This is a genomic window from Pararoseomonas baculiformis (genome assembly GCF_017813395.1).
GTDB lineage: Bacteria > Pseudomonadota > Alphaproteobacteria > Acetobacterales > Acetobacteraceae > Roseomonas > Roseomonas baculiformis.
This window is the reverse complement of sequence record NZ_JAGIZB010000004.1, coordinates 1-54772: the sequence shown is the minus strand read 5'-3', so window position 1 is coordinate 54772 and position 54772 is coordinate 1. Positions and strand designations below refer to the sequence as shown.

The 54772-nt window shown below is 70.2% G+C and carries 55 protein-coding genes (1 of these 55 cut by a window edge); 30 read left to right on the top strand and 25 right to left on the bottom strand.

The window, feature by feature from the left end; translation table 11 throughout:
- From J8J14_RS05130 to J8J14_RS05110, 5 genes are all read left to right on the top strand, one after another.
- On the top strand, window positions 1-1066 hold the 3' portion of the coding sequence (locus tag J8J14_RS05130; RefSeq protein ID WP_209378394.1) for an N-acetylmuramoyl-L-alanine amidase family protein. The gene continues 56 nt to the left of window position 1, outside the view; the window shows 1066 of its 1122 coding nt (coding positions 57-1122); the start codon falls outside the window, past its left edge; the stop codon is at window positions 1064-1066.
- Window positions 1067-1342: 276 nt separating this feature from the next.
- Window positions 1343-3988 carry a penicillin-binding protein 1A gene (locus J8J14_RS05125; RefSeq protein ID WP_245215427.1) on the top strand — a complete coding sequence of 882 codons (2646 nt, stop codon included), beginning with the start codon at window positions 1343-1345 and terminating at the stop codon, window positions 3986-3988.
- 175 nt (window positions 3989-4163) lie between these two features.
- Window positions 4164-5294 carry a peptide chain release factor 2 gene (prfB, locus tag J8J14_RS05120; protein WP_209378393.1) on the top strand — a complete coding sequence of 377 codons (1131 nt, stop codon included), beginning with the start codon at window positions 4164-4166 and terminating at the stop codon, window positions 5292-5294.
- Between the two features lie 10 nt (window positions 5295-5304).
- The gene (locus J8J14_RS05115) at window positions 5305-5892 is read left to right on the top strand and encodes a DUF1643 domain-containing protein (protein WP_209378392.1); all 588 of its coding nucleotides are present in this window, start codon (window positions 5305-5307) and stop codon (window positions 5890-5892) included.
- Window positions 5893-5952: 60 nt separating this feature from the next.
- Window positions 5953-7080: an endonuclease/exonuclease/phosphatase family protein gene (locus tag J8J14_RS05110; protein ID WP_209378391.1), complete on the top strand. Its 1128-nt coding sequence runs from the start codon at window positions 5953-5955 to the stop codon at window positions 7078-7080.
- Between the two features lie 44 nt (window positions 7081-7124).
- On the opposite strand, the gene J8J14_RS05105 is transcribed toward J8J14_RS05110, so the two are convergent.
- The 9 genes from J8J14_RS05105 to J8J14_RS05065 all read right to left on the bottom strand — a co-directional run bounded on the left by J8J14_RS05105 (window position 7125) and on the right by J8J14_RS05065 (window position 17034).
- Window positions 7125-7655, bottom strand: coding sequence for a GNAT family N-acetyltransferase (locus tag J8J14_RS05105; protein WP_209378390.1), 531 nt, complete (start codon window positions 7653-7655; stop codon window positions 7125-7127).
- A 65-nt stretch (window positions 7656-7720) separates the two neighbouring features.
- Entirely contained in the window at window positions 7721-9361 is a 1641-nt protein-coding gene (locus J8J14_RS05100; RefSeq protein ID WP_209378389.1) for an AMP-binding protein, read from the bottom strand.
- Window positions 9361-10176: an enoyl-CoA hydratase gene (locus tag J8J14_RS05095; protein WP_209378388.1), complete on the bottom strand. Its 816-nt coding sequence runs from the start codon at window positions 10174-10176 to the stop codon at window positions 9361-9363. Before J8J14_RS05095 ends, J8J14_RS05100 begins: the two co-directional genes overlap by 1 nt.
- 127 nt (window positions 10177-10303) lie before the next feature.
- Complete coding sequence (locus J8J14_RS05090; protein WP_245215426.1) at window positions 10304-12013, bottom strand: MFS transporter; 1710 nt, start codon at window positions 12011-12013, stop codon at window positions 10304-10306.
- 202 nt (window positions 12014-12215) lie between these two features.
- On the bottom strand, window positions 12216-12866 hold the full coding sequence (locus tag J8J14_RS05085) for a hypothetical protein (RefSeq protein ID WP_209378387.1): 651 nt from the start codon (window positions 12864-12866) through the stop codon (window positions 12216-12218).
- The gene (locus J8J14_RS05080) at window positions 12863-14263 is read right to left on the bottom strand and encodes a TRAP transporter large permease (protein WP_209378386.1); all 1401 of its coding nucleotides are present in this window, start codon (window positions 14261-14263) and stop codon (window positions 12863-12865) included. The genes J8J14_RS05085 and J8J14_RS05080 overlap by 4 nt, the downstream gene beginning before the upstream one ends.
- A 34-nt stretch (window positions 14264-14297) precedes the next feature.
- The gene (locus J8J14_RS05075; RefSeq protein WP_209378385.1) at window positions 14298-14972 is read right to left on the bottom strand and encodes a TRAP transporter small permease subunit; all 675 of its coding nucleotides are present in this window, start codon (window positions 14970-14972) and stop codon (window positions 14298-14300) included.
- 56 nt (window positions 14973-15028) lie between these two features.
- Window positions 15029-16165, bottom strand: a complete 1137-nt coding sequence (locus J8J14_RS05070; protein WP_209378384.1) for a TRAP transporter substrate-binding protein — start codon at window positions 16163-16165, stop codon at window positions 15029-15031.
- Window positions 16166-16260: 95 nt separating this feature from the next.
- The gene (locus J8J14_RS05065; RefSeq protein WP_209378383.1) at window positions 16261-17034 is read right to left on the bottom strand and encodes a ferredoxin--NADP reductase; all 774 of its coding nucleotides are present in this window, start codon (window positions 17032-17034) and stop codon (window positions 16261-16263) included.
- Between the two features lie 123 nt (window positions 17035-17157).
- Between J8J14_RS05065 and J8J14_RS05060 the strand changes: the two genes are divergently transcribed.
- The 6 genes from J8J14_RS05060 to J8J14_RS05035 all read left to right on the top strand — a co-directional run bounded on the left by J8J14_RS05060 (window position 17158) and on the right by J8J14_RS05035 (window position 22160).
- Window positions 17158-17901 carry a GNAT family N-acetyltransferase gene (locus tag J8J14_RS05060; RefSeq protein ID WP_245215425.1) on the top strand — a complete coding sequence of 248 codons (744 nt, stop codon included), beginning with the start codon at window positions 17158-17160 and terminating at the stop codon, window positions 17899-17901.
- A gap of 42 nt (window positions 17902-17943) precedes the next feature.
- Window positions 17944-18384, top strand: coding sequence for a DUF3429 domain-containing protein (locus J8J14_RS05055; protein WP_209378382.1), 441 nt, complete (start codon window positions 17944-17946; stop codon window positions 18382-18384).
- A 96-nt stretch (window positions 18385-18480) separates the two neighbouring features.
- Entirely contained in the window at window positions 18481-19851 is a 1371-nt protein-coding gene (locus J8J14_RS05050) for an esterase-like activity of phytase family protein (RefSeq protein WP_209378381.1), read from the top strand.
- 95 nt (window positions 19852-19946) lie between these two features.
- Window positions 19947-21137 carry an amidase gene (locus tag J8J14_RS05045; protein ID WP_209378380.1) on the top strand — a complete coding sequence of 397 codons (1191 nt, stop codon included), beginning with the start codon at window positions 19947-19949 and terminating at the stop codon, window positions 21135-21137.
- A gap of 65 nt (window positions 21138-21202) precedes the next feature.
- Window positions 21203-21721, top strand: coding sequence for a GNAT family N-acetyltransferase (locus J8J14_RS05040; protein ID WP_209378379.1), 519 nt, complete (start codon window positions 21203-21205; stop codon window positions 21719-21721).
- Between the two features lie 100 nt (window positions 21722-21821).
- Window positions 21822-22160: an NIPSNAP family protein gene (locus J8J14_RS05035; protein WP_209378378.1), complete on the top strand. Its 339-nt coding sequence runs from the start codon at window positions 21822-21824 to the stop codon at window positions 22158-22160.
- A gap of 81 nt (window positions 22161-22241) precedes the next feature.
- Here the strand turns inward: J8J14_RS05035 and J8J14_RS05030 are convergent, their stop codons facing one another.
- Together J8J14_RS05030 and J8J14_RS05025 are read right to left on the bottom strand one after the other, a co-directional pair.
- The gene (locus J8J14_RS05030) at window positions 22242-23216 is read right to left on the bottom strand and encodes a Bug family tripartite tricarboxylate transporter substrate binding protein (RefSeq protein ID WP_209378377.1); all 975 of its coding nucleotides are present in this window, start codon (window positions 23214-23216) and stop codon (window positions 22242-22244) included.
- Window positions 23217-23301: 85 nt separating this feature from the next.
- Window positions 23302-23688 (bottom strand): hypothetical protein, encoded by a 387-nt coding sequence (locus J8J14_RS05025; protein WP_209378376.1) that lies wholly within the window; start codon window positions 23686-23688, stop codon window positions 23302-23304.
- 53 nt (window positions 23689-23741) lie between these two features.
- Here J8J14_RS05025 and J8J14_RS05020 point away from each other — a divergent pair, with 53 nt between their 5' ends.
- Genes J8J14_RS05020 through J8J14_RS05000 form a run of 5 tightly spaced genes read left to right on the top strand, consistent with a single transcriptional unit; the run spans window position 23742 to window position 30692 of the window.
- Window positions 23742-24674 carry an ArsR/SmtB family transcription factor gene (locus J8J14_RS05020; RefSeq protein ID WP_209378375.1) on the top strand — a complete coding sequence of 311 codons (933 nt, stop codon included), beginning with the start codon at window positions 23742-23744 and terminating at the stop codon, window positions 24672-24674.
- 10 nt (window positions 24675-24684) lie between these two features.
- Window positions 24685-28185: a methionine synthase gene (gene metH, locus J8J14_RS05015; RefSeq protein WP_209378374.1), complete on the top strand. Its 3501-nt coding sequence runs from the start codon at window positions 24685-24687 to the stop codon at window positions 28183-28185.
- A gap of 40 nt (window positions 28186-28225) precedes the next feature.
- Window positions 28226-29113: a cation diffusion facilitator family transporter gene (locus tag J8J14_RS05010; RefSeq protein WP_209378373.1), complete on the top strand. Its 888-nt coding sequence runs from the start codon at window positions 28226-28228 to the stop codon at window positions 29111-29113.
- Between the two features lie 10 nt (window positions 29114-29123).
- Window positions 29124-30134, top strand: a complete 1011-nt coding sequence (locus J8J14_RS05005) for an energy transducer TonB (RefSeq protein WP_209378372.1) — start codon at window positions 29124-29126, stop codon at window positions 30132-30134.
- Between the two features lie 12 nt (window positions 30135-30146).
- A complete protein-coding gene (locus tag J8J14_RS05000) occupies window positions 30147-30692 on the top strand; it encodes a cob(I)yrinic acid a,c-diamide adenosyltransferase (protein WP_209378371.1) in 546 nt (181 codons plus the stop codon).
- A 38-nt stretch (window positions 30693-30730) separates the two neighbouring features.
- On the opposite strand, the gene J8J14_RS04995 is transcribed toward J8J14_RS05000, so the two are convergent.
- Both J8J14_RS04995 and J8J14_RS04990 read right to left on the bottom strand, forming a co-directional pair.
- Window positions 30731-31273, bottom strand: coding sequence for a DUF4142 domain-containing protein (locus tag J8J14_RS04995; RefSeq protein WP_209378370.1), 543 nt, complete (start codon window positions 31271-31273; stop codon window positions 30731-30733).
- 272 nt (window positions 31274-31545) lie between these two features.
- Window positions 31546-32667, bottom strand: a complete 1122-nt coding sequence (locus J8J14_RS04990; protein ID WP_209378369.1) for a M20 family metallopeptidase — start codon at window positions 32665-32667, stop codon at window positions 31546-31548.
- Window positions 32668-32735: 68 nt separating this feature from the next.
- Here J8J14_RS04990 and J8J14_RS04985 point away from each other — a divergent pair, with 68 nt between their 5' ends.
- The 4 genes from J8J14_RS04985 (at window position 32736) to J8J14_RS04970 (ending at window position 35743) form a co-directional block, all read left to right on the top strand.
- Window positions 32736-33869 (top strand): threonine synthase, encoded by a 1134-nt coding sequence (locus J8J14_RS04985; protein ID WP_209378368.1) that lies wholly within the window; start codon window positions 32736-32738, stop codon window positions 33867-33869.
- Window positions 33870-33965: 96 nt separating this feature from the next.
- Window positions 33966-34289, top strand: coding sequence for a hypothetical protein (locus J8J14_RS04980; protein ID WP_209378367.1), 324 nt, complete (start codon window positions 33966-33968; stop codon window positions 34287-34289).
- 108 nt (window positions 34290-34397) lie between these two features.
- Window positions 34398-35189, top strand: a complete 792-nt coding sequence (locus tag J8J14_RS04975) for a phytanoyl-CoA dioxygenase family protein (RefSeq protein WP_209378366.1) — start codon at window positions 34398-34400, stop codon at window positions 35187-35189.
- On the top strand, window positions 35189-35743 hold the full coding sequence (locus tag J8J14_RS04970) for a GNAT family N-acetyltransferase (RefSeq protein ID WP_209378365.1): 555 nt from the start codon (window positions 35189-35191) through the stop codon (window positions 35741-35743). The genes J8J14_RS04975 and J8J14_RS04970 overlap by 1 nt, the downstream gene beginning before the upstream one ends.
- Here the strand turns inward: J8J14_RS04970 and J8J14_RS04965 are convergent.
- Complete coding sequence (locus tag J8J14_RS04965; protein ID WP_209378364.1) at window positions 35731-36816, bottom strand: class I SAM-dependent methyltransferase; 1086 nt, start codon at window positions 36814-36816, stop codon at window positions 35731-35733. The genes J8J14_RS04970 and J8J14_RS04965 overlap by 13 nt on opposite strands.
- 128 nt (window positions 36817-36944) lie before the next feature.
- Between J8J14_RS04965 and J8J14_RS04960 the strand changes: the two genes are divergently transcribed.
- Both J8J14_RS04960 and J8J14_RS04955 read left to right on the top strand, forming a co-directional pair.
- Window positions 36945-37691: a class I SAM-dependent methyltransferase gene (locus tag J8J14_RS04960; RefSeq protein ID WP_209378363.1), complete on the top strand. Its 747-nt coding sequence runs from the start codon at window positions 36945-36947 to the stop codon at window positions 37689-37691.
- Between the two features lies 1 nt (window position 37692).
- A complete protein-coding gene (locus J8J14_RS04955) occupies window positions 37693-38775 on the top strand; it encodes a PLP-dependent aminotransferase family protein (RefSeq protein WP_209378362.1) in 1083 nt (360 codons plus the stop codon).
- Here J8J14_RS04955 and J8J14_RS04950 read toward each other — a convergent pair.
- The 5 genes from J8J14_RS04950 to J8J14_RS04930 all read right to left on the bottom strand — a co-directional run bounded on the left by J8J14_RS04950 (window position 38691) and on the right by J8J14_RS04930 (window position 42981).
- The gene (locus J8J14_RS04950; protein WP_209378361.1) at window positions 38691-39389 is read right to left on the bottom strand and encodes a trimeric intracellular cation channel family protein; all 699 of its coding nucleotides are present in this window, start codon (window positions 39387-39389) and stop codon (window positions 38691-38693) included. The genes J8J14_RS04955 and J8J14_RS04950 overlap by 85 nt on opposite strands.
- Before the next feature lie 10 nt (window positions 39390-39399).
- A complete protein-coding gene (locus J8J14_RS04945; RefSeq protein ID WP_209378360.1) occupies window positions 39400-40644 on the bottom strand; it encodes an MFS transporter in 1245 nt (414 codons plus the stop codon).
- 70 nt (window positions 40645-40714) lie between these two features.
- A complete protein-coding gene (locus J8J14_RS04940) occupies window positions 40715-41581 on the bottom strand; it encodes a LysR family transcriptional regulator (protein ID WP_209378359.1) in 867 nt (288 codons plus the stop codon).
- A gap of 77 nt (window positions 41582-41658) precedes the next feature.
- Window positions 41659-42453 (bottom strand): DUF2076 domain-containing protein, encoded by a 795-nt coding sequence (locus J8J14_RS04935; RefSeq protein ID WP_209378358.1) that lies wholly within the window; start codon window positions 42451-42453, stop codon window positions 41659-41661.
- Between the two features lie 78 nt (window positions 42454-42531).
- Window positions 42532-42981, bottom strand: coding sequence for a CoA-binding protein (locus J8J14_RS04930; protein WP_209378357.1), 450 nt, complete (start codon window positions 42979-42981; stop codon window positions 42532-42534).
- A gap of 159 nt (window positions 42982-43140) precedes the next feature.
- On the opposite strand from J8J14_RS04930, the gene J8J14_RS04925 reads away from it, so the two are divergent.
- Entirely contained in the window at window positions 43141-44769 is a 1629-nt protein-coding gene (locus tag J8J14_RS04925; protein ID WP_209378356.1) for a glycoside hydrolase family 17 protein, read from the top strand.
- Here J8J14_RS04925 and J8J14_RS04920 read toward each other — a convergent pair.
- On the bottom strand, window positions 44753-44983 hold the full coding sequence (locus J8J14_RS04920; RefSeq protein ID WP_209378355.1) for a hypothetical protein: 231 nt from the start codon (window positions 44981-44983) through the stop codon (window positions 44753-44755). The genes J8J14_RS04925 and J8J14_RS04920 overlap by 17 nt on opposite strands.
- Complete coding sequence (locus J8J14_RS04915) at window positions 44980-45723, bottom strand: TSUP family transporter (RefSeq protein ID WP_209378354.1); 744 nt, start codon at window positions 45721-45723, stop codon at window positions 44980-44982. The genes J8J14_RS04920 and J8J14_RS04915 overlap by 4 nt, the downstream gene beginning before the upstream one ends.
- Window positions 45724-45814: 91 nt before the next feature.
- On the opposite strand from J8J14_RS04915, the gene J8J14_RS04910 reads away from it, so the two are divergent.
- Together J8J14_RS04910 and J8J14_RS04905 are read left to right on the top strand one after the other, a co-directional pair.
- Window positions 45815-46699, top strand: coding sequence for a LysR substrate-binding domain-containing protein (locus J8J14_RS04910; RefSeq protein WP_209378353.1), 885 nt, complete (start codon window positions 45815-45817; stop codon window positions 46697-46699).
- A gap of 105 nt (window positions 46700-46804) precedes the next feature.
- Entirely contained in the window at window positions 46805-47308 is a 504-nt protein-coding gene (locus J8J14_RS04905) for a YciE/YciF ferroxidase family protein (RefSeq protein WP_209378352.1), read from the top strand.
- 88 nt (window positions 47309-47396) lie between these two features.
- Here the strand turns inward: J8J14_RS04905 and J8J14_RS04900 are convergent, their stop codons facing one another.
- Both J8J14_RS04900 and J8J14_RS04895 read right to left on the bottom strand, forming a co-directional pair.
- The gene (locus J8J14_RS04900; protein ID WP_209378351.1) at window positions 47397-47717 is read right to left on the bottom strand and encodes a DUF167 domain-containing protein; all 321 of its coding nucleotides are present in this window, start codon (window positions 47715-47717) and stop codon (window positions 47397-47399) included.
- Complete coding sequence (locus J8J14_RS04895; protein WP_209378350.1) at window positions 47714-48097, bottom strand: hypothetical protein; 384 nt, start codon at window positions 48095-48097, stop codon at window positions 47714-47716. Before J8J14_RS04895 ends, J8J14_RS04900 begins: the two co-directional genes overlap by 4 nt.
- A 105-nt stretch (window positions 48098-48202) precedes the next feature.
- Between J8J14_RS04895 and J8J14_RS04890 the strand changes: the two genes are divergently transcribed.
- From J8J14_RS04890 to panC, 4 genes are all read left to right on the top strand, one after another.
- Entirely contained in the window at window positions 48203-49033 is an 831-nt protein-coding gene (locus tag J8J14_RS04890) for a S49 family peptidase (RefSeq protein ID WP_209378349.1), read from the top strand.
- Window positions 49034-49122: 89 nt separating this feature from the next.
- Window positions 49123-50460 (top strand): aspartate aminotransferase family protein, encoded by a 1338-nt coding sequence (locus J8J14_RS04885; RefSeq protein ID WP_209378348.1) that lies wholly within the window; start codon window positions 49123-49125, stop codon window positions 50458-50460.
- A gap of 94 nt (window positions 50461-50554) precedes the next feature.
- A complete protein-coding gene (locus J8J14_RS04880) occupies window positions 50555-50770 on the top strand; it encodes a hypothetical protein (protein WP_209378347.1) in 216 nt (71 codons plus the stop codon).
- 68 nt (window positions 50771-50838) lie between these two features.
- Window positions 50839-51690 (top strand): pantoate--beta-alanine ligase, encoded by an 852-nt coding sequence (gene panC / locus J8J14_RS04875; protein WP_209378346.1) that lies wholly within the window; start codon window positions 50839-50841, stop codon window positions 51688-51690.
- Window positions 51691-51693: 3 nt separating this feature from the next.
- On the opposite strand, the gene J8J14_RS04870 is transcribed toward panC, so the two are convergent.
- A complete protein-coding gene (locus tag J8J14_RS04870; protein WP_209378345.1) occupies window positions 51694-52113 on the bottom strand; it encodes a MerR family transcriptional regulator in 420 nt (139 codons plus the stop codon).
- 75 nt (window positions 52114-52188) lie between these two features.
- On the opposite strand from J8J14_RS04870, the gene J8J14_RS04865 reads away from it, so the two are divergent.
- A complete protein-coding gene (locus J8J14_RS04865; protein ID WP_209378344.1) occupies window positions 52189-54345 on the top strand; it encodes a heavy metal translocating P-type ATPase in 2157 nt (718 codons plus the stop codon).
- Window positions 54346-54466: 121 nt separating this feature from the next.
- Here J8J14_RS04865 and J8J14_RS04860 read toward each other — a convergent pair.
- Window positions 54467-54772, bottom strand: a 306-nt coding sequence (locus J8J14_RS04860; RefSeq protein WP_245215423.1) for a transposase, incomplete at its 5' end; no start/stop codon positions are given.

Here is a 54772-nt window from a genome sequence, read left to right as displayed (position 1 = left end):
GGCGCCGCGACCGGCCGCCGCCGACGGGGCGAGCCTGCGCGCCGAGGGGAATGGGGTACGGCTGGTGCTGCCCGGGGCCGCAGGCGGTCCCTGGCGCCTGCTGGCCGAGGCAAGGCCGCAGCGCCTGGTGCTGAGCCTTCCGCGCCATGGCTGGCAGGGGCCGCGCGTCCTCTCGGGCATCGCACCGGTCCGCAGCCTGCGCTGGGATGAGCGGGCCAGCCGCCTCTATATCGATCTCACCCGCCCCGTCGGCGCCCCGGATATCGGCCGCGAGGGCGGCGCGCTGGTCCTGTCGATCCAGCCCGGCACGCCGGCGGCCTTTGCCCGCTTGGCCGGGCCGGGGCGGCCGATCGCCACGGGCCAGGGTGCGCCACGCCCGGTGGTGGTGCTGGATCCCGGCCATGGCGGCAAGGACCCGGGCGCGATCGGCGCCACGGGCACGCAGGAGAAGCGCATCGTGCTGGCCGCCGCGCAGGAGATGCGCCGCAGGTTGGAGGCCGGTGGGCGTTGCAGGGTGGCGATGACCCGCACGCGCGATGTCTTCGTGCCGCTCGGCAGCCGGGTGGAGTTCGCGCGGCGCCAGCGGGCCACGCTGTTCGTCTCCGTCCATGCGGATTCCGCCCCGGGGGCGCGGGGCGCCAGCGTCTATACCCTTTCGGAAACCGCATCGGACGCGTTGTCTGCCGCCCTGGCCCGGCGGGAGAACGCCGCGGATGCGGCTGGCGGGCTGAACCTGCCGCCCGTGCCGGCCGATGTGCAGCGCATCCTCCTCAGCCTCGTGCGGCAGGAGACGCGGCAGGGCTCGGTGCGCCTGGCCAACATGACCGTGGGCGCCTTGCGGCCGCGGGTGCCGCTTCTGCCCAACACCCACCGCCAGGCTGCCTTCGCCGTGCTGAAGGCACCCGATATTCCCTCCATGCTCGTCGAGATCGGCTTCCTGTCGAGCCGGCAGGATGAGGCACAGCTGAAGCAGCCCCGTCACCGCGCCGTGGTCGCCACCGCCCTTGCCTCAGCCATCGAGGATTACCTGGAGCGGCCAGGGCTGGGAGTTACCTCGGTGGGGTAGCGGCGGCCGTCCCATGGCACCCGCGCCACAGCTCGTGCCGGACCGCTGTGCGGAACGTTGCGCCTGGAAACCGTCGCGAGGGCGCGGGGTTACCGATCCGCCTATGGCGCGGGGGTGGGCTACCGGACGGGCGAGGGCGCGGAAACGTGCCTTCATGATAAGGTTGTAAGATTAGTTGTGTAGAAAGCGCCGGCACGGCCCTGTCATCGGGCAGGGGATGCGCCAACTACCAAGGATCGGTTGGGCTGCTCCGTTGGGGCGGCCGTGAGGAACAGGATGCCATCGAGAGATCTCCGCGCCGAACGTCCGCTGGTGGGTGAGCGCCGCCCTCAAGGCGAGGCCGTGCCCACGGAGCAGCCTGATCCGATGGACATTCCGCCCGGCCCGCCCCGTATGCGCGAGAAGGCGCGGCCGCGCCGCGCGATCTGGCTGCGGCGGACGATCGGCTTCGTCTTCGGTGTGGGCATGGTGGGCCTGGTGGTCGGTGGCATCGCCGGGTACGGGATGTGGCGCAACGCCACGGCCGACCTGCCCGACCACGCCTGGCTGGCCGATTACCAGCCGCCCCAGATGTCGCGTATCTTCGCCGCCGACAGCCGGCTGATGGCGGAACTGGCGCTGGAGCGCCGGGTGTTCGTGCCCATCGCCGCCATCCCCAGGCGCGTGCAGCAGGCCTTCGTCTCCGCCGAGGACCAGAATTTCTGGACCCATGGCGGCGTCGATCCCCTCGCCATCGCACGTGCGGCCTTCACGAATCTGGAGGCTCTCGGCACGGGCCGCCGGAGCATCGGCGCCTCCACCATCACCCAGCAGGTTGCGAAGAACATGCTGGTGGGCGCCGACCGCACGATCATGCGCAAGGTGCGGGAGGCGATCCTGGCCCAGCGGCTCGAATCCGCGATGAGCAAGGACCGCATCCTCGAGATCTACCTGAACGAGATCTTCCTGGGATTCCAGGCCTATGGCGTGGCCGCGGCGGCACAGAACTACTTCAACAAGGGCCTGGACGAGCTGACCCTGGGCGAAACCGCCTTCCTCGCCGCCCTTCCGAAGGCACCCAACAACTACAATCCCAGCCGCTTCCCCGAGGCGGCGAAGGCCCGGCGCGACTGGGTGCTGGACCGCATGGTCGATGACCACTCCGTCACGCGGGAAGAGGCGGATGCGGCGAAGCAGGAGCCGATCCAGCCCCGCGGCCGCGCCCGGCCCGACGTCGTCGCGGTCGGCCAGTACTTCACCGAGGAGGTTCGGCGCGAGCTGAACACGCGCTTCGGGCCGGAGCAGACCACCATGGGCGGGCTCGTCGTCCGCACCTCCATGGACCCGAAGCTCCAGGCCGCGACCGAGAAGGCGCTGCGGGACCACCTCCTGGCCTATGATCGCCGCCGGGGCGGCTGGCGCGGCGCGGTGACGAAGATCTCCGCGGCCCCGGCCGAATGGATGCCGGCGCTGGAGGGCGTGCAGCGCGTGCCGGGCATGCTGCCGGAATGGCGCCTGGCCGTGGTGCTGGAGGTGAACAACCGCGACGCCCGGCTCGGCTGGGCCGAGCGGCCGAACCCCCGCACCCCCGCCCAGCCGCGCGAAGGCCGGCTGGCGATGGAGGATGTGACCTGGTCGCGCGCCTTGCGGGACAACCGGATGGGCCCCGCCATGCGGCGCATGCAGGACGTGGTCAGCCCCGGCGACGTGGTGATGGTGGAAACCGTCTCCGCGACCGCCCAGGGCCGGGGCAACGCCCCCGCCCGTGCCGAACGCCTGGCCCTGCGGCAGATCCCGCAGGTCGAGGGGGCCGTGGTCGCGCTCGATCCCTCCACGGGCCGCGTGCTGGCCATGTCGGGCGGGTTCAACTTCGAGAAGTCCTGGTTCAACCGCGCCACCCAGGCGATGCGGCAGCCCGGCTCCTCTTTCAAGCCCTTCGTCTATGTGACGGCGCTGGAGATGGGCGTGCCGCCCAATCAGCAGCTCCTGGATGCTCCCTTCGAGATGATGACGCCCCAGGGCGTCTGGCGGCCCGGCAACTACAGCGGCAACTCCAATGGCTGGGTGACCATGCGCACCGCCATCGAGAAATCGCTGAACCAGGTGACGGTGCGGCTGGCCCAGGAAATCGGGATCGACCGCGTGGCGGAAACGGCCCGCCGCTTCGGCGTGATCCCGAACATGCCACGCGTCCTCTCCATGTCGCTCGGCGCGGGAGAGACGACCGTCATGAGGATGGCGGCCGGCTACGCCGCCTTCGTCAATGGCGGCAAGTTCGTCGAGCCATCGCTGATCGACAGCGTGCAGGACCGCTTCGGCCATGTCGTCTGGCGCAATGATGCGCGCCGCTGCGAGGGATGCAACGCCGATCTCGCGGCCGGGCCGCCCCGGCTGGCCGATGCCCGCCGCCAGGTGGTGGACCCGATCGCGGCCTACCAGATGGTCGCGCTGCTTCAGGGCGCGACCGAGCGCGGCACCGGAACGGCCGCGGCCAAGGGGCTGAACCGCCCCGTGGCCGGCAAGACCGGCACGACCAACGACTATGTCGACAACTGGTTCGTCGGCTTCACCCCCGATATCGTCGTGGCGGTCTGGGTGGGCTTCGATGAGCCGCGCAGCCTGGGCGAGGGCGAGACCGGGGGCGGGAACGCTGCCCCGATCTTCAACGACGTGGTCTCGGCCGCCCTGCAGGGAAGCCCGCCCGTTCCCTTCCGCGCCCCGCCCGGGGTGGCCCTGGTTCGCGTCAGCACGAGCAACGGCCAGTCGATCCTGGAGCCCTTCCGCCCCGGCACCGAGGATGCCGCGCGGCCGCCGATGGGCGGCTATGTATCCTCCGGGGGAGGCGGCGGCGGATATGCCGGCGGCGGGGGTGGCTACGGCTCCGGCGGCCGCGGCGGCGCGACCGCCTCGGCCGTGGACAGCAGCCTGGGCGGGCTTTACTAGGTCCGCCCCGACTCCCCATTTATCCGGGGTGCCCGTACCACCTGCACGGAGATCGGATCGGCGTAGCCGCGGCTTACGGCGCGGCTTTCCGCCGAAACCTTCTCCGCGCGGCCTGCCGCCGAATGACTCTTCGCGCGGCGCGCCGCCGCGACGACCCGACTGGACCCGCTGACCGATGCGTGCCGATGCCGAAAGCCTGAAGGCCCAGATTGCCGATAGCGTCGCCCTGCTGCGGCGCCACCTGGACTGGGACGCCGCCGTGGTGCGGCTGCATGAGCTGAATGCCCGCGCCGAGGACCCTGACCTCTGGAACGATGCGGCCGCCGCGCAGAAGCTGATGCGCGAGCGCACGCGGCTGGCGGACCAGATCGACGGCGTGCGGAAGCTGGAGCAGGAGGTGCAGGATTCGCTGGATCTCATCGAGCTGGCCGAGGCGGAGAGCGACTCCGCCACCGCCGATGCCGCGGTGGCCGACCTGCACCGCCTGGCCGCCGAGGCGAAGCGCCGCGAGATCGAGAGCCTGCTGTCAGGCGAGGCCGATGCGAACGACGCCTATGTGGAAGTGAATTCCGGGGCCGGCGGCACGGATGCGCAGGACTGGGCGGAGATGATGCTCCGCATGTACACGCGCTGGGCCGAGGCCCATGGCTACAAGGTCACGATCACCGAGCAGAGCGAGGGCGACGAGGCCGGGATCAAGTCCGCCACCATCCAGGTCAGCGGCCCGAATGCCTATGGCTGGCTGAAGACGGAGATGGGCGTGCACCGGCTGGTGCGCATCTCGCCCTTCGGCGGCAATGACAAGCGGCAGACGAGCTTCGCCTCCGTCTATGTCTATCCGGTGATCGACGACAAGATCCAGGTGGACATCAACCCGGCCGACCTGCGCACCGACACCTTCCGTGCCTCCGGCGCCGGTGGCCAGCACGTGAACAAGACGGAATCGGGCGTCCGCTTCACGCATATCCCGACCGGCATCGTGGTGGCGTCCACCCAGGACCGCTCCCAGCACCGTAACCGCGCCATCGCCATGGATATGCTGCGCGCCCGCCTCTATGAGCTGGAGCTGCAGAAGCGCGAAGCCGTCTCCGCCGCCACCGAGGCGGGGAAGACGGATATCGGCTGGGGCCACCAGATCCGGTCCTATGTGCTGCAGCCCTACCAGATGGTGAAGGACCTGCGGACCGGGGTGGAAAAGGGCAATCCCGCCGCCGTGCTGGATGGCGACCTGGACGATTTCATGGCCGCGGCGCTGGCCTCCCGTGTCGGCGCCACCCGGTCCGAGGCGAGCGCGAGCGCGCGCTGAGGCCGCATCCTTGGCCGATCTCTTCCCTGCAGCCCGCCGCCCGCAGGACCTGCATGATCCCGGCGGCAAGGTCCGGCTGAAGATCGGGGCGGAGGTGGTGAGCCGCGCGGAATTCTCCGACGATGGCCGCTACCGCACGGTGCTGGAGCGGCGCTGGGACGGGCAGCCTTTCGGCTCCCCCGGGGTCTGCGCCTGGATCATGATGAACCCCAGCACGGCGGATGAGAATGTGGACGACCCCACCGTCCGCCGCGCGCGGGACTTCACGCGGCGCTGGGGCTTCGGTGCCATGGTGGTGCTGAACGCCTTCGCCTTGCGCGCGACCAGGCCGGCCATGCTGCTGGAATGCGACGACCCCGTGGGGCCCGGAAATGATGCCGCCATCGCGGAATGGGCGGCGCGGGCGGAGCGCGTGGTGGTGGCCTGGGGGCTGCCGCCGAAGCCGCTGCGCTGGCGTGCGACGCAACTGGCCGGGATTCTCGCCAGGGCCGGGGCGCAGCCGCTCGCGCTCAGGGTGACGGCCGACGGGCAGCCCGGGCATCCGCTCTACATAGCGGGCGATACGCTGCCGCAGCCCTGGGCCGCGCCGTCCTCCTGAAACCGTCCCGAGCCACTGGCGCTCCTTCGCCAGGGCAGGAATGGTGGCGTTTGCAGGGCAATGACATCGTTCGTCCTGAAAGCCGCGCGCGCCCTTCTGATGCTTCTGGCGGTGGCCGGGATACTGGCGACCGCGCTGGCCGCATTGCCGGGCGATGCGTGGTGGATCCGGATGCTCAGCTATCCCCGGCTCCAGATCCTCCTGGTCATGCTCCTCCTGATGGTCCTGCTGGCCCTGTTGCCGGGGCGGGGCTGGAAAAGCTGGAGCGCCTCTGCCGCCCTGGCGCTCGCCTGCATCTGGCAGGCGGTCCTGCTCGCGCCGTGGTTCGTGCCCCTCGTCGCGGCTTGGCCCGCGCCGGAGGCTCCCTCGGGATCCTGCCCGGTCGGGGAGCGCCTGCGCGTTCTGTCCGCCAATGTGCAGATGACGAACGACCGCGACCATCGCCTGCTGAGGATCGTGCAGGAGGCCGACCCGGACATCGCCTGGTTCCAGGAGACGAACGCGACGTGGCGCCAGGAACTGGCGCCGCTGGCGGCCCGGATGCCGCACAGCCTGGTCGAGGCCAGGGAGAACTACTACGGGATCTATCTCGCCTCGAAGCTGCCGCTGGAGGAGGCGTCGATCCAGAACCTGACCAACTCGCGCAATCCCTCGGCCTTCGCGACGGTGACGCTGCCCTCCGGGCGGCGCGTGCGAATATACGCCATCCACCCGCGCCCGCCGCAGTTCGGGCAGAGCACGGCGGAGCGAGACGGCCAGCTGATGGCGATGGCGCTCGCGGCGCGGGGAGACAGGATGGCACATGTGGTGGTCGGGGACCTGAATGCGGTGCCCTGGGAAACCGTGCTCGACCGGATGCGGCGGATCGGCGATTTCCGTGACCCGCGCATCGGCCGCGGGCCCTTCATCACCTGGAACGCGAAGGAGTGGCTGCTGAAATGGCCGCTCGACCACATCATGCCCGGGCCGGGGATGGTGATCGGCGACCTGCGCGTGCTGCCCGCCTTCGGTTCGGATCACTGGCCGATCCTTGCCGATCTTTGCGTGCTGGCCGGCCCGATCGAGCGGGGGACAGTGCCGGAAGCGCTGCTGGCCGAGGCGCGCGAGGTGGTGAGGCGTGGCCAGGGCAAGGCGGTGGAGCCGGGTTCCGCCCGGCCCGAAGGCGCCGAGTCCGGGCCCGAGGACTGACCTGGGGGGAACGGCCGGGCGGCGCGGGGCGCGCCCGCCCCGGTTCAGGGCCGGCTGGGCGGCGTGCTGTCGCCGGGCCCGAGCGGGCGGGTCATCAGCACCGTGTCGAGCCAGCGCTCATGCTTCCAGCCGATCGAGGGGATCACCCCCGCATGGCGGAAGCCCAGCTGCTCATGCAGGCGGATGGAGGGCCGGTTCGCCGAATCCCCGATCACCGCGACCATCAGGCGGAAATCCGCCGCCTCGCAGCGCGCGATCAGGGCTTCCAGCAGGGCCCGGCCCGTACCGGACCGTGTTGCGCCCGGCGCGACATAGACCGAGTTCTCCACCGTGTGCCGGTAGGCCGGGCGGGGGCGATAGGCCGAGGCATAGGCATAGCCGAGCAGGACGCCGTTCCCGTCCACCGCCGCCAGATGCGGGTATCCGCCGGCCAGCACCGCTTCCCGCCGCGCCCCCATCTCGGCCTCGCCCGGTGGGGTCAGCTCGAAGGAGGCGCGGCCATGCTCGACCCAATGGGCGTAGATGCGCGTGATGGCCGGGATGTCGTCAGGGCGACTGTCGCGGATGGTCGTCATGCGCCTGTCATGCGGCGGGGCGGGCCCCGCCGCAAGCGATCAGGTCGGCGACTTGTCGAGGGCGCTCAGGCGCCCAGCCCCTCCCGCACGGCCTTCCGCAGCGGGACCTTCTGGAGCTTGCCGGTGGAGGTCTTCGGCACCTCCTGGAAGATGACGCGCTTGGGCACCTTGAAGCCCGCCAGGCGCGCCCGGGCATGGGCGATCAGCTCCTCCTCCGTCGCTTCGGCATCGGGCTTCAGCTCCACGAAGGCCCAGGGCACCTCGCCCCATTTCTCGTCCGGCGCCGCCACCACCGCGGCCACCGCCACGGCGGGGTGCTTGTAGAGCGCGTCCTCCACCTCGATGGAGGAGATGTTCTCCCCGCCGGAGATGATGATGTCCTTCGCGCGGTCCTTCAGCTGCACATAGCCATCAGGGTGCTTCACGCCGAGATCGCCGGTGCGGAACCAGCCGCCGGTGAAGGCCTTCTCCGTCGCGGCGGGATCCTTCAGGTAGCCCTTCATCACGGTGTTGCCGCGCATCACCACCTCGCCCATGGTCGTGCCGTCTGCGGGGGTGGGCCGATCATTCGCGTCCAGCACGTCGAAGGCTTCCAGCGTGACATAGCGCACGCCCTGGCGGGCCATCAGTGCCGCGCGCTCCGGGGCAGGCAGCGCGTCATGCTCGGGATGCCATTCGTTCACCACGGATGGGCCGTAGCATTCGGTAAGCCCGTAGATGTGGCGCACCGTGACGCCCGCGGCATCGGCGGCGGCCAGCACCGCCTCGGGCGGCGCCGCGCCGGCCGTGCCGAAGACCAGGCCGGTGCCGGGGATGCGGTTCGGGTCGTTCACCAGGGTCTGCAGCACGATCGGCGCGCCGCACAGATGCGTCACGCCATGGGCCTTGATCAGCTCCCACATGGCCGGGCCGCGCACGGCGCGCAGGCAGACATGGGTGCCGGAACCGGCGGCCACCGCCCAGGGGAAGCACCAGCCGTTGCAGTGGAACATCGGCAAGGTCCAGAGATAGACGGGCGCCGGCGGGATGCCGCAGGCCAGGATATCGCCGATGGCGCCGAGATAGGCGCCGCGGTGGTGATATACCACGCCCTTGGGCCGGCCCGTGGTGCCGGATGTGTAGTTCAGCGCGATGGCGTCCCACTCATCGCCCGGCGGCTGCCAGGGAAAACCCGGATCACCGGAGGCCAGGAAGTTCTCGTAATCCTCGCCGCCCAGCGTGTGGTCGAAGGGTGCCTCGCTGTCATTCACCTCGATGACGAGCGGCCTCGCGCTCGCGATTTCCAGCGCGCGCTGCAGCAGGGGCACGAACTCGCGGTCCACGACGATGGCGCGCGCCTCGCCATGGTCCAGGATGTAGGCGATGGTGTCGGCATCCAGGCGGATATTGATCGTGTTCAGCACGGCGCCGGCCATGGGCACGCCGTTGTGGCACTCGATCATGGCCGGGATATTGGGCAGCAGGGCCGCCACCGTGTCCCCGCGCCCGATGCCGCGCGCGGCCAGGGCAGAGGCGAGGCGCACGCAGCGGTCCCGGTGCTGCTTCCAGGTCAGGCGAAACGCGCCATGGATCACCGCAACCCGGTTCGGGAAGACCGCCGCCGCGCGCTCCACGAAGAGCAGCGGGGTCAGGGCGCGGTGATTGGCCTCCGTGCGGGGCAGAGCGTCATAGGCCTGCTTCGCGGAGAGGGGCGGGTTGGTGTCCATCAGCGATGCCTCCATTCCGGTGCGCGCTTCGCGAGGAAGGCGCCGATGCCTTCTGCCGCATCCTCGGCCAGCAGGTTCTCCACCATGGCGGCCGCCGCCACCTCATAGGCCTGGGGCAGGGGGAGCCCGGTCTGGTGGTTGAAGCAGCGCTTACCCAGCTGCACGGCCAGGGCGGAGCGCCCGGCGATGCGCGCGGCCAGGGCCGCCGTCTCCGCCCGCAACGCGGCGCCGGGCAGGATGCGGTTCACCAGCCCGATCCGCCGGGCCTCCTCCGCCCCGATCGGCTCCGCGGTCAGCAGCATTTCCATGGCGGCCTTCCTGGGCACGGCGCGGGAGAGGGCGACGGCCGGGGTGGAGCAGAACAGGCCGATCTCCACCCCTGGCGTGCAGAAGCGCGCCTCCTCGGCCGCGATCACCAGGTCGCAGGCAGCGGCGAGCTGGCAGCCCGCCGCCGTGGCCAGGCCCTGCACCGCCGCGATCACGGGCTGGGGCAGGGCGGGGATGGCCTGCATCACCGCCGCGCAGCGGGCCATGGAATCGGCGAAGAAGGCATGGCCCCCATCCGGATCGGCGAAGCGCGCGGTGATCTCCTTCAGGTCATGGCCTGCGCAAAAGACCGGGCCCTCGGCCTGGAGCACGACGCAGCGGATCGCGGGGTCCGTGGCGATGTCGCGCAGCGCGGCTGCCAGGGCGTCGAGCAGGGCGATGGAGAGGCCGTTGCGCGCTGCCGGGCGGTTGAGGGTGAGGGTGGCGACGGCATCCCGATCCTCCAGGACCAGGATGGAGGCGGACCTTCCGCTGGCCCCATCTGGCATGTCGTTCCTCCCTGACCTTTTCGGAAAGGTTGGGGCGGGCCGCCTTCCCGGCGCAAGGGGGCGCGCTCGCAAAAGGAAAGGGCGCCGGGATCCCTCCCGGCGCCCTGATCCCATCACGCGGGGATGGTCAGGCCCGCGCGTTGGTGCCGGATTCCTCGGCCTCGAAGATGTCGCGGTCCTTCGTCTCGGGGATGAAGAGCGCGCCGATCACCACCGTCGCGAGCGCGATGACGATCGGGTACCAGAGGCCGTAGTAGATGTCGCCGGTCTGGGCCACCATCGCCAGCGAGGTCGCCGGCAGCAGCCCGCCGAACCACCCGTTGCCGATATGGTAGGGCAGCGACATCGAGGTGTAGCGGATGCGCGTGGGGAAGAGCTCCACCAGCGCCGCCGCGATCGGGCCGTACACCATGGTCACGTAGATCACGAGCAGGGTCAGCACGCCGATCAGCACTGCCGGCTGTTCGCGGAAGATGTCGAAGGGACCGGACATCTTCACCACGCTGGGGTTGGAGGCCAGCGGATACCCCGCCGAGGACAGCCCCGCCGTGAGTTGCTGCGCGAAGGTGGGGTCCGTGGCCCGGATGGGCGCCCCGCCATTGATGCGGATCGCGGTCTCCGACGCCGGCGTGCCGGCCGGCAGCGCCTCCACCGAATACTGCACCGAGGCCCGGGACAGCGCCGCCTTGGCGATGTCGCAGGGCTGGGTGAAGCGCGCGGTGCCCACCGGGTTGAACTGGAACGAGCAGGTCGCCGGGTCGGTCAGCACCTGCACCGGGATGGTCTGCTGCGCCCGGTGCAGCGCGGGGTTGGCCTCCGCTGTCAGCAGCTTGAACAGCGGGAAGTAGGTCAGCGCCGCCAGGAGGCAGCCGCCGAGGATGATCGGCTTGCGCCCGATCTTGTCGGAGAGCCAGCCGAAGAAGACGAAGAAGCCGGAGCCGAGCAGCAGAGACCAGGCGATCAGCAGGTTCGTCGTCGGTCCGTCCACCTTCAGGATCGAGCCGAGGAAGAACAGCGCGTAGAACTGCCCGGTGTACCAGACCACCGCCTGGCCCATGGTCAGGCCCAGCAGCGCCAGGATCGCCCACTTCGCGTTCCTCCAGGTGCCGAAAGCCTCGGAGAGCGGCGCCTTGGACCCGGTGCCCTCCTCCTTCATCTTCTTGAAGGCCGGGCTCTCGTTCAGCGTGGAACGGATCCACACGGAAATGCCGAGCAGCACGATGGAGAGCAGGAAGGGGATGCGCCAGCCCCAGGCGGCGAAGTCGGCCTCACCTGTCATGGTGCGGGTGCCCAGGATGACCAGCAGCGACAGGAACAGCCCCGCCGTCGCGGTGATCTGGATGAAGGAGGTGTAGAAGCCGCGGCGCCCGTTCGGCGCGTGCTCGGCAACATAGGTCGCGGCACCGCCATACTCACCGCCCAGCGCCAGGCCCTGGAGGCAGCGCAGCACGATCAGCAGGATCGGCGCGAGAATGCCGATGCTCTCCGACCCCGGCAGCAGGCCGACGACGAAGGTGGAGGCACCCATGATGACGATGGTGACGAGGAAGGTGTATTTGCGCCCCACCAGGTCGCCGATCCGGCCGAAGACGAGCGCGCCGAAGGGACGCACGAGGAAGCCCGCCGCGAAGGTGAGAAGCGCGAAGATGTTGCGCGTGCCCTCGGGGTACTGGCTGAAGAAATGGGTGCCGATCAGCCCGGCGAGGCTGCCGTACAGGTAGAAGTCGTACCATTCGAAGACTGTGCCGAGAGAGGAGCCGAGGATGACCTTCCTCTCCTCCTTGCTCATCGGGCGGTTCTTGTCCGTCGCCGCGGTTGTTGAATAGGCGGTGCTCATGGTCGGGCTTGGTCCTGAATCCCCCCGGGGCGCGACGCTTCCCGGACCTCGGTTTCCTCAGCCGGCCGGTTTCGGTGGCTGGGGACGAGCCGTCGCGCAGACTCATCGGGGCGAGCGTAAAACGATGCTGCGCCGTATCGCTAGGGAGAAAGCTGAAGATTTCCCCGGGCCGCGCCTGGCGGCAGGCACCGCGCGGAACGCTTCAGCCCAGCCGGGCGGACACCGTGCCGAGCGCGCCGAAACCTGCCGCAACGATTCCCTCGCGCGGCATGATCTGGCCGGACAGGCCCGCCGCGATGAGAAGCGCGCCGGCCGGCAGGCCGCCGAGTCGGCGTGCCTCGGCCGCCACCGGCGCCAGCGCGTCGCGCGGCCCCATGGGCCGGCCCTCGACCACCACGAGATCCGGCAAGGAACTGATGGCCGGCCCCACGACGACGAAGCCGAGCCCGGCAAGGTCGGCGACCCGGGCGCCGATCGCGACGGGAACCTCCGTGAAGCGATGATCCGCGATGTCGAGCGCGATGTGCAGCGCGGCAATGCGTGGCCGCGCATCGTCATCGGGCTGCAGCGCCTCGGCCAGCACGCCCACCAGCGCGGCGGTCGCCACCGGATGGCGGAGCGGCGCGGCCCTTGTGCCCTCGGGCAGCAGGCGTGCCTCGATCATGGGGCCGGCCATGCCGTCCAGCATCCGCACGCCGCAGGGCGTGATGCCCAGCGCCTCCAGCGCTGCGAGGGCCACGCGCTCGCCCTCCGCCCGGCCACGCGGGGCGACCTCGGGCGGAAGGGCGGCGAGAGAATTGCCGGTGGCAAGCGCCTCCGCGATCCAGCCGGCGGCACGGGCGGCACGCGTCACTCGCGAAGGGTCTCCTCCTCGGCGAAGCCGCCGCTGGGCGGGGCCTCCGTGCTCATGCCGGGCTCGGCGACTGTCTGGCCGCCATAGAGGGTCTCGGGCAGCCAGGTCACCAACTCGGGGAAGACATACATTACCACCATGGTCGCGACCACGATGTAGATGAATGGCATCACGCCCGCGAAGATCTCCTCCAGCCGCACATGCTTCGGTGCCACGCCCTTCAGGTAGAAGGTGGCCATGGCCACGGGCGGGGAAAGGAAAGAGGTCTGCAGGTTCAGCGCGATCATCACCCCGAAGAACAGCGGGGAGACGCCGAAATCATCCAGCAGGGGCAGGAAGATCGGCACGAAGATCACGATGATCTCCGTCCATTCCAGCGGCCAGCCCAGCACGAAGATGATGGCCTGGGCCAGGACCATGAAAGTGAAGGAGTTGAGCGGCAGCGACTTCACGAACTCCTCGACCACCGACTGCCCGCCGAGATAGCCGAAGACCGAGGAGAAGACGTAGGAGCCGACGAAGAGCCAGCACACCATCGCGGAGGTGCGGGCCGTGAGGAACACGCTCTCCCGCAGCTTCGCCCAGGTGAAGGCGCGATAGACGATGGCCAGGACAACGGAGCCGAGGCTGCCCATGGCGGCGGCCTCGCTCGGCGTGGCCAGCCCCATCAGGATCGCGCCGAGCACCGAGGCGATCAGCAGCGCCAGCGGCACGAAGGAGGTGATGAGCGCCCAGATCACGGTGCCCATGGGAATGTTCCGCTCCTCCGGCGGAAGGCGCGGTGCCCGCTCCGGCTTCAGCATCGCGATGATGATGATGTAGAGCATGTAGCAGATCGCGAGGGTGACGCCGGGGATGAAGGCGGCGGCATAGAGTTGCACCACCGAGACACCCGCCGTGGCACCGTAGAGGATCAGCATGATCGAGGGCGGGATGAGGATGCCGAGGCATCCACCCGCGCAGGTCACCCCCGCCGCCAGCCGCACGTCGTATCCGGCCTTCAGCATGGCGGGGAAGGCCAGCAGCCCCATCAGCGTCACCACCGCGCCGACGATGCCGGTGGCCGTGGCGAAGAGCGCGCAGGTGGCCATGGTCGCCACCGCCAGGCTGCCCGGGATGTTGCCGGATGCCATCTGCAGGGATCGGAACAGGCGGTCCAGGATGTTCGCCCGCTCGATCACATAGCCCATGAAGACGAAGAGCGGGACGGAGATGAGCACGTCATTCGCCATCACCGCATAGGTGCGCTGGACCAGAAGGTCGAAGATTCGGTCGCCCATGCCGAGATGACCGAAGAACAACCCCATCGCCATCAGCGTGAAGGCGATCGGGAAGCCCAGCAGGATGAAGAACAGGAACAGCCCGAGCATGGTCAGGCCGAGGGCGGGATCGCTCATGCCGGAAGAGGGCCTTGCCTGAGTTCGGGTTGTGTCAACGCCCGTCCTGCTGGTCGCCGCTGCGCTCGCGCATCACGGCCTCGGCAGGGGGCTGCAGGGTGATGGAGCGGCCATGCGCCAGCTCCGCCGCCAGCGCTTCCGCGCCGCGCGCCTCGGCCTGTGCGAGGATCAGCTGGTCCATCTCCTCCACGTCCGAGAGGCGCTTCGGCCAGACCCCGTCCCGGATGCAGTGGATGCAGCGCACCACCTCCACCAGGCCCTGCAGCAGCAGCAGGAGGCCGACCAGCGGGATCAGGAACTTGAAGGGCCAGATCACCGGGCCGCTGGGCGAGAACATGGAACGCTCGTTCTGCGCCAGGCTTTCCTGGAAGAAGTGCCAGCCGGAGATCATGAAGGCGAGGATCGCGGGGAAGAAGAACAGGATGTAGAGCACGAGGTCGAGCCAGGCCTGACGGCGCGGCGGCATCATGCGGTAAAGGAAATCGCCGCGCACATGCCCGTTGCGCGACAGCGCATAGGCGCCCGCCATCATGAACAGCGTGCCGTACAGCATGTAGCTGACGTCATAGCCCCAGGTGGTGGGTGCCCGGAAAGCGTAGCGGGCGACGACCTCATAGGTGACGACGGCGGTCAGGGCGACGATGCACCAGGCGAAGGCCTGCCCCACCAGGGTGGAGAGCCGGTCGATGCCCAAGAGGATCCGCTGCATGCTACTCCCTTGCTTCCGGCGGGTGCCGGCGGGGCGCGCGGCCCCGCCGGAACCGGTCAGCGATTGGCGAAGAAGTGGTTGTAGGCGACGGCCTGGCTGGCCTCGTAGCGCAGGAAGAAGTTGCCCACGCGGCGGCACCAGTCCCGCTGGCTGTCGCACACCTTCTTGAAGAAGGGGCCGTTCTGCGGGTTGGAGTTGTCGCCTTCCAGCCGCTCGATCACCTTGTTCCAGGCCGCGAGCTGCGCATCCAGCACCGGGCGGGGCAGGGGGCGCGCCTGCACGCCCTGCCGCTGCGTCATTTCGAGCAGGTCCTTGGAGTAGCGATCCTGCAGCTTCCAGGACATGTCGGCGGATGCGGCCTCCGCGCTGTACCGGAGAACGGCCTGGAGCTCGGGCGGCAGCCCCTCGTATTTCTGCCGGTTGAACAGGATCTCGAAGCTCTCGACCTTCTGGTGATAGCTCTGGATCATGTAGTTCTTCGCCACATCGGGGAAGCCGAGCACGCGGTCGGAGGAGGGGTTGTTGAACTCCGCCCCGTCGATCACCCCGCGTTCCAGCGCCGGGACGATCTCCCCGCCAGGCAGCGAGACGACGGCGGCGCCCATTTCGGCCAGAAGGTCAGCGGCCAGGCCGACCGTGCGGTACTTCAGGCCGCGGATCTGCTCCGCCCGCTCGATCGGCTGCTTGAACCAGCCAAAGGGCTGGGTGGGCATGGGGCCGGAGAGGAAGCCGACGACATTCACCTTCAGGATGTCGTGCAGCAGCTCCTTGTACAGGGCCTCGCCGCCGCCATGGTAGAACCAGCCGAGCAGCTGGTTGGCATCGCCGAACCAGGGCGGGGTGGTGCCGAAGAGAGAGAAGGCCTTGTTCTTGCCGAACCAGTAGGCGGCCACGCCATGCCCGCCATCCAGCGTGCCGGAATGAACGGCATCCAGCACCTGGAAGGCGCCGACAACAGCGCCGGCGGCCAGCAGCTCCACCCGCAGGCGCCCGCCGGCCATGCGGTTCACGCGTTCCACGTAGTCCTGCGCGAATTCATGGAAGATGTCGCGCTGGGGCCAGGTGGACTGGAAGCGCAGCGTGGTGGTCTGCGCGCGGCTCACGCTGGGCGTGGCGAGGACGGCGGCCCCGGTGGCGCCGACAGCAGCGGCGCGCAGCAGGCCACGACGGCCTGCCCTTGCTTTCTCGGACATGAATTCTTCCCTCGTGGCGCACCATCTGACGGGCACGCTCCCTGGGAAGCCTGCCTCGATTCTATCGAGGCTGCAATATCTTCCTTGCCGCGCCTTTATTTCTCAACAAAGGCCTTCTCGACCACGAAGTGCCCGGGCTCATGCGCGCTGCCCTCCTCCATGCCCAGCGCCTCCAGGCGCAGGCGCGTGTCCGCCAGCATCTCCGGCGAGCCGCAGAGCATCACGCGGTCATCCTCGAGCGAGAGCGGGGGGAAGCCGAGATCGGAATAGAGCCTGCCGCTGTCCATCAGCTCGGTGATGCGGCCGCGGGTCGGGAATTCCTCGCGGGTCACGCTGGGATAATAGATCAGTCCCTCGCGCACCATCTCGCCCAGGAGCTCGTGCTGGGTGAGCTCCTTCGTGATGTAGTCCCGGTAGGCCAGCTCCTCCACCTCGCGCACCGTGTGGGTCACGATCACCTTCCCGAAGCGGTCATAGGCCTCGGGCTCGCGGATCAGGGACATGAAGGGCGCCAGGCCGGTGCCGGTGGAAAGGAACCACAGCCGCTTGCCCGGCATCAGGTTGTCCAGCAGCAGGGTACCCACGGGCTTGCGGTTGATCAGCACGTTGTCGCCGGGCTGGATGTTCTGCAGCCGGGAGGTGAGGGGACCGTCCTGCACCTTGATGGAGAGGAATTCCAGCGTGTCCTCCCATGGGGGCGAGGCGACGGAGTAGGCGCGCATCAGCGGCTTCCCGTTCACCATCAGCCCGATCATGGCGAACTGCCCCGCCAGGAACCGGAAGCCCGGGTCACGCGTGCAGCGGAACGAGAAGAGCCGGTCGGTCCAGTGGCGGACCTCCAGCACGGTCTCGTTCAGGAAGGCGGACATCGCGGGCCGCTTCGGGTCCGCGCTGGGGTTGGGAGGGGTCGGTTCGGTCGACATGGGCGCACGGTATGGGGTGGGGGCGCCTCTTGTGCAATGCGGCGGCACGCGCGGCTTGAGGAGGCGCCCATGCCCCGGCAGCATCCCTCCATGCCCGATTCTCCCTTGCCCGAGCCGCCCCTGGGCCCCGAAGTCGATCCGACGCCCCGTCCCTTGCCGGCCCGCATCCGGCATGAGGGCGCCAGCGTCACCCTGGAACCCCTGCAGGCCGCCCATGCCGCGGAGCTCTGGCAGGCCACGCAATCGCCAGGGGCCGAGCCGGGCTGGGCCTATCTCGGCTACGGCCCCTTCGCGGACGAGGCGGCGATGCGGCGCCATGTTGCGGCCTTCGCCGCGCAGCACGACCCGATGGCCTGGGCGGTGCGGCCGAAGGCCACCGGCACCGCCGATGGCTGGCTTACCCTCATGGAGATCTTCCCGGCCGATTCCGCCATCGAGATCGGCCATATCTGGTTCTCCCCGCGCATGCAGCGCACCCGCGCAGCCACGGAAGCCATGTTCCTGCTCATGCGGCATGCCATGGACGATCTCGGCTATCGCCGCCTCGTCTGGAAATGCCACGCCCTGAACCAGCCCTCCCGCGATGCCGCGGCGCGGCTGGGTTTCCGCTACGAGGGCACGCTGCGCGCCATCAAGGTGATCAAGGGCCGCCTGCGGGACACGGCGCAATTCTCCATCCTGGCCGATGAATGGCCGGCCCGCCGGGATGCCATCGCGGCCTGGCTGGACGAGGCGAACTGGGATGGGCAGGGCCGCCCCCGCGCCTCCCTCGCCCGGGCGCAGCACCCGCCCCTGCCCTGGGTGGCCGGCTGACGCCGGGCTTGCAGGCGGGCGGCGCGACCCGAGATGGGTGTCATGCCCGAGACGCTTCCCGGCCCCGCCCGCATCCTCGGTCCCGCAGGGCTGCTTCCCTTCGGCGCCCTGGTCCTGCTGGCCCTGCTGGTACCGGAATGGCGCGCCATCGGGCTCAGCCTGCTCCACGCCTATGGCGCCACCATAGCTGCCTTTCTCGGCGCGGTGCATTGGGGGCTGGCGATGCGGCCCGCACCCGGTGAGGAAGGTGCCGTATGGGGCCGCATGGGCCTCGGCGTGACGCCGGCGCTGCTGGCCTGGGTGGCCTTGATGATGCCGCTCCGCGCCGGCCTGGTCGGGCTCGCGGCCATCCTGCTGACCACGGCCCTGGTGGAAACCCTGGCGGCGCGCCACGGGCTGGTGCCCATGGCCTATATGCGCCTGCGCTGGGGGCTCAGCCTCGGCGCCTCCGCCTGCCTGCTGCTCGGCGCCACGCTGGCCTGAGCGCCAGGAACCGCCATGGCTTCGTCACGCGCCGGTCAAGCGGCTGAAACCATGGGCACGTAACCCCGCCGCGATTTTCGGGGGAGTTACCGAATCATGCGTGCCCTGCTCCTGGCTTCCGCCGCCCTCCTGGCCCTGGCCGGCCCCGCCCGTGCCGACCAGCGCTTCGAGGCCGTGCTGGAGGGCCATGCCATCCTGCCCGCCAACACCATGGTCCAGCCCCCGGCGGATGCGCCGGCCGATGCCCGCGTTTCCGGCAAGTATGCCGGGCCAACGCCGCGCCGGGTCGATGCGCCGGGCAGCATCCCCGGCACCACCGGCCCAGCGCCGAACGGCCGGCCGACGGGCCTGTCCTTCCCCTTCCAGGGCCAGCCGCTCCAGGGCTTCTCCGGCATCAAGCCCGTGGCGGGCGAGCCCGGTGCCTACTGGGTGCTGACGGACAACGGCTTCGGCAACAAGCGCAACAGCCCCGATGCGTTGCTGATGTTCCACAAGATCCGCCCGGATTTCCGCACGGGCCAGGTGGCGGTGGAGCGCACCATTTTCCTTTCGGATCCCGAGCGCCGCGTGCCCTTCCGCATCGCCCATGAGGGCACGGAGCGCCGCTATCTCACCGGCAGCGACTTCGACCTAGAGAGCATCCAGCCCATCGGCGACGGCTTCTGGATCGGCGAGGAGTTCGGCCCCTTCCTGATCCAGGTGGACGCCGAGGGGCGGGTGCAGCGCGTGGTGGAGACGATGGTGGATGGCCGCGCCATCCGCGGCCCCGACCACCCCGAACTCTCCATTCCCGCCAGCCCGACCGCGGGCGTCGCCTTCCAGGCCCAGCGCAGCGGCGGCTATGAGGGCATGGCGGCCAGCCCCGATGGCAGCCGCCTCTACGCCATGCTGGAGAAGCCGCTGCTGACGGCGCAGGGCCAGGCCGAGGGACGCTTCCTCCGCATCGTGGAGTTCGACACCGCGCGCGCCGATTGGACCGGCCGCAACCTGCGCTTCCGCCTGGCCGAGGGCGCGACCGCCATCGGTGACTTCAACATGGTGGATGACCGCCGCGCCCTGGTGATCGAGCGCGACGATGCCGAGGGCGACCCGGCCCGCGCCTGCGGGCAGGGCCAGCAGCCCCCGGCCTGCTTCCACAACCCCGCCCGGGTAAAGCGGATCAGCCTCATCGACCTGGGCGACGTGGACGGGGAGGGCTTCGTGCGAAAGATCGGCCATATCGACCTGATGGCGATCCGCGACCCGGAGGGCGTCGCCCGCCAGCGCGGCGATGTCGGGCCGGATGCCCCGCGGGACCGCTTCACCTTTCCCTTCTTCACCATCGAGAACGTGGCGGTGGTGGATGCCGACCACATCATCGTCGGAAACGACAACAACCTGCCCTTCAGCGCCGGCCGGCACCTGACCCGGGCGGATGACAACGAGCTGATCCTGCTGCGGGTTCCGGAGCTTCTCCGGGCCCGCTGAGCCAAGGGAAACCGGGCGGCCCAGGGCCGCCCGGCGGTGGACAGGAAGGCCGTGCTGCCGCAGCATCCGCATTGATCACGAAATGGTGGGTGCGGATGAGCGACGAGGATCGGGCCAGCGGGTTCATGCCGGGGAAGCGGCCCTCGCTTCCCCATGCCTCGGGCGGGCCCCTGGCCGGCCTGACCTTCGCGGCGAAGGATCTCTACGACGTCGCCGGGCATCCCACGACCTATGGCAACCCGGACTGGGCGCGCACCCATGGTGCCGCCGTTTCCACCGCACCCGCGGTGCTGGCCCTGGCGGAGGCCGGCGCCCGGTTCCTGGGCAAGACGAAGACGGTGGAACTGGCCTTTGGCCTCACCGGCGAGAATGTCTGGTACGGCACGCCGCTGAACCCGGCGGCGCCGGACCGCTTTCCCGGCGGTTCCTCCTGCGGCAGCGCCTCCGTGGTGGCGCGGGGCGAGGCGGATATCGCTCTGGGCTCGGATACGGGCGGATCCGTCCGGATCCCGGCCTCCTACTGCGGCATCTACGGCATCCGGCCCTCCTGGGGGGCAGTATCGCTTGTCGGGGCACGGGCGCTCGCTCCGTCCTATGACACGGCGGGCTGGTTCGCCGCCCGCGCCTCGGTGCTTCGCCTTGCCGGGGAGGCGTTGCTTCCGGAAGGTGGGGAGGCGCCGCTCGGCCCGGTGCTGCGCGTGCAGGAAGCCTGGATGAACGCGCAGCCCGCCGTTGCGGCCGCGCTGGCGCCGGCGCTGGAGTCGGTGGAGAAGGTGCTCGGCTCCGGGCTCCAGCTCTGGCTGGTGCCGGAGACGCTGCCCGCCCTCTACGAACATTTCCGCGCCCTCCAGGCCGAGGAGGCCTGGGCGACCCTGGGTGGCTGGATCGAGGCGACGAAGCCGGAATTGGGCCCCGGCGTCGCCGAGCGCTTCGCCATGGCCCGCGACATGGACCCGGCGAAGGTGAAAGCGGCCCGCAGCTTCCGCCAGGGCTTTCGGCACAGGCTGGCGGCCCTGCTGGGAGGGGGTGCCGTGCTGGCCTATCCCACCTCCCCGCTGGTCGCGCCGAAGCTCGATGCCTCGCCGGCCGAGCAACTCTGGGTGCGGGAGGTGACGCTGGCCGTCACCTCCATCGCCGGCATGGGCGGACTCTGCGAGGTTTCCATTCCCGCGGCCACGGTGGACGACGCGCCGGTGGGCCTGTCCCTCGTCGCCGCGCCGGGGCGGGACCGCGCCCTCCTGGCCCTGGCCGAGCAGGTGGCGGACCGGATGGGGCTGCCGGTTTGACGCGGCGCGCGATTCGCGGCGGCGGGGTCATTCCCCGCCGCGCCGATCTGCTCTAGGCATCGCGCATGCCGCTCCGCGATGCCACTGCCGAAGACGCCACCGCCATCGCGGCGATCTACGCCCATCACGTCCTGCACGGGACCGGCACCTTCGAGGAGGAGCCGCCCCCGGCGGCGGAGATCGCCGCGCGCATGGCCCGGATCCAGGCCGCCGGCCATGCCTGGCTGGTGGTGGAGGAGGAGGGCCGCATCCTTGGATACGGCTATTACAACAACTTCCACCCGCGTTCGGCCTATCGCTACACGGTCGAGGATTCGATCTATGTCCGCGACGACGTGCGCGGGCAGGGCGTGGGCAAGGCGCTGGTGGCCGGATTGCTGGGGCGCGCCGAGGCCGCCGGCTTCCGGCAGATGATCGCGGTGATCGGCGATTCCGAGAATGTGGGCTCCATCGGCCTGCATCTCTCGCTCGGGTTCAAGCAGGTGGGGCTGACCAGGTCCGTGGGGATGAAGTTCGGGCGCTGGGTGGATGTGGTCTACATGCAGAAGGCCCTTGGCGAAGGCGACCGCAACCTCCCGGCGTGAGGCGCGGGGCGCGTTGACGATGGCGCCCCCTTATGGGCTCCTTCGCGCCGCCTGAGCCGGGAAGCCACGATTCCGGCTGGCATTGGGGGACCGAACGGGAATGCTGCTGGACCATCGCACCTATACCTGCCGCCCGGGCACGCTGAAGAAGCATCTCGCGATCTATGAGGAGCATGGCTGGGCGGTGCAGACGCGCCATCTCGGCATGCCGCTCGCCTATCTGACGACCGAGACCGGCGACGTGAACACCTATGTCCATATCTGGATGTACGAGGACGCGGCGGACCGCGCACGCCGGCGCGCCGCCATGCAGGCCGATCCGGCCTGGGTCGCCTATCTGCAGATGAGCGCGGATGCGGGCTACCTGCTGAAGCAGGAGAACAAGCTGATGAACCCTGTTAGCTTCGTCCCGGCGCCCCTTCGCGCTTCGGGGCCGTAGCAGGGGGGGCGTAGCCGGGGGGCAGGGGCAGGCGTTCCGGCCGGTTCCCTGGCCCGGCTGCGCCGGCCTAGCCCAGCGTGACTAGCCGAGATTCACGCCGGCGCCGCGCACCACGCCGCCCCAGCGGTTCCGGTCCTCGATGATGAAGGCCGTGAAGGCCTCGGGCTTGTTGGCTATGGCATCCGCCCCCTGCTCGCGCAGGCGGGCCACCACATCCTGGTCCGTCAGCGCGCGGCGGACGGCCTCGTTCACGGTCGTCACCACGGGCGCGGGGGTTCCGGCGGGCGCGAGCAGCCCGAACCAGGAGGTCACCTCCACCCCGGGCACGGAGGTGGCGAGGGTGGGCGCTTCCGGCAGCATCGGCGTTCGCTGCGGCCCGGCCGTGCCGAGCGCGAGCAGCCCGCCGCTGCGGATATGCGGCAGCACGGTGGGCGCGTGGTCGATCATCATCAGCACCCGCCCGGCCAGCAGGTCCGCAATCGCCGGGGCGCTGCCCCTGTAGGGGACATGGGTCAGCTGGATCCCGGCCTGGGACGCGAAAAGCTCCGAGGCGAGATGGGTGATCGCCCCCTGGCCGGAGGAGGCGAAGGTGAGCTTCCCCGGATTCGCCTTCGCGTACTGGACCAGGGCCGGCACATCCCGCGCGGGGACCGAGGGATGGACAACAAGCACCATGGGCACCGTGGCCACCATGGAAATCGGCGCGAAATCCCGCACCGTGTCATAGGACAGGCTGGGATAGAGATGCGGCGTGATGGCCTGGGTGGCGCTGGTGCCGAGCAGCAGCACATGCCCGTCCGGGGCGGATTTCGCCACGGCTTCCGTCCCGATCGTGCCGCCCGCGCCCGTGCGGTTCTCCACCACCACGGGCTGCGGCCATTCGGCCCCGAAGCGGTTCGCCAGGGCACGGGCAAGGATATCCGTGGCGCCGCCGGCAGCGAAGGGCACGATGATACGGACGGGGCGGCTGGGCCAAGCCTGGGCCCGCGCGGGGCGGCTGGCCAGCATGGCGGCCGCCGTGCCGAGCGCGGCGGCCATCAAGGGGCGTCGCTGCATTCGTTCCTCCCTGGAATCCGGCAGGTTCTCTCCTGCTCGTAACGATATGCAGCACGCTCGGCGGCGCCGTCGCAACCCGGCGCAGCTAGGCCGCGCCAGGTGCCTCGGCCCGGAAGCGGCTGGCCACCACCGCGTCCTGGCGCAGCGTATCCGCGAGCGCCTCCCGGGCCTCCATGGAGGGAAGAAGCGCCACCACCCGGCTGAACCACTCGGACTGTCCCTTGACCCGGGCCAGGAACAGGGCATCCAGCGCCTGCGCGAATGGGCCACGTCCCGCGCAGCAATGGCAGGCCATGGGGTGCGGGCCAGGCTCCGCCCGGAAGCCGCCTGCCACGACGGCACCGGCGGGCAACGGGGAGGGGGGCGCCTCCGCCAGAATGGCGGCGCCGGGGCGCGCGGCGAGGCTGGCGGCCAGCCCCGCCTCATCCGCCACCACGGTGACGGGAATCCGGCCATCGGCAAAGACGGGCATGGCGATGCTCCTTTGCGATAGACATAAAGATATCGTTATGTCATGTGCAAGTCATGGAAGAGACCTTGGCCCAGCTTCGTGCCGCCGCCGAGCCGACAAGGCTGCGGCTGCTCGCGCTCTGCGCCCGTGGCGCGCTTTGCGTCACGGATCTCTGCGCCGCCCTGGGCCAGTCCCAGCCACGCCTCTCGCGGCACCTGAAGCTGCTGGTGGAAGCCGGGCTGCTGGAGCGGATGCCCGAGGGTTCGAATGTCTATTTCTCCCTGGCCGCCCGCGCCGATCTCGCCCGCGCCATCCTGGCCCGCCTGCCGGAGGATGATCCCCTCCTGGCCGCGGATCGCCGCCTCGCCGCCCGCCTGAGTGCCGAGCGGGTGCGCGCGGCGTCCGAGGCGTTCCGGAATGCGGGTTCGGATTGGGACGAGATGCGCGCCCTGGGCCTGCCCGCCGCCGAGATCGAGGCGGCGCTGCTGGCGGGCCTGCCGGACCGCATCGGCCGCCTGCTGGATATCGGCGCCGGAACCGGCCAGCTGCTGGAGCTGGTGGCGGAGCGCTGCGATTCCGCCCTGGGCGTGGATGCCAGCCGCGACATGCTGGCCCTGGCCCGCGGCCGCCTGGCGGAGCGCGGCCTGGCCCCGCGCTGCGCCGTGCGCCAGGCCGATATGTACCGCCTGCCCTTCCCGGATGAGGGTTTCGACGCGGTGACGCTGCAGATGGTGCTGCATTACGCCGAGGACCCCGCCGCCGCCCTGGCCGAGGCCGCCCGCGTGCTCTCGCCCGAAGGCGTGCTGCTGGTGGTGGATCTGGCCGCCCATGGCCGCGCCGACCTCATGGAACGCCACGCCCATCGCTGGCCCGGCTTCGACGATGCGCAGCTGGCCGGCTGGCTCGGCGAAGCGGGCTGCGCCCTGTCCCCGCCGGTCGAAATTCCCGGCCCCCTGAATGTCCGCCTGTGGTCCGCGCATCGCGCGACCGCGGTGCAGCCTGCCTGAGAGAAAAGACATGTCCCGACCGCATCTGCTCGACGCGCTGCGCGACCGCGTGCTGCTCTGCGACGGCGCCATGGGCAGCCGCGTGCAGGCCCTGACCCTGGATGTCGAGAAGGACTACTGGGGACAGGAGAACTGCACGGAGGTGCTGAACCTCTCCCGCCCCGACCTCGTGCGCGAGATCCATCGCGGCTATTTCGAGGCCGGTGCGGACATGGTGCTGACCAACACCTTCGGCGGCAGCCCGGTGACACTCGGCGAGTTCGACCTGCAGGACCGCGCGCGCGAGATCAACCGCACCGCCGTTCAGCTGGCACGGGAGGCGAGCGAGGGCTTCAGCGATGGCCGCCCGCGCTGGGTCATCGGCGATATCGGCCCCGGCACACGCCTGCCGAGCCTTGGGCACATCCCCTATGACGCGTTGGAAGAGGCGCTGACCGAGCAGTGCCGTGGGCTGATCGAGGGCGGCGCCGACGCCATCCTGACCGAGACGAACCAGGATACGCTTTTCATCAAGGCCGCGGTGAACGGCGCCAAGCGCGCCATCGCGGAGTTCAACGCAAACATCCCCATCTTCGTGCAGGTGACGGTCGAGACCACCGGCACGCTGCTGGTGGGGCCCGACATCGCCGCCGCGGCCACGGTGATCGATGCGCTGGACGTGCCGCTGATCGGCCTGAACTGCGCCACCGGCCCGCAGGAAATGGCGGAACATGTCCGTTGGCTGTCCCAGAACTGGCGCGGCCTCATCTCCTGCCAGCCCAATGCCGGGCTGCCGGAGCTGGTGGACGGAAGGACGCACTACCCGCTCGGCGCCGAGGAGATGGCGAGCTGGATGGAGCGTTTCATCACCGAGGACGGGCTGAACCTCGTCGGCGGCTGCTGCGGCACCTCCATCCCGCATATCCAGGGGCTGGACGCGATGCTGCGCAGGCTGGGCGGCGCAAGGCACCGCCCCGCGCCGGTGCTCCGCAAGCCGGTCTGGATCCCCTCGGTCGCCAGCCTCTACGGCTCTGTCGCGCTGCGGCAGGAGAACGCCTATTTCTCCATCGGCGAGCGCTGCAACGCCAATGGCTCCAAGGCGTGGCGTGAGCGGCAGGCCGCGCATGACTGGGACGGCTGCGTTGCCATCGGCCGCGAGCAGGTGGGAGAGGGCTCCAACTCCCTCGACATCTGCACCGCCTTTGTCGGCCGCGACGAGATGGCCGAGATGAACGAGGTGGTCACGCGCTTCACCAGCAGCGTGAACGCCCCGCTGGTGATCGATTCCACCGAGACGCCGGTGATCGAGGCCGCGCTGAAGCTGCATGGCGGCAAGCCCATCATCAACTCGATTAACTTCGAGGATGGCGAGGGCCATGCGGCGGACCGCATGGTTCTCGCGAAGAAGTTCGGCGCCGCCGTCATCGCCCTGACCATCGACGAGGTGGGCATGGCCAAGACCGCCGAGGACAAGCTCCGCATCGCCGAGCGCCTCGTGGACTTCGCCTGCAATCGCTACGGGTTGCCGCAGAGCGACCTGATGATCGACCCGCTCACCTTCACCATCGCGACGGGCAATGAGGACGACCGTAAGCTCGGCCTCTGGACGCTGGAGGGCATCCGGCTGATCCGGGAAAGGTTCCCGGACATCCAGATCATCCTCGGCCTGTCCAACATCTCCTTCGGCCTCAACCCCGCCGCGCGCCATGTGCTGAACAGCGTCTTTCTCGACCATGCGGTGAAGGCGGGCATGACGGGCGCGATCGTGCATGTCTCCAAGATCAAGCCGCTGCACCTCATCCCCGCCGAGGAGGTGAAGGTGGCCGAGGACCTGATCTTCGACCGCCGCGCCGAGGGCTACGACCCGCTCCAGGCCCTGCTGGAGCTTTTTGCCGGCCGCAAGGCCGCCGACACCGCCAAGCGCGCCAAGGCCGAAACGGTGGAGGGCCGGCTGAAGGACCGCATCGTCGATGGCGACCGAAAGGGGCTGGATGACGAGCTGGCCGATGCGCTGGCCAAGGGCATCACGCCGCTCTCCATCATCAACGACATCCTGCTGGACGGGATGAAGGTGGTGGGCGAGCTGTTCGGCGCGGGCAAGATGCAGCTTCCCTTCGTGCTGCAGAGCGCGGAGACGATGAAGGCCGCCGTGGCCTATCTCGAGCCCCACATGGAGCGCGTGGAGGGCCAGGAGAAGGGCACCATCGTGCTCGGCACGGTGAAGGGCGATGTGCACGACATCGGCAAGAACCTCGTGGACATCATCCTGACCAACAACGGCTACAAGGTGGTGAATCTCGGCATCAAGGTACCGTTGCAGGACATCGTCACCGCCGCGCGCGAGCACAAGGCGCATGCCATCGGCATGTCCGGCCTGCTGGTGAAGTCCACCGTGGTGATGCGCGAGAACCTGGAGGAGATGTCGCGCCAGGGCGTGGACATCCCCGTGATGCTCGGCGGCGCGGCGCTGACGCGCAACTATGTCGAGGATGATTGCGTCCGCGCCTATGCCTCCGGCCGGGTGGCTTATGCGCGCGATGCCTTCGACGGCCTGCACCTGATGGACAAGGTGATGGGCAACGGCTTCGACGACTACCTGGCCGCCCTGCAGGCCAAGCGCGCCGGCAAGGGGCGGAATGAACGCCGCACCCTCGGCACCGCCGATGCGCGCGGCTTCGCTCCGGTGGAGATCGGCTATGCCCAGGGGCGCCGCCGGCGCCTGACCGCGGATGAGCCCGTGCCCAACCCGCCCTTCTGGGGTGCGCGCGTGGTGGAGGCCCCGCCCAAGGCAATCGTGCCCTTCATCAACGAGCGCAGCCTGTATCAATTCCAGTGGGGCTTCCGGAAGCAGGGCCGGTCGCTGGACGATTTCCTGGGCTGGGCCAAGCAGGAACTCCGCCCCGTGCTGCGGCGCATGCTGCAGATCACCGAGGAAAGGGACATTCTCAAGCCGCAAGCCATCTACGGCTACTGGAAATGCGCGGGGCAGGGGAATGATCTCATCCTCTTCGAGGAGGATGGGGTGACGGAGGCCACGCGCTTCACCCTGCCGCGCCAGCCGAAGGACGATGGCGACTGCATCGCCGATTTCGTGCGTGACGTGGATGACGGGCCGGAGAATCGCGACGTCATTGGCCTGCAGGTCGTCACGGTGGGCCAGAAGGCCAGCGACATGGCGCGGGAATGGTTCGAGGAGAATCGTTACCAGGATTACCTCTACCTCCACGGCCTCTCGGTGGAGATGGCCGAGGGCATGGCGGAATATGTGCACAAGCGCATTCGTGCCGAGCTCGGCTATGCCGGCGAGGACGAGCGCGAGATGGAGAAGATGCTGTCCCAGGGCTATCGCGGCGGCCGCTACTCCTTCGGCTACCCGGCCTGCCCCAAGCTGGAGGACCAGGAGCCGCTGCTGCGGTTGCTGAAGGCGGAACGGATCGGCGTCTCGATTTCGGACGAATGGCAATTGCATCCTGAGCAATCCACCTCCGCGATCGTGCTGCACCATCCGCGCGCGAAGTACTTCTCGGTCTAGGGCAGGGCGGGCTATTCGGGGGCGGATGAGTCCGACCCCTATGAGCCCGACCGAACGCACCGCCTGGACCAGCCTCGGCGTCGGCCTCACCGTGCTTGCCCTCAAAGGGGCGGCATGGTGGCTGACGGGCAGCACGGCGCTCTTCGCCGACATGCTCGAGACGGTGGTGAACGTGGCCGCCGCCACCGCGGCCCTGGCTGCCGTGCGCTACTCCGCCATGCCCGCGGATGAGAACCATCCCTATGGGCATGCGAAGGTCGAATATTTCTCGGCCGTGCTGGAAGGCACGCTGATCCTCGTCGCGGCCTCCCTGATCCTGCAGGAGGCTTGGCAGGCCTGGGCCAGCCCGCGTGCGCCGGACCAGCCCGTGGCGGGCCTCGCGCTTTCCGCCGTGGCCACCGTGATCAACGGCACCTGGGCAACGATTCTTCGCCGGCGCGGGAAGCGGCTTTCCTCCCCCGCCCTGGTGGCGGATGCGCATTACCTCATGTCCGACGTGGTCACCTCCGCCGGGGTGATCATCGGTGTCGGTCTCGTGACGGTGACGGGGCTCCTCTGGCTCGACCCGCTGCTGGCGGGCGTAACGGCCGTGATGATCCTCTTCTCCGGCTGGCGCCTCCTGCGGGAGAGCGTTGGCGGGCTCATGGACGAGGCGGTTCATCCCGAGGACCTCGCCCGCATCCGCAGCCTTGTCTCGGCCGAGGCCATGGGCGCGATCGAGGCGCATGACCTCCGCACCCGCCGCGCGGGCCGGATCACCTTCGTGGAGTTCCACCTCGTCGTTCCCGGCGCGATGGCGGTGTCCGAGGCGCATGACATCTGCGACCGGATCGAGACGGCGCTGAAATCCACCCTCGGCAACGCCGTCATCACCATCCATGTGGAACCCGAGGGCAAGGCGAAGCACAGCGGGGTGCTGGTGCTGTGACCCGGCGCGCTTGAGCCTTCCGGCAGCCGACCCGGCCTGGGCCTATGTGCCCGCCGCCGCGCCGGCCTGGCGGCCGCGGCGCCGCCGGGGCCGGCGCGGCGCCTGGGCGTGGTGGGTCGCGGCGGCGCTGCACGCGGCGGCTCTCGCCGCCATCCTGCTCGATCTGGACCCTGAACGCCTGCCCGAACCCCGCATCGTGGAGGGCACGCCGCTTGTCTGGGAGGGGCCGGTCGGCGCGGGGGAGGGGGCGGAGGCGCTTGCTCCCGAGCTCGGGGCGGCGCCCGTGCCGGACGAGGCCCGCACCGGCGCCGCCACGCCATCCACGCCACCACCTGTCCCCGCTGATTCCCCCGCCCCGGAGCCCCCCGCGCCCCTGCCCCCGGCAGGTCTGCCGGCAGAAGCGGCGCCGCCCGCCGCGCCGGCCGAAGCGCCATCCTCCGAGCCAGCGCCCCCGGCAGAAGCCGCACCTTCGTTGCCGCTTCCGGCCGAGCCAGCCCCTCAACCCAGCCGGCAGCCTGATCCCGCGCCTGCTCCCGCATATCCGGCGGAGCCTCTGCCGCTGCCTCCCCCGCCGACGCCGCAGCCCCCGCCCCGGCCCTCCACAAGGCCAAGCCCCGTCCCGCCCCAGCCTCCCGCGCCAGCCGTGCCGCCCGCCGCCAGTCCGCCGATGCGGAGCGTGGAGGTGCCCCTTGCCACGGGGGGCGTCCGGCTCGGCGCGGGCAACCTGGGCTCGCCGGGTGAGAGCCGTACGGTGGGTGCCCCGCAGCCGGGCTGCGAGGACGTGATCGGCTATCCCGCCTCCGAGCGGCAGCGCGGCGTCACCGGCGCGGTGAATCTCCGCCTGCGCATATCCGATGATGGCAGGGTGGTGGAGGCGCGCATCATCGGCTCCAGTGGCTCCTTCGCACTGGACGAGGCCGCGCAGCGCGGCGTGCGCCGATGCCGCTTCTTCCCCGCCCTGCGGGATGGCATGCCCATCTGGGGCAGCCGCGACTACCGCGTCGTCTTCAGGCTGGAATAGATCAGGAGCCCCATGGTCAAGCTGGACGTCATCACCACGCGCGGCGGCGATGCCGGGCAAACCTCGCTCGGCGACGGCACGCGCGTGCCGAAGCATGCATTGCGCGTGGAGGCGCTGGGCGCGGTGGACGAGGCGAACGCCGCCATCGGCCTGCTGCGCCTGCACACGGCGCAGGACGAGGATGCGATGCTCGCCCGCATCCAGAACGACCTGTTCGACCTGGGGGCGGACCTCTCCGTGCCGGGAACAGAAGGGGGGCTGCGCATCTCCGCCGCGCAGTGCCTGAGGCTGGAGGAGGAGCTGGCCGCGTTGAATGCGGAACTGCCGCCGCTGCGCTCCTTCGTGCTGCCGGGGGGCACCCCTGCCGCGGCGCACGCGCATCTGGCCCGTACCCTCGCGCGCCGGGCAGAACGCGCCGTGGTGGCGCTGGCGGCCGAGGAGGTGTTGAACGGCAACGCGGTCCGCTACCTCAACCGTCTATCGGACCATCTCTTCGTGCTCTCCCGGGCCCTGAATATGGGGCAGGACCCGCTCTGGCAGCCCGGCGGCAACCAGTAGGACATGCGGGGCGCGACATCGCCGCGCCCCGCAAGTGTTCAGGCCCGCGGTGCGATGGCCTGCAGGAAGGTCAGGTGCTCGCGAATGCGGTCCACGGCCAGAAGGGCGATGGCGCGGTCGGCAGCCGGGGCGGCCACGTCCTGGGCGATGGAGGTGTAGGTGGCCATCGCCTCCTGATGGCCCTGCACCTGCGCCGTGACGAAGAGCCGGTCGAACTGGCGGCCATTCGCAGCCTGCAGCTGCTGGAGCATCGCCGCCTTGTCCGCGGACGGCGGCGGCGGGGCCATGTTCCCGTGCAGCAGCCCCATGGCCTGCACCAGCCCCTGCTGCTCCGTTACCTCAAAGGGGGCGAAGCGGCGCAGATCGGCGCGCTGCGCCTTGCTGGCACCGAGCTGGGCGGTCTGCATCAGGAAGGCGCCGCCCTGCAGGGCCTGCATGCGGAGACCGGCGCCGGGGCCGCCCGAGGAAGGTGGCGGCGCGGCCGCCATGCCCTGGGGTGCCATGTTGGGCTGCGCGGTCGCGGCGCAGCCAGCCAGCCCAGCGCCGGCGAGCGCGATACCGAGTGCACGTCGGTTCATCATGAGTGCGGATTCCTTCCTGCTCATTCCGGGCCACAAGGAAAATCCCCTGCGACATGAGGAGGCGGGCCTGGCCCACTCCTCTTTCCGGCTGCCCGCTCGATGAGTGGCGACTGGTCACGATCCTGGTCGGGCAGGCTCCGGCTTCCGAAGCTGCGGGCCCAACGCGGTTGAAAGCCCGACGGTTGTTCTCGGCTATCGCCTTTTTCGGGCCTCTCGGAAAATGTGAGTTATAACCTACGTTATATTCGGTTTGCGTCGCGCCGCTTTCGCCCTCAACCGGCCTGCGCGCCCTCACGCAGGAGACGCCGAAAGAGCGGAATGGCGGCGGCCAGTTCGGCAACGGGGACATGTTCCCGGGTGGAGTGGGCTACGCCGATATCACCCGGGCCGAGCACGACGCAGGGCGCCAGGGCGTTCAGCCGCGTGGCATCCGTGCCGAAGGGCACGGTGCGCGCGGGCTGCCCGGTGGCGGCCACGGCCGCAGCCACCAGCGGGTGCTCCGGCGGAAGCTCGGGCGGGGAACCATCCACCACGTAGCGGAGGACGATTCCAGACCGCGCGGCGGCTTCCTCCAGCGCGCGGATCACAGGCTTCGGGTCCAGCGCGCGGGAATAGCGGAACTTGATCCGCGCGGTGGCCCGCGCGACGGTCACGTTGATCGCGGTCCCATGGTTGTCGATGACGATGTTGAGGTCGGGGAAAGGCGGATCATAGCCTTCATCCCGGAAGGCGGGATCCTCGCGCAGGCGGTCATGCAGCGCCTTCACCTCCGCCAGGAAGGGGATGAGCGCCAGGTTCGCGTTCACCCCCAGGCCGGTGGAGGAATGCGCCTGCATGCCGCTGGCCACCGCCTCGAAATTCACCGTGCCCCTGTGCCCCCGGATGGGGGCCAGCCGCGTCGGCTCCGCCACGATGATCCCCCTGAGGGCGGCCCGCCGCGCCAGTTCCGATGCCTCCACGATCAGAGCCGCACCCGCCTTGGTCGTCTCCTCATCCGTGGTGATGAGCAGCGTGACCGGGATATCCGCCGGCAGCCCCGTGGCAGCGATGATGCAGGAGGCAACCGGGCCCTTCATGTCCGCGGTGCCCAGCCCGTGCATCATGCCATCGGCGTCGATCCGGCCGGAGAAGGGGTCGTCCTGCCAGCCCGTATCGGGCACCGTGTCCATGTGGCCGGACAGCGCCAGCCCGCCGGGACCGCCGCGATGCGCGACGATGGCACGCTTGGCCACGCCCGCCGCATCGGCATAGTCCAGCCGCTCGATCTCGAAGCCGGCCAACGCCGCCTCCACCCGCTCCGCGAGCGGGAGGTTGGAGACGGAGGAGCGGCTGTCGATGCGGACAAGCTCGGCGGCCAGGGCGGCGACAGCCTCGGCATCAGTGCGGTCGGTCATGCCCTGGTATCTCTTGCGGGGCGCCCGGCGGCAAGACAGGTTGCCGCCCCTTCCGCAGAGGACCGCCCGTGACCGCCTATCTCGACCCGCGCACCGGACAGACCTGGCCGCTGGAAACCCCGCGCTGGCGCGGCGATGATGGCCAGCCGCTTCTTCTGACGGACCTGCCCGGCATCACCCGGGAATCCATCGATGCCTCGGCGCCGGGTCTGTGGCGCTATGCGTCCGCGCTGCCCTTCCGCCCGCGCGATCCGATCGCCATGGGGGAGGGGCGCACGCCCCTGCTGCGGCGCAGCGTCGCCGGTTTCGAGGCGCTGCTGAAATGCGAGTGGCTGATGCCAACCGGCTCCTTCAAGGATCGTGGCGCCTCGGTGATGCTCTCCCTGTTGCGGGACCAGGGGATCACGGCGGTGCTGGAGGATTCCTCGGGCAATGGCGGCGCGGCCATCGCCACCTATGCCGCTGCCGGGGGCATGCGCGCCCGCATCCTGGTTCCCGACAGCACCTCCCCCGCCAAGACCGTGCAGTCCCGCGCCGCCGGGGCGGAAATCCAGCTGACGCCCGGAACCCGGCAGGACTGCGCGGACGAGGCGCTGCGCCAGGGCAACGACCCTTCGTCGGGCTTCTTCTATGCCAGCCACAACTGGCATCCCTTCTTCCTCCAGGGCACCAAGACCCTGGCCTATGAGCTCTGGGAGGATCTGGGCTTCGAGGCACCGGACGCGGTGGTGATTCCCTGCGGCGCGGGCTCCAACGTGCTGGGCTGCGATATCGGCTTCGGCGAGTTGCTGCGGGCTGGCGCCATTCCCCGCCTGCCCCGGCTCTACGCCGCGCAGCCAGCCCATTGCGGCCCCCTGGCGCGCGAAGCCATGGGCCTGCCGCCGGAGGCGCCGCGCCCCACCATCGCGGAGGGCACCGCCATCGCGCAGCCCATCCGCCCGGCCGAGGTGCTCGGCGCGCTCCGCCGCAGCGGCGGGGGCGGCGTGCTGCTGGAGGAAGCCGAGATCGCGGAGGCCGCGCTCTCCCTCGCCCGCCAGGGCATCTATGTGGAACCGACCTGCGCGCAGGCCGTGGCCGCGCTGGGCAAGCTGGCCGCCGACAACCGGGTGAGGGCTGGGGAACGCGTGGCGGTGATCCTCACGGGCACGGGGCTGAAGGCCACGCCGCGCTATGCGGAAATGCTCGGCATCGGGGCGGTCTGAGCCCTGTCTTTCCGGCGGATCGTCAAGGCGGCTCCGCCGGAAATAAAGTCATGTTAAATTCAGCAACCGCGTTGGAACGGCCCCCGTTCGTTGCACATGATCCTGCAACTCGATCCACCCCTGCCGATGGATACGGTCCGCGGTGCCGGCCTTGCCCATTTCATGATCGATTACGGGCCGGAGGCGCATCTGATGTGGGTGGTCTTCCTGAAGACGGATGGTGCCTGCTGGACCGTGCCAAACCCGGAGGTACGGCTGCAGGCCAACTGGTCGATGCAGCGACGGCCCGCGCAGGGAGCCTTCGAGCAGCCCACGCGCATCCAGATGGCGGGGGTGGAAGCCAGGAAAGGCGATGACGGGCAGGCGACTTCCCCGGGGCCGGGACTGAACGGGAACCGCCTGAACGGAGAGCACCACTAGAACGCCTTCTTGCGCCGGCCCGGTCCCTGTGGCGGGCAGCAGCTGATCTTGGCGAAGCCTTAACCCGCCTTCCTCATCCTGGCGGCCCAGGATCACGGAGCGGCCAGGATGGACGCCATGAATCCGGCGGCGTCGGAAGCCGCCCATTTTCGCTACCTGATGGCCATACGCGGATGGGTGCGCTTCCCCGCCCTCATCGCCCCCGGGCTGCTCGGCGCGCTGCGGGAGGAGCTGGACGAATGCTACGCGACATGGCGCGCCATCCAGCTCCGCAACGGCGTGGCCGAGGCGACGGATGGCACGCTTCATCACCTGGCCGGCCGTGGCGGCGCGGTGGACCGCTTCCTGGCCGGGCTGCCCCTGCATGATGAGATCACCGGCTTCCTCGGTGGCGGGCCCTATGTGCTGAACGCCTGCGGCGCCTATCTGAACCGGCCGGACACCAGCGCCTATGTCGGCCGCATCCACCGTGATGTCCGCGGCTTCAGCGCGCCCTATGTGCTGATGATCAACATGCTCGTCATGCTGGACGACTTCACCGAGGAGAACGGGGCAAGCTGGATGCTGTCCGGCTCCCACCACCATCCGGACCGCCCGCCGGACGAGGTCTTCCTGGCACATGCGGAGCGCAACACGGGCCGCGCGGGCGACGTCGTGCTGTTCGATTCCCATCTCTGGCATTGCGCGGGCGTGAACCGCAGCGCGGCGCCGCGGCGGGCCCTGACCATCGGCTACACCCGCCCCTTCGTGAAGCCGCAGATGGACTATACCCGCATGGGGCCGGAACCGCGGGACGAGGCGCTGCGCCAGCTCCTGGGCTTCAACGCCCGCGTGCCAGACAGCCTGGACGCCTATTACCAGCCGCCGGAGAGGCGGAGCTACCGGGCGGACCAGGGCTGATGAACATCCTTGGGCGCCGCGTGGTGCTGCGCGCGCTGGAGGAGGAGGATGCGCCTCTCCTCCATGCCTGGGCGAATGAACCGGAGATCTGGCAGCGGCTGGGCGGGTGGCACTTCCCCACCTCTCTCGCGGCGACCCGGACATGGATCGCCGCGCAATCCGCATCCCCGGCCGATCGGCGCTTCGCCATCACACTGGGCGGCGAGCTGCTGGGCACGGCCAACCTGGTCGAAATCGATTGGAAGAACCGCCACGCCCATCATGGCATGATGATCGGCCCGGTCGCCCGGCGTGGGCAGGGCATCGGCACGGACACCATCATGGCGATCATGCGCCATGCCTTCGACGAGCTCGGCTTCGAGCGGCTGGACAGCTCCATCATCGAGCATAACGAGCCCAGCCGCCGCGCCTATTGCGACCGCTGCGGCTGGGTGCTGGAGGGACGCCAGCGCCGCTGGTTCCACCGCCAGGGCCGCTTCTGGGACCGGCTGATCATCGGCGTCACCCGTGACGACTACCACGCCCTGTTGGAGCGGACGCGTTACTGGGACTGAAAGCGGAGGAACAGGGCCGAGCCGGCGGTGACGGCGCAGGCGATATCCCCCGCTCGGTCCCACAGCAGCCTATCGCCCACGCGGCGCGGCCCATCCCCGAATGGCCAGAGATAGTCGTCCAGCACCAGCCAGCCGCCATCGCGCATCACCGGCATCCAGGCTTCCACATCGGCGCGCACCTGCTCATGGGCATGGTTGCCGTCGATATGCAGCAGCGCGATCTCCCCGGCATAGCGCGTCTCACCGAAAGCCGCGGAGTGCACCACCGGATCCGCCCGGTAATGCGCGGCACCCTGGACGGAGGGCAGCCGCAGGTAGTTCGTACCGTGGGCGCCGAGGCCGAGAAGATTGACGAGGAAGATGCGCGCCGCCTCCTCGTGATCCGCCGCCGCGCTCACCGCATCCAGCCCTTCATGCGACTGCTGGGTTCCCTCCACGGACCAGGGATCCACGCAAAGCAGGGAGCCGATGCCGTGCCGCATCGCCAGCCAGCCCAGGATGACCGCCGACTTTCCCCACCAGGAGCCGATCTCCACGACATCGCCTGGCGGCGCGTGGCGCGCGATGGCAGCCAGGGCCCAGAGCTTGGCATCGTCGCACATGCCTGGGACGCCATGCGCCTGCCGCAGCAGGGCCGCCGCCGCCTCCAGGCCCAGGGCCGGGCTGCGGGGCGCGCCGCCGCCCAGCCCATCGCCGGCCCGCGCCAGCCCCTCGGCCTCCCGCAGCCAGCCGCGATAGCCCGACAGCTCCGCCTGGTAGGGCGGTTCCTCATCCAGCACGCATTCCGGAAGAAGGCAGGGAAGCAGCGGACGGAGATGGGCATGCACCACCGGATGCGGCGTGTGGATGCGCAGGATCCCCCGCGCCCGCACCAGCGCTGCCAGTTCCTGCGCGAAATCCGGCGCGTCGTAATAGGGCAGGCGGGCCCATTCCTCGTAGCCCGGCCGCGCCGGATCGAAGGCGAGGGAGGAGGCGCCGATCAGCACCTCTCCCCTGGCCCTGGCCGCTTCCGCGAAGCGCCGCGCGGCCGCCATGCCGGCGGGAAAGACGAGGATGGGGGAGCGCTGGAGCATCGGTTCTTCCGCATCGCCTCGGCGCGCCTCCTGCGCACCATCGAAGCAAGCCTGCCAGCGGATCCCTCAACCGCCCGTTAAGCGCCGGGGCCGCATCATGCCGGGCGAGACGAGGAGAGGGGGCCAGGATGGCCATGCTCGCGGAGGAAACGGCGCGGCTGAACGCCATCGCCGGCCTCTATGCCGACTTCACCTTCGACAAGCTGATGCGCGGCTACATGTTGCGCCGCTTCCGCCCGCATCTGCCCGCCCGCCCGGAAGGGCGCCGCGCCCTGGAGATGGGCTGCCATCACGGCGCCTTCTCCGTGCTGATCGAGCCGCTCTTCGAGGTACTGGAAGTGGTGGATGCGGCCGATTCCTTCCTCACCCATACCGCCGCCCGCCTTTCGCCGCGCGCCATCCTCCACCGCGCGCTTTTCGAAAGCTTCGAGGCGACGCCACGCTTCGACGCCATCTTCCTCTCCCATGTGCTCGAGCACCTGATGGACCCCGTGCTCGTGCTCAGCCGCGCGCGGGAATGGCTGGCGCCGGGTGGGAGAATGCTGGTCGCCGTGCCAAACGGGCTGGCGCCGTCGCGCCAGATCGCGGTGGAAATGGGCCTGATCCCGGGACTGGCCGCCTTCACGGAAGCCGATATCCGTGAGGGACACCGGCGGGTCTACCTGCCCGATACCCTCGCCGCGGATATCCGGGCCGCGGGGCTCCGCATCGTCGATCGCGGCGGTGTTTTCTTCAAACCGCTGGCGAACTTCCAGATGGATCGCGGGCTGGAAGCGGGGCTTATCTCGGAAGCCTATATGGAGGGCTGCTACCAGCTCGGCCTGCGCTATCCGGATCTCTGCGCAAGCCTCTTCGTGGTGGCCGAGCGCGCATAGAATGGGCATTGGTGGCTTCCTGCCGCTCGATCCCGGCCCGCCGCTCGGGGAGGGCGGGGCGGAGAGCGTCGCGCAGCGCTGGTTCGGGGGCGGGGTGCGCCCCCACGCCTTCCGCAACGGGCGTTCGGCCCTGGCGCTGGGTGCCTGCGCCGCCTTCGCGCCCATCGGCACGCTCTGGCTGCCCGGCTTCGCCTGCCATGCCCTGCTGGATGCCGCGCTGGCGGCCCGCGACAGGGGGTATCTGGCCGGGGTGGCGACCTATCCGCTGAACGAGGAGCAGGCACCGGGCCCTGATACCGGCTTCCTCGCCCATCACCTGGCACCCGGGGATGCGGTGCTGGTGATCGCCTATTTCGGCCAGCCCGCTTCCGCGGCCCTGTACCGCCTGGCCGAGGCACGGCGGGATGTCGTCTGGATCGAGGACCGTGCCCAGGCGCTCTGGCCCGGTCCGCCGCTGGGCGACGCCATCCTCTATAGCCCGCGCAAGCTCCTGGGCGTGCCGGATGGCGGCTACTGCGTCGTCACCCCAAATGGCGCGGACCGGGCGCAGTCCCTGCCCCCGCAGCCACCATCCGCGATCCCTGCGCGCCCATGGCCTGCCTTGCAGCGCTTTGAGGAGGAGGAGGCGAATGAGCGCTGGTTTCCAGATTACCGGAGAGCGGAAGCCGGGATGCGGGTGGAGCCCGGACTTCCCAGCAGGATCACGGGCGCGCTGCTGGCGCGGCAGGATATCGGCGCCATTGCCGCCGCGCGCCGGGCCAATCATGCCGTCCTTTCGGCGCTGATCCCCGATGGCTTCCACCTCCTGCCAGCCTCCGCCCCGGCCTGGGTGCCCTATGGCTTTCCCGTCCTCGTGCCGGATGCGGCCGCCACCTCGGCGCGCATGGCGGAAGCCGGAATCTTCTGCCCGGTCATATGGCCCGATCCGGTGGAGCCAGCCGGCTGCGAAAGGACAAGGTCCCTGGTGGGGCGCGTCCTGCTGCTGCCGCTGGACCAGCGCTACGGGCCCGGGGAGATGCGGTTGGTCGCCTCCGCGTTCCGGTCCGCATCTGGCTCGGGGTCCGCCGCCCCGCGCGCGGCCTGACCGCCATAGGCCGGTAGGGACCAACCGCCGCCCAGGGCCGCCGCCCGGGTTATAAAGGCCACCAGCACTCCGGCCGCGACCGCGATCGTCCGTGCCGCGCCCAGCCTTTCCAGGGCAAGGAAGGCTCCCGCCCCGGCTGCCGCGGCGGTGGCGTAGATCTCGCGGCGCAGGATCAGCGGGATCTCGCCGCAGATCACGTCGCGGATCAGCCCGCCGAAGCTGGCCGTCATTACGCCCATCAACACCGCGACCCAGGCTGCCGCACCCGCGCGCGACGCCGTTTCCGCTCCCAGCACGGCAAAGACGGCCATGCCCGCCGCATCGGCCCAGAGCAGCAGGGCCACGCGCCTCTCGATCCGCGGCGCGACGAAGAAGACCAGCAGCGCGAAGACGGCGGCGAGGATGGCGAGGTCCGGCCGGGTCAGCCAGGCCACGGGCAGGCCGAGCATCAGGTCCCGCAATGCGCCGCCGCCAAAGGCCGTGACCCCCGCCACCAGCAGGAAGCCCACCGGGTCCATCCGCTTGCGGGCGGCCGCCAGCGCGCCGGCGGTGGCGAAGGCCGCCGTGCCGATCCAACCCAGCGCCTCAAGCGCCAGGTCGAAGGGCGCTGCCATGTCCGCGGGCCTATTCGGCGGGGGCAGGGGCGGGCGAAGTGCTGCGCGTGCTGCGCAGGGATTCGCCCCGCGCCCCACCGGCGCAGAGCAAGGAGGCCACCAGCAGAAGGGCGACGGTCGGCAGCACCAGCCATGGCATGCCGTTGTCCAGCATCAGCCCGAAGGGCACGGGGGTGATCGCGCCGCCCAGCGGCAGGCCGGAGGAGATGAAGCCGAACACCTTCCCGATCTGCCCGGGAGGCGCCGCGTGCTTCACCATCACGTCCCGCGGCGTGCGGGAAGCGCCGAGCGCCGTGCCCGCCACGAGCGCCACCACGGGCAGGACGAGGTCCGGCAGGGGCAGCAGCCCCATGGCGAGCAAGAGCAGGATGGAAAGCGAGGTGAGCCCGAGCACGAAGGTGAAGTGGCGGGAATAGCGGTCCGCATACCAGCCGCCGATCAGCACCCCACCCGTGGCGCCGACCACATAACCCGTGAGGGCGAGGGAGGCGACGGCCAGCGGCGTGCCCCAGAGCTGGTCCAGCGTCGCGATCAGGAAGGCCTGCACCCCGCTTCCCGCCATGGAGGAGAGCAGGAAGAAGGCAAAGAACATCAGCATGGTGCGGGAGAGCAGCACCTTGCGCCCCACCGGCGCCCCGCCCTTCTTCGGCCGCGCCTGGTCTTTCAGGATGCGGGACTGGAGCACCAGCGCCGCCACCACGGGCACGCCGAGCAGCCCGAGGGAGAGCAGCGCCGCCCGCCAGCTCACCCCCATCGTCTGGGTCATCAGCCCGATCACCAGCGGCGCCGCCGCGAAGCCGAGATTGCCGGTGAAGGTGTGCATGGCAAAGGCGCGGCCCATCCGCTTCTCGCCGATGCTGCTGCCGAGGATGGCGTAGTCCGCAGGATGGATCACCGAATTGCCGATGCCCGAGAGCACGGCGAGGCCCAGGATCACCCAGTAGCTCGGCGCCAGCGCCATGGCGGAGATCGAGAGCGCCATGATCAGCGTGCCGCCGAGCAGGTAGGGGCGCGCCCCGTGCCGGTCCACCAGGAAGCCCACCGGTGTCTGCAGCAGCGCCGTCACCGCGCTCATCAGCGCCACTGAAAGGCCGAGCACGGCGTAGGAGACGCCGAACTCCTCCCGCCAGATCGGGAAGAGCGGCGCGAGGCAGAGCATGTAGAAATGCGAGAGGAAATGGCCGGTGCCGATCAGCCCGATGATCCGCCAGTCGCGGTTGGGGGCTTCCTCGGCCGGGACATTCGCATGCGTCATGGAACGGAAACTGCGCCCCGCCCTGCGCGCGGGTCAATCGCCGCTTTCGCGGGGCGGGCCCGCGGGGCGCTCAGGCGGCGAGCGGCGCCGGCTGCCCGATCGTGTCGCGGATCGCCTGGACCAGCGGGCCCGCCAGCGGCGCCAATCCGGCCAGGTCGCCGAACACCGCCATGTCCGCCGTGCCCAGGGGCGGCAGGCCGCCCAGCGGCGCCAGCCCTTCCGGCAGGCCGGAGGCACCGATCACGGTTGCGCCGAGCCCTGCCTGGGCCGCCGCCGCCACGCCCAGGAGACTGGGGGAGGTATAGGTCACCTCGAAGCTCATCCCGGCGCGCGCGAGGGCGGCAAGGGCGCGATCGCGGAACATGCAGCCGGCGGGCAGCATGGCCAGGGGCAGGGGGCGCCCCTCCGGCATCAGCCAGCCCGGGGCGGCTGCCCAGATCACCGGCTCCGTCCAGAGAATGCTGCCCTCGCTTTCGCCATCCCGCCGTTTCCCGAGCACGAGGTCGAGCGAGCCCGCCTCCATGGCCCGGCGCAGATCATGGGAGCGGCCAACCTCCACCTCCAGCCGGATGCCGGGATGGGAGCGCGCGAAGCGCGCGAGGAGCGGGGCGAGGTTGCGCGGCACGAAGTGGTCCGCCACGCCCAGGCGCAGCCGCCCGGTCACGGGTGGCGCGACCAGGCGTCGCACGGCCTCCTCGTTCAGGGCCAGCATGCGGCGGGCATAGGCAAGCAGGGTCTCGCCCTGTGGGGTCAGGGCCACGCTGCGGCTGGTCCGCTCCAGCACGCGCTTGCCGAGCAGTTCCTCCAGCCGCCGGATCTTCAGGGAGATGGCGGATTGCGTCAGCCCCAGCGCGGGCGCGGCCGCGGTGAAGCCCCCGCGCTCCGCCACCTGCACGAAACAGCGGAGAAGATCGAGATCGAGGTCTGGAACGCGCATCGGGGGCGCAGGGTGACCCCGCGCCGCCGATGGGTCAATGAGGATCCGCCAGGATGCCCCGGCGGATCCATGAGGGATCAGATATCCTCGTCGAAGCCGCCGGCGTCGTCGAAGCCACCGGCATCGTCATAGCCGCCAGCATCATTGTAGCCGGCCGCGTCATTGGCGCCCCAGCCTCCCTGGTCGGACACGGGCGAGGCATCGGCCCCGGCACCCGCGGGATCGGTCCAGGGCGAGGAGGCCGGCGTGTTCACCGCCTGCTCGCCGAAAGCGCCCGCCGCGCCGGAGGCGGCGTCGGAAGCCGCCGTGGCCGCGTGGGCCGCGCCGCCCGAGAACATGCCCATGAGGGCATTACCCAGCACCATGCCGCCCGCGACGCCGGCCGCGGTGGTGAGCGCCGTGCCGAGGAAGCCGGAGCCGCCGCGGCCCTGCTGCATCATGGCCGGGTTCATCGCGCCCATGGGCGGCTGGATCGGCTGCGGGCGCGGGGTCATGGGCACCTGCTGCCGGTTCCCCCCGCCGAACATGCCGCCGAAGAGCCCGCCGCGGGACTGCTGGTTGGCCTGCATCTGGTTCTGCGTGTTCTCCAGCTGCCACTCCAGTTCCTGGATGCGGTTCTGGGCCTGCACCAGCGCCGCTTCCTGGACGAAGGCGGTCTGGGTGATGCGGTAGCGCGCCTCCGGGTAGCGGCTGAACAGGTCGCTGATCAGCCGGTCGGCCTCCGGGTCAACCGGGGGCAGGTTGGGCGCGGACTGGGTGCTGGGAACGCTGCGCGCGCCCCAGGGGCCGGTTGAGGTCGCTGCCGGCTGCTGGGCGACGCCTGCGACGCGCTCCACATAGCCGGTGATAATGCGGCGCTCTTCCTCGGTCATATCCCTCAAAGCTCCTTGTGGCAGGCGGATGCCCGCGACGTCGGCGAGATGGCCTGCCCGCCCGAATCTTTCAAGATGTTAATGTGCGGCCCCGGCGGGGATGCGGCCCGGCAGTCCCAGGCGGCTCCACTCGATCACGGGGCAACGATCCATCACGATGGTCACCCCCGCCGCCCGGGCCCGCTCCGCCGCCGCATCGTCCCAGATGCCCAATTGCAGCCAGACCGACTTCGCCCCGAGCCGAATCGCCTCGTCCACCACGGGCCCGGCTTCCTCGCTGCGGCGGAAGACATCCACCATGTCGAGCGGTCCCGCCTCCTCCAGGGAGGGCACGGCCTGCATCCCGTGCACGCTGCGCCCGTCCAGGGCCGGGTTCACGGGCAGAGCCATGTAGCCCCGTGCCAGGAGGAAGCCGAACACGCCATGGGACGGCCGGCTCGGCTTGTCCGAGGCGCCGACCACCGCGATCCGGCGCGTGCGCAGCAACAGGTCCCGCACCGCGTCGTCGCTCAAGCCATCCCGGGGCATGCCATCTCTCCACGAAACCTGGCCGGGCAATTGGGGCGGGGCAGGGCGGAAGCCAATATCGCGCCCCGGATCCTGCCCTGGCCAGATGCCCGATTGCGGCATGATCCGGGCCTGCTCCGCCTTTCGTGAGCCGTGCTCCGCCGCTACACCGCTCGGATCATGGCCGTACCCCGTTCCCTGACCGCTCCCGCACTCCTGCTCGGAGCGCTCCTGACGATCCTGGCCTGGTGGATTCCCAACCGCGAGCAGGCCGGCGACGTGCCGATGGTGGCGGACCGCTTCAACAGCGTGTCCTTCGCGCCTTTCCGCGAGGGGCAGAGCCCGCTGCGCGACATCTTCCCCAGCGCCGAGCAGGTGGATGAGGATATCCGCCTCATCGCCCCCCGCGTTCGGGCGATCCGCAGCTATGCCAGCATCGAGGGGCAGTACGAGACGGCCGAAATCGCCGGCCGCCACGGGGTGAAGATGTGGAAGGGCGCCTGGCTCGGCCGCGACCTCCGCCAGAACGACCGGGAGATCGACGCCCTGATCGCCACCGCCAACCGCCATCCGGAGGTGGTGGAGCGGGTGGTGGTCGGGAACGAGGTTCTGTTGCGCCGCGACCTGCCGGTGGAGGAGCTGGCCCGCCAGATCGACCGCGTGAAGGCTGCCGTGCGCCAGCCCGTCACCTATGCCGATGTCTGGGAGTTCTGGGCTCAGTTCCCCGAGCTGGCGCGCCATGTGGACATCGTGACCATCCACATCCTGCCCTATTGGGAGGATGAGCCGCTGGGCGTGGACGTGGCCATGGCCCATGTGCGGGACGTCTATCGCCGCATCAAGGCGATGTTCCCGGACAAGCCCATCGCCATTGGCGAGATCGGCTGGCCCAGCGCCGGCCGCTGGCGCGAGGGCGCCGTTCCCTCCCGCGTGGACCAGGCGGTCTTCCTGCGGCAGTTCATCCAGCTCAGCCGCGAGGAGGGCTTCGACTACAACCTGATCGAGGCCTTCGACCAGGTCTGGAAGTACCGCAACGAGGGCACGGTGGGTGCCGCATGGGGCCTCTGGACCGCGGATCGCCAACCGAAATTCGACCTCGCCGGCCCGGTGCGCGAGAATCCGTGGTGGGCCTGGTATGCCGCCGCCGCGCTGATCACGGGCCTCGGCCTCTTCGCCGCCACCAGGCAGGCTTGGCCGCGCGCCGCGGGATGGAAGCTCGCCCTGCTCTCGGCCGCGCTCGGCAATGCCCTTGCCTATGCCTATTGCGGCGGCTGGCCCTACGCCTTCGACGAGCACCTCAAGCTTGCCTTCGTGGTGAACTTCGCGGGGCAGGTGCTGCTCTCCGCCCTGCTGCTGCGCCGTGCGGGTGCCCGGCTTTCGGGGGAGCGGGTGGAACCCGCGCGCAACGGCGCCCAGGCCAGCGGCAATATCCGCTCCATCTTCCGCGGCCGGTTCCGCTGGCGCGACTGGCGCGCCTTCGCCTTCGAGGACCTGCTCTTCCTCTTCCTCTTCACCGCGGCCGTGCTGCAGCTGATGCTGCTCTTCGATCCGCGCTACCGCGACTTCCCCTTCCCGACCTTCGCCGTGCCCCTGGTGGCCGTGGTGGCGCGCGCGCTGCTGGATGATCTTCCGCGGAAGGGTGGCGGCTGGGCGGAATGGCTGGTGGGTGGCGTATTGGTGGCCGCAGCCCTTGCCAGCGCGGCGCAGGAGGGCGTGCACAACATCCAGGCCCTGGGCTGGAGCGCCTGCGCGATCGGCCTCGCCCTCCCAGCCCTGCTGCGGGTGCGCCCTTTCAGCCGGGCGGCGTAGCACCCCGCCCGTGCTCGGCGAGCAGGTGACGCCCGAGTTGCGTCACCCGCACCGGCTCATCCCGGGCCACCAGCCCGCGATCCACTGCCTCCTCCCACACGTCCAGCCGGGGGCAGGAGGTTCGCCAGGCTTCCGTCCCATCGGCATAGGAACGGGGGCGGCGCGCCACCCATTCCAGCAGGTCCAGCACCAGCGGCGCGGTGATCGGGCTCATGCGCGGAACATCTCCCAGGCGCCCTGGGCGATGTAATAGAGCGCGATGACGGTGATGATCCGCGTCGCCCAGGCGCGGTACTGCGTGTCCGACAGCATCTCAAGGATCGGCTTGGCGAGGGTGGTGCCGATCACCGAGGCGCCGATCGCCAATGCCGCCAGCAGCGGGTCCAGCTCTCCCGCGGCGCTCACCAGCCCGCCGAAATAGAGCAGCTTCCCGCCATGGCTGAAGATCTGGCACGCGGCCTTGGTGGCGACGATCTCTCGCCGCTCCAGCCTGCCGCCGAGGAAGAAGCTGTCCATCAACGGGCCCGAAACGCCGGTGAGGATCATCAATGTCATGCAGGCGGCGCCGTAGAGCAGCCCGTGGCCGAGGCGATGCGGATCCGGCTTGAAGCGGGGCGGAAGGAGGCGGACGAGGAAGGGCGTGGTGCCCAGCATCAACAGCGCCACCGGGCGGGAGGGCACATAGTTCACCAGCGCCAGCGCCAGCAGGGCAAGCAATGCGCCGAGCAGGTAGTTCGCCATCGGCCGCAGCCGCACATACCGCCACCAAAGCGCGGCGCGCCAGCCATTGGACGCCATCTGCGTCACCGCATGCAGCACCATGGCATCCGCCACGGGCAAGACGGCGAGCAGCACGCCGATCAGGACCAGCCCGCCCGCCATGCCGAAGACACCGGACAGCAGGGCGGTGGCGACCATCAGCACGGTCAGGCCCAGCAGCATCATCGGTGACATGCGCGTTCTCCTCCTGGCCTGTTTCCGCCCGTTGAAGCGCCGGCGCAAACAGCGTTATCTGAGGCAGAGCCCAAGTTTACCTGAGGGTCCGATGCGGCGCCTGCCCTCCCTGAACGGCATCCGGGCTTTCGAGGCGGCGGCGCGGAACGGCGGCTTCGCAGGGGCGGCACGGGAGTTGAACGTCACCCCCGCAGCCATCAGCCGCATGGTGCAGCTGCTTGAGGAAAGGCTGGGGATCGCGCTGTTCGAACGCCGGGCGAACCGGCTGCAGCTCACCTCATCCGGCCGGCTTTACCAGGCGGGCCTGACACCCTTGCTGGACGCGATGGCCCAGCTCACTGCCGATGTGACAGGGCGGGGGGAGGGACATATCGTCACGGTCGGGGTGGGGCCCACCTTCGCCATCCGCTGGCTGATTCCACGCCTGTCGTTGCTGCAGCGGGAAGCGCCGGGGCTGGAGGTGCGGATCACCACCGGCGGTGCCGCCGCCCCCTTCGCTGGCAGCTGGAGTTGCGGCATCCAGCTCGGCGACGCGCGCATGCCGGGCCTTTGCGCCGAGCCGCTCTTCGCCGCCGACCTCATTCCCGTCTGCGCCCCCGCCATGGCTGCGGCATTGCGGGCCCCGGAGGATCTCGACCCGGCGCGGCTGATCCGCGTGGCCCATGCGCCCGAGGACTGGCCGCGATGGCTGGGCGAAGCCTGCCTGCCCCGCCTTCGCCCCGCAGGGCCGGTTTTCGAACTCTATGGCCAGGCGCTGCAGGCGGCGGTGGATGGAATCGGGGTGGCGCTGGGGCTGCGCCCCTATATCGATGACGACCTGCGCGCCGGCCGGCTCGTGGCCCCCTTTTCCCTCGCGGTTCCGAAGGGCCGGCCCTGGCATCTGATCTACCAGGAGAGCCGTCGGGGGGAGCCGGGCTTCGCGGCCTTCCGGAGCTGGATCCTGCGCATGGCGAAAGGGGAGTTGCGTGACGGCTGAGGGACAGGGCGCAACGGAGCCCTCCCGCGAGGCGTTCCTGGGCTGGCGGCGCACGGCCGGCCACCCCAGCGAACATCCCGAACACCTCGCAGAAGGCAGACCGCCATGGCCCTCTTCTCCAAGCCCATCAAGACGCTCGACGACCTCTTCGTCCACACGCTGCAGGACATCTACTACGCCGAGAACCAGATCACGAAGGCCCTGCCGAAGATGATCGACAAGGCAACCGACCCCCAGCTGAAGCAGGGCTTCGAGCTCCACCTGCAGGAGACGAAGAACCAGATCACGCGGCTGGAGAAGGTCTTCCAGATGCATGGCCAGCCCGTGAAGGGTGTCACCTGCGCCGCCATGGACGGCATCCTGGAGGAAGCCCAGGAGATCATGGGCGATGTGGACGACAAGGAGGTGCTGGACGCCGCCATGCTCGCCGCCGCCCAGGCCGTGGAGCATTACGAGATCACCCGCTACGGCACGCTGGTCGCCTTCGCCCGCCAGCTCGGGCGCGCCGACTGCGCCTCGGTGCTCGAAGAGAACCTCGCCGAGGAGAAGGCGACCGACAAGAAGCTGACCATGATCGCCGAGAGCAAGGTCAACCGCATGGCCGCCTGAGCGTTCTCGAATCCGCCTCTACTGATCCACCAGGGGCAGGGACGCCGGCCTGTCATCCCGCAAGGGATGCGGACCGGCGCTTTCCTGTTCAGGACAGCTTCGCCGCCAGCCGGGCCGAGAGGACGGTGGCATCACCCCCCGCCACCAGCACCGTCTTCTCGCGGGAGGCAGCGCCGGAGGTCACGGAAACCCGCGATGGGGGAACCTCCAGCGCCTGTGCCAGCAGGGCGCAGATGGCACGGTTCGCCCGGCCATCCTCGGGCGCCTCATTCACCGCGGCCTTGATGCGCGGGCCGTCGGCCGATTCCACAAGCCCCTGCAGGCCGGGCCTGCGTGCGCGCGGTTGCGCCTTCACCCGCAATTCCAGCCCGCCCTCCACGGCGCGCCAGGCGCAATCGCGAGGGCTCACCCCCGGGCGGGCGCCGCGGCCCGGCGGGCATTCGCCTCCACCCAGGCCCAGGCGCCGAGCGCGGCGCCAATCATCCCCCAGGTGGCGTTGAAGTTCAGCACCGCGATCACGCCCAGCGCCACCGCCCCCGCGCGCACCGCCAGGGGCGCGCCGATGAAGGCCCAGACGCCCAGCACCAGCGCCCCCGCGCCCCAGAGCTGCCAGTGCTGTAGCCAAAGCAGCACGGCCCGCGGCTGGCAGGCGAAGGGCGCCTTGGAAAGGTCGAGGCACAGAGCGCCCATCTCCCGCGGCTCCACCTGCAGGTTGCGGTAGAGCACCATCAGGCCGATGGAGGCCAGCACGGCCAGGGCGGCCAGGACATCGCGCTTCGTCACGGTCATGCACGGGAATTCGCGCGAACGGCCCCGGCGTGCAAGCGGCATCATTGGGGCAGCGCCGTCCCGGAACGGCCTTGAACCCGCGCGGCCACGCGCGACCTTTGGGTGATGAAGCTTCCTTTCCTCGATCACTCCCCCCGCGTCGCCGTGGTTCGCCTCCAGGGGGTGATCGCCCCGCGCGCCAACGGGCTTGCGGGCCCCACCCTTTCCGCCGCCGCGCTGGACCCTGTGCTGGAACGCGCCTTCGGGCTGAAGCGCCTGGCCGCCGTGATGCTGGCGGTGAACTCCCCGGGCGGATCCCCCGCCCAGTCCTCCCTCATCGCCGCCCGCATCCGGCAGCTGGCCGAGAGGAAGAAGGTGCCCGTCATCGCCTGCGTGGAGGATGCGGCGGCCTCGGGCGGCTATTGGCTCGCCTGCGCGGCGGATGAGATCATCGCCGATCCCGCGAGCATCATCGGCTCCGTCGGCGTCATCTCCGCCGGCTTCGGCTTCGAGGAGGCGATCGCCCGCCTGGGCATCGAGCGCCGGCTGGTCACGGCCGGGGAGGACAAGTCCTTCCTCGATCCCTTCCGCCCCGTGGATCCCGCCCAGCAGGAAAGGCTCCGCGACCTGATGGAAGCGCTGCACCAGGAGTTCATCACCTGGGTGGAGGCCCGCCGCGGAACCCGCCTTCGGCCAGAGGGGGAGCCTCTTTTCACCGGCCGCTTCTGGACCGGCCGTCGCGCCCTGGAACTTGGCCTGGTGGATGGGTTGGGCGACCTGCGCGGCGAGGTGAACCGGCGGTTCGGGGAGAAGGCCCGCATCATTCCCCTTGGTGCCCGCCGCCCGCGCCTGCCCTGGCGCCTGCTCTCCGGTGCCTCACTCGATCCGGCGGCGGCGGTGGATGGCGCGCTGGCGGCCGCGGAGGCGCGGGCGACCTGGGGGCGGATCGGGCTCTAGCGACGGCCGGGCCCGGCACCGCCGGGCCGGCGCTTGACGCTCTCCGCCCGGAGGGCGCGACATGGGTGCCTGAAACGGCGAGAGGCACCATGGACGCTCTTCCCCTCAAGGCTCCGGGCGCGGCTCTGGAGGAAGCGCTGGACGAGGCCCGCGCCGGCTATGCCGCCCGCAACCCGCAGAGCGCCGCGATGCTCCGGCGCAACCAGGCCTTCATGCCGGGCGGCAACACCCGGAGCGTGCTGTTCTACGAGCCCTTCCCCTTGGTGATGGCGCGGGGGGAGGGATGCCATCTCTGGGATGCGGATGGGCATCGCTACGTGGATCTGCTGGGGGAGTTCACCGCCGGGCTCTACGGCCATTCCAACCCGGTGATCCGCGCCGCCATCCTGGAGGCGCTGGAGGGCGGGCTGAACCTCGGGGCGCACAACATGCTGGAAGGGCGCCTGGCCGAGCTGGTCTGCGGCCGCTTCCCTTCCATCGAGCGGGTGCGATTCACCAATTCGGGCACCGAGGCGAATCTGATGGCCCTTGCGGCGGCCAAGGCCTTCACGGGGCGGCCCCGTATCCTGGTCTTCACCGGCGCCTATCATGGCGGGGTGCTCACCTTCGTATCCGGTCCCTCCACGGCCAGCGTGCCGCATGACTTCCTGCTGGCGCCCTATAACGACGAGGAGACGGCGACACGCCTGATCCGGGAGAATGCGGACAGCCTCGCCGCGGTGCTGGTAGAGCCCATGCTGGGTTCGGGCGGCTGCATCCCCGGTGATCCAGCCTTCCTTTCGGCTCTCCGGGCAGAGACGGAGGCCGTGGGGGCGCTGCTGGTGCTGGACGAGGTGATGACCTCCCGTATGTCCGGCGCCGGGCGGCAGGCGATGCTGGGGCTGCGGCCGGACCTGACGACGCTGGGCAAGTATATCGGCGGCGGGATGAGCTTCGGTGCCTTCGGCGGCCGGGCCGATGTGATGGCGCTGTTCGACCCGACCCGCCCGGGCGGGCTGCCCCATGCCGGCACCTTCAACAACAACGTCCTCACCATGGCCGCCGGCGCCGCAGGGCTGACCCAGGTCTTCGCTCCGGAGACAGCCGATGCGCTCTTCGCGCGTGGGGAGGCGTTGCGGGACCGGCTGAACGCATTGTGCCGCGCGCGGGCCGCGGCCATGCAGTTCACCGGCCTGGGCAGCCTGATGAACGCTCATTTCACCGCCGCCCCCATCCGCCGCCCGGCCGATGCCGCCAGCGGCGATGCCCGGCTGCGCGACCTGTTCTTCTTCGACATGGCGGAGGCGGGCTTCTACCTGGCCCGCCGCGGCCTCGTGGCCCTGATGCTGCCTCTCGGGCAGCCTGAACTGGACGGCTTCGCCGGCGCGGTCGGGCAATTCCTGGAACGGCGCGCGGCGTTGATCGGACAGGCGGAGGCCTCGGCCTGAAGGTCGGGCCCGGCTGCAAACGGATGCCGCCCGGGGCGTTGGAAACCCCGGGCGGGCCGCACTGGCGCCGCCCGGATTCCAGGAGTTCGCATCCATGACGGCAGGGAAGCCGGAAACCCCGAAGGGGAAGGGGAACGGGAGCGAGAAGCCCCATGACCCCATGATCAACCAGACCCTGACGACCGGGAACCCGATCAGCAACCAGACCTCGAAGGCCGGCAACCAGCTGGATTACGAGCCGGGCCAGCCCGTGCGGGAATCGAACAAGCCCGAGGGCCATGCAGGCAACCAGGGCCCGCAGGGAGCCTGAGGGGGGCTGCCCTTGCCCCATTCGGCCGGCTCGGCCATGGCTGCCGCGCCATGAATGGGGAAGGGGGCATGCAGGTCATCCGCGATCTGGCGGGATTGAGGGAGGCCACCGCTTCCCTTCGTGCATCGGGGCGCCGCCTGGGCTTCGTGCCCACCATGGGCGCGCTGCACCGGGGCCATCTGGCCCTGGTGGAGGAGGCGCGGCGTCAGGCCGATGCCGTGGCGGTTTCCATCTTCGTCAACCCGCTGCAATTCGGCCCGAACGAGGATCTTTCGCGCTATCCGCGCGACGAGGCGGGTGACCTGGAAAAGCTGCGCGGGGCCGGCTGCGACCTGGTCTGGCTGCCGTCGGTCGAGGCGATGTACCCGCCCGGCGCCGCCACGGTGATCGTGGTCGGCGGTCCTTCGGAAGGTTTCGAGGGCTCGGCCCGCCCCGGCCATTTCCGCGGCATGTCGACGGTCTGCACCAAGCTGTTCAACCAGACCCGCGCCGATGTGGCGGTGTTCGGGGAGAAGGACTGGCAGCAGCTGCAGGTGGTTCGCCGGGTTGTGGCGGATCTGGACCTGCCGGTCCGCATCATCGGGCATGAGACGGTGCGGGAGGAGGACGGGCTGGCCTTTTCCTCGCGCAACCAGAGGCTCTCGCCCGCGCAGCGGGCCCTTGCCCCGATGCTGGCGCGGGTGATGCGGGAGGCGATCACGGCGATGGGCCGCGGGGCGGAGCCGGATGCGGTTCTGGGGCAAGCCCTGGCCGAGCTACTCCAGGCCGGCTTCGCGCCGGACTACCTGGCCCTCGTCGAACCCGCCACGCTCCGCCCCTGGCCCAGCGGGGCGGGTGGCGAGGCCCGGCTGCTGGCTGCTGCCGGGCTGGGCGATGTCCGGCTGCTCGACAACATGGCGGCGATCCTACCCGGGCGCTGAAGCTCAGTGCTGGGGCTGAGCGCAAAGCCCGTGATCAGCCAGCACCCGGATGACCCGGCACTCCCCCACGCGGCCATGAGCACAGGACTCGGTCATGCGGCTGATTTCGGCGCGCAGGGAGGTCAGCCGCGCGATCCGATCGTCGATTTCGGCCAGGTGGGTGCGTGCAATGCCGTCCACCTCGGCGCAGGGGCGATCGGGGTCATCCGCCAGCGCCAGGAGCTGGCGGATCGCCTCCACCTCGAAGCCGAGGTCCCGGGCATGCCGGATGAAGCGCAACCGGCGCACGGCGGTCTCTCCATAGGAGCGCCGGTTGCTGTCGGTGCGCGGGGCGGCAGGAAGCAGGCCGATTTCCTCGTAGTAGCGGATGGTCGGCACTTTCACCCCGGTGAGGCGCGAAAGTGCCCCGATCGGCAATTCCATCGCGATATCCCGCTTGATCCTCTAGTCACTGGAGGATGTAGGGAGGCGAGGAGCTGACTGCAAAGGCACCTCCTCATGGCCGAGAACCAGATCACCAGCCGCTACCGGGTGGACGGCATGGACTGCGCTGGATGCGCGACCCGCATTTCCAACGCGGTGAAGCGCGTGCCGGGGGTGGAGGAAGTCGCGGTTTCCGTCGCTGCCGGCACCATGACCGTGCGGCACGCGCCTGAGCCGGGGATCGGGGATGCCGTGCTCCGGCAGTTGGGAACGCTGGGCGGCTATACCGCTACGGCCCTGGCGCCACCGGCGCAGGCGGCGCACCGGCATGAGCCGGGGGAGCTGCACGGCCATGATCACGGCCCCTCATCCGGACCCTGGTGGCGCAGCCCGCGTGGCGTGCTGACCATGGCCTGCGGCCTGGCGCTCGCGGCGGCCTATCTGCTCGGGCAGGCGGTGCCCGCATTGGGGCCCTGGGCCTTTACCGCGGCCATGCTGGTGGGATTGGTGCCGATCGCGCGCAGGGCCTTCGCCGCGGCACGGCTGGGCACACCCTTCTCGATCGAGATGCTGATGGTCATCGCCGCCATCGGTGCCACCATCATCGGCGCCACGGAGGAAGCGGCGGCGGTCGTGCTTCTCTTCCTGATCGGCGAATTGCTGGAGGGCATGGCCGCCGGCCGTGCCCGGGCCAGCATCCAGGCCCTGACCAATCTCGTGCCCGCCACGGCCCTGCTGGAGCGAGCCGGGCGGACCGAGCAGGTCGCGGCGGCCAGCCTCGCGCCAGGCGACATCATCCTCGTCCGGCCTGGCGACCGGATCGCGGCGGATGGCGAGATCCTGGAGGGCGAGAGCGCGATCGACGAGGCGCCTGTCACGGGCGAGAGCACGCCGAAGCGTAAGGGCCTGGGTGAATCCGTTTTCGCCGGCACGGTGAATGGCGATGGCGTGCTGCGCCTCCGCGTCACCGCCGCGGCCCAGGACAATACCATCGCCCGCGTGGTGCGGCTGGTGGAGGAGGCGCAGGAGAGCAAGGCGCCGACCGAGCGCTTCATCGATCGCTTCTCCCGCTACTACACCCCCGGCGTGCTGGCGGTGGCGGCGCTGGTGGCCGTGCTGCCGCCGGTGCTCCTGGGCGGGGCCTGGGGGGAGTGGATCTACAAGGGCCTGGCCATCCTGCTGATCGGCTGCCCCTGCGCCCTGGTGATCTCCACCCCCGCCGCCATCGCCGCCGGGCTTTCGGCCGGTGCGCGGCGCGGGCTGCTGATGAAGGGCGGCGCCGTGCTGGAAAGCCTGGGGCGGATCGATGCCATCGCCCTGGACAAGACCGGCACCCTGACCGAAGGGCGCCCGCGCGTGACCGACCTGCTGGCGGCCCAGGGCGACGAGGCCGCGCTCCTCTCTCGCGCCGCCGCGCTGGAGGTGGGGTCCAGCCATCCGCTGGCGCTTGCCATCCTGTCCCGGGCAGAGGCGGATGGGGTGCCGGTCGCTCCGGCTTCGGGCGCCATGGCCCTTGGGGGCAAGGGGGTGGCCGGCCGGGCGGCGGGGCAGGAGCTCTTCCTCGGCTCGCCCGGCGCGGCGGCGGAGCGGGCCTCCATCCCGGCCGAATGGATGGCGCGGATCGAGGCGTTGAACGGGGAGGGGAAGTCGGTTTCCGTCCTCCTGGCCGATGGCCAGCTGGTCGGCGCCATCGCCATGCGGGACGAGCCCCGTCCCGATGCGAGGCCGGGCCTGGACGCGCTCAAGGCCATGGGCGTGGCGCCGGTGATGTTGACCGGCGACAACCGCCGCACCGCCGAGGCGATCGGGGCCAGCCTCGGCCTGCCCGTGCGGGCCGGGCTTCTGCCGGAGGACAAGCAGCGCATCGTTCGGGAGATGCAGGCCGAGGGCCGCCGGGTCGGCAAGGTGGGGGACGGCATCAACGACGCCCCAGCCCTGGCGGCGGCCGATATCGGCATTGCCATGGGCGGCGGCACCGATGTGGCGCTGGAAACGGCCGATGCGGCCGTGCTGCACGGGCGGGTGATGGACCTCTCCCGCATGGTCGCGCTCTCCCGCCGGACAATGGGCAACATCCACCAGAACATCGCCATCGCCCTGGGGCTGAAGGCGGTGTTCCTGGTGACCACCATCCTCGGCATCACCGGCCTCTGGCCCGCCATCCTGGCGGATACGGGCGCGACCGTGCTGGTGACGGCGAATGCGATGCGGCTGCTGGCGGCACGGGTCTGATACCCTCCTGCCGTTTTCTCATGGGCTGGCGCTTGTTGCCCCGGGGAGAGGAAGAAGGAATTCTTCCTCTCCCCGGACCCCTCACCATCATCTTTTTCGGGGCTGGCATAGGTAAGTGGTGTCAACTGGGATTGGCGGGCGGGATGTTAGCCCATTGGCTTAGGACTTTGTGCAGCCTGGAGGTGGGGCCGTAGTTGAAGCGCCATTCGCACTCGGCGAGAAACAGGTGAAAGGACGGGCCGGGGATGCCGTTGTAGCGGCGCAGGTGTCGCTTTGCCTGGTTCCAGAAGTTCTCGATGCCGTTGATGTGGGCCTTGCCTGTCCCAAAGCCCCTGCCGTGATCAATGCGCAGGTGCCGAAAGCCCGAGATGTCGAGAGTGTCGTAGCTGCGCATGGCATCCGTGTAGACGATGCTGTCCGGCCTGAT

What these genes read in the sequence shown, in the direction of transcription:
- J8J14_RS05075 (WP_209378385.1), bottom strand. Translation starts at nt 14,972, where the DNA reads ATGCAGCGGATCCTCTTGGGCATCGACCGGCTCTCCACCCTGGTGGGG.
- J8J14_RS05010 (WP_209378373.1), top strand. Translation starts at nt 28,226, where the DNA reads ATGAGCCCGACCGAACGCACCGCCTGGACCAGCCTCGGCGTCGGCCTC.
- J8J14_RS04915 (WP_209378354.1), bottom strand. Translation starts at nt 45,723, where the DNA reads ATGTCACCGATGATGCTGCTGGGCCTGACCGTGCTGATGGTCGCCACC.
- J8J14_RS04880 (WP_209378347.1), top strand. Translation starts at nt 50,555, where the DNA reads ATGACGGCAGGGAAGCCGGAAACCCCGAAGGGGAAGGGGAACGGGAGC.
- J8J14_RS05080 (WP_209378386.1), bottom strand. Translation starts at nt 14,263, where the DNA reads ATGAGCGATCCCGCCCTCGGCCTGACCATGCTCGGGCTGTTCCTGTTC.
- J8J14_RS04890 (WP_209378349.1), top strand. Translation starts at nt 48,203, where the DNA reads ATGAAGCTTCCTTTCCTCGATCACTCCCCCCGCGTCGCCGTGGTTCGC.
- J8J14_RS04865 (WP_209378344.1), top strand. Translation starts at nt 52,189, where the DNA reads ATGGCCGAGAACCAGATCACCAGCCGCTACCGGGTGGACGGCATGGAC.
- J8J14_RS04885 (WP_209378348.1), top strand. Translation starts at nt 49,123, where the DNA reads ATGGACGCTCTTCCCCTCAAGGCTCCGGGCGCGGCTCTGGAGGAAGCG.
- panC (WP_209378346.1), top strand. Translation starts at nt 50,839, where the DNA reads ATGCAGGTCATCCGCGATCTGGCGGGATTGAGGGAGGCCACCGCTTCC.
- J8J14_RS04980 (WP_209378367.1), top strand. Translation starts at nt 33,966, where the DNA reads ATGATCCTGCAACTCGATCCACCCCTGCCGATGGATACGGTCCGCGGT.
- J8J14_RS05100 (WP_209378389.1), bottom strand. Translation starts at nt 9,361, where the DNA reads ATGGACACCAACCCGCCCCTCTCCGCGAAGCAGGCCTATGACGCTCTG.
- J8J14_RS05000 (WP_209378371.1), top strand. Translation starts at nt 30,147, where the DNA reads ATGGTCAAGCTGGACGTCATCACCACGCGCGGCGGCGATGCCGGGCAA.
- J8J14_RS05045 (WP_209378380.1), top strand. Translation starts at nt 19,947, where the DNA reads ATGAGCGACGAGGATCGGGCCAGCGGGTTCATGCCGGGGAAGCGGCCC.
- J8J14_RS05110 (WP_209378391.1), top strand. Translation starts at nt 5,953, where the DNA reads ATGACATCGTTCGTCCTGAAAGCCGCGCGCGCCCTTCTGATGCTTCTG.
- J8J14_RS04870 (WP_209378345.1), bottom strand. Translation starts at nt 52,113, where the DNA reads ATGGAATTGCCGATCGGGGCACTTTCGCGCCTCACCGGGGTGAAAGTG.
- J8J14_RS04895 (WP_209378350.1), bottom strand. Translation starts at nt 48,097, where the DNA reads ATGACCGTGACGAAGCGCGATGTCCTGGCCGCCCTGGCCGTGCTGGCC.
- J8J14_RS04965 (WP_209378364.1), bottom strand. Translation starts at nt 36,816, where the DNA reads ATGCTCCAGCGCTCCCCCATCCTCGTCTTTCCCGCCGGCATGGCGGCC.
- J8J14_RS05065 (WP_209378383.1), bottom strand. Translation starts at nt 17,034, where the DNA reads ATGTCCGCCTTCCTGAACGAGACCGTGCTGGAGGTCCGCCACTGGACC.
- J8J14_RS04995 (WP_209378370.1), bottom strand. Translation starts at nt 31,273, where the DNA reads ATGATGAACCGACGTGCACTCGGTATCGCGCTCGCCGGCGCTGGGCTG.
- J8J14_RS04920 (WP_209378355.1), bottom strand. Translation starts at nt 44,983, where the DNA reads ATGAGCCCGATCACCGCGCCGCTGGTGCTGGACCTGCTGGAATGGGTG.
- J8J14_RS04945 (WP_209378360.1), bottom strand. Translation starts at nt 40,644, where the DNA reads ATGACGCATGCGAATGTCCCGGCCGAGGAAGCCCCCAACCGCGACTGG.
- J8J14_RS04970 (WP_209378365.1), top strand. Translation starts at nt 35,189, where the DNA reads ATGAACATCCTTGGGCGCCGCGTGGTGCTGCGCGCGCTGGAGGAGGAG.
- J8J14_RS04990 (WP_209378369.1), bottom strand. Translation starts at nt 32,667, where the DNA reads ATGACCGACCGCACTGATGCCGAGGCTGTCGCCGCCCTGGCCGCCGAG.
- J8J14_RS05070 (WP_209378384.1), bottom strand. Translation starts at nt 16,165, where the DNA reads ATGTCCGAGAAAGCAAGGGCAGGCCGTCGTGGCCTGCTGCGCGCCGCT.
- J8J14_RS04910 (WP_209378353.1), top strand. Translation starts at nt 45,815, where the DNA reads ATGCGGCGCCTGCCCTCCCTGAACGGCATCCGGGCTTTCGAGGCGGCG.
- J8J14_RS05035 (WP_209378378.1), top strand. Translation starts at nt 21,822, where the DNA reads ATGCTGCTGGACCATCGCACCTATACCTGCCGCCCGGGCACGCTGAAG.
- J8J14_RS04960 (WP_209378363.1), top strand. Translation starts at nt 36,945, where the DNA reads ATGGCCATGCTCGCGGAGGAAACGGCGCGGCTGAACGCCATCGCCGGC.
- J8J14_RS05040 (WP_209378379.1), top strand. Translation starts at nt 21,203, where the DNA reads ATGCCGCTCCGCGATGCCACTGCCGAAGACGCCACCGCCATCGCGGCG.
- J8J14_RS05050 (WP_209378381.1), top strand. Translation starts at nt 18,481, where the DNA reads ATGCGTGCCCTGCTCCTGGCTTCCGCCGCCCTCCTGGCCCTGGCCGGC.
- J8J14_RS05095 (WP_209378388.1), bottom strand. Translation starts at nt 10,176, where the DNA reads ATGCCAGATGGGGCCAGCGGAAGGTCCGCCTCCATCCTGGTCCTGGAG.
- metH (WP_209378374.1), top strand. Translation starts at nt 24,685, where the DNA reads ATGTCCCGACCGCATCTGCTCGACGCGCTGCGCGACCGCGTGCTGCTC.
- J8J14_RS04935 (WP_209378358.1), bottom strand. Translation starts at nt 42,453, where the DNA reads ATGACCGAGGAAGAGCGCCGCATTATCACCGGCTATGTGGAGCGCGTC.
- J8J14_RS05060 (WP_245215425.1), top strand. Translation starts at nt 17,158, where the DNA reads ATGCCCCGGCAGCATCCCTCCATGCCCGATTCTCCCTTGCCCGAGCCG.
- J8J14_RS04955 (WP_209378362.1), top strand. Translation starts at nt 37,693, where the DNA reads ATGGGCATTGGTGGCTTCCTGCCGCTCGATCCCGGCCCGCCGCTCGGG.
- J8J14_RS04930 (WP_209378357.1), bottom strand. Translation starts at nt 42,981, where the DNA reads ATGCCCCGGGATGGCTTGAGCGACGACGCGGTGCGGGACCTGTTGCTG.
- J8J14_RS05125 (WP_245215427.1), top strand. Translation starts at nt 1,343, where the DNA reads ATGCCATCGAGAGATCTCCGCGCCGAACGTCCGCTGGTGGGTGAGCGC.
- J8J14_RS05025 (WP_209378376.1), bottom strand. Translation starts at nt 23,688, where the DNA reads ATGCCCGTCTTTGCCGATGGCCGGATTCCCGTCACCGTGGTGGCGGAT.
- J8J14_RS05020 (WP_209378375.1), top strand. Translation starts at nt 23,742, where the DNA reads ATGGAAGAGACCTTGGCCCAGCTTCGTGCCGCCGCCGAGCCGACAAGG.
- J8J14_RS05105 (WP_209378390.1), bottom strand. Translation starts at nt 7,655, where the DNA reads ATGACGACCATCCGCGACAGTCGCCCTGACGACATCCCGGCCATCACG.
- J8J14_RS05030 (WP_209378377.1), bottom strand. Translation starts at nt 23,216, where the DNA reads ATGCAGCGACGCCCCTTGATGGCCGCCGCGCTCGGCACGGCGGCCGCC.
- J8J14_RS05055 (WP_209378382.1), top strand. Translation starts at nt 17,944, where the DNA reads ATGCCCGAGACGCTTCCCGGCCCCGCCCGCATCCTCGGTCCCGCAGGG.
- J8J14_RS04940 (WP_209378359.1), bottom strand. Translation starts at nt 41,581, where the DNA reads ATGCGCGTTCCAGACCTCGATCTCGATCTTCTCCGCTGTTTCGTGCAG.
- J8J14_RS04925 (WP_209378356.1), top strand. Translation starts at nt 43,141, where the DNA reads ATGGCCGTACCCCGTTCCCTGACCGCTCCCGCACTCCTGCTCGGAGCG.
- J8J14_RS04975 (WP_209378366.1), top strand. Translation starts at nt 34,398, where the DNA reads ATGGACGCCATGAATCCGGCGGCGTCGGAAGCCGCCCATTTTCGCTAC.
- J8J14_RS05090 (WP_245215426.1), bottom strand. Translation starts at nt 12,013, where the DNA reads ATGAGCACCGCCTATTCAACAACCGCGGCGACGGACAAGAACCGCCCG.
- prfB (WP_209378393.1), top strand. Translation starts at nt 4,164, where the DNA reads ATGCGTGCCGATGCCGAAAGCCTGAAGGCCCAGATTGCCGATAGCGTC.
- J8J14_RS04950 (WP_209378361.1), bottom strand. Translation starts at nt 39,389, where the DNA reads ATGGCAGCGCCCTTCGACCTGGCGCTTGAGGCGCTGGGTTGGATCGGC.
- J8J14_RS04905 (WP_209378352.1), top strand. Translation starts at nt 46,805, where the DNA reads ATGGCCCTCTTCTCCAAGCCCATCAAGACGCTCGACGACCTCTTCGTC.